We start from the raw sequence: 55,460 nt of genomic DNA on the forward strand, positions 1-55,460 counted from the left end.
GCTGCTGATGCCAGGTCAACAGCGCCGTGGCGGCGGGTCCGGTGGCAACGAGGGTGGTCGCCGCGACAACCGCCGTGAGGGCGGCCGCGGAAACGCGCCCGTCGAGAAGACCCCGCACCTCGAGCGGGTCGTCGCGATCAACCGCGTCGCCAAGGTCGTGAAGGGTGGTCGTCGCTTCAGCTTCACCGCCCTCGTGATCGTGGGCGACGGCGACGGCACCGTCGGCGTGGGCTACGGAAAGGCCAAGGAGGTGCCCGCGGCGATCGCCAAGGGTGTCGAGGAGGCCAAGAAGCACTTCTTCAAGGTGCCGCGGATCGGTCAGTCGATCCCGCACCCGGTCACGGGCGAGGACGCCGCCGGCGTCGTGCTGCTCAAGCCGGCCTCGGCCGGTACGGGTGTCATCGCCGGTGGTCCGGTGCGCGCCGTGCTGGAGTGCGCGGGCATCCACGACGTGCTCTCCAAGAGCCTCGGCTCGTCCAACCCGATCAACATCGTGCACGCCACCGTGGCGGCCCTGAAGGGGCTCGAGTCCCCCGAGCAGGTCGCGGCGCGTCGTGGCCTGCCGGTGGAGGACGTCGCGCCGGCCGCCATGCTGGCGTCGCGTGCGGGGGTGGCGTCCTGATGGCACGTCTGAAGGTCACCCAGGTCCGGTCCGAGATCGGGCGCAAGCAGAACCAGCGTGACTCGCTGCGTTCGCTCGGGCTCAAGCGGATCAACGACGTGGTGGTCAAGGAAGACCGGCCGGAGATCCGCGGCATGATCTTCACGGTCAGCCACCTCGTGAAGGTCGAGGAGGTCGAGTAATGACGATCAAGGTGCACCACCTGCGCCCGGCGCCCGGAGCCAAGACCGACAAGACCCGTGTGGGTCGCGGTGAGGGCTCGAAGGGCAAGACTGCCGGTCGCGGTACCAAGGGTTCGAAGGCCCGGAAGAACATCTCGGCGGCGTTCGAGGGTGGGCAGATGCCCATCCACATGCGCCTGCCGAAGATGAAGGGCTTCAAGAACAAGTTCAAGGTCGTGTTCCAGGTCGTCAACCTGGACCGGCTGGCGGAGCTCTTCCCGAACGGCGGCCAGGTGGGCCCGGTCGAGCTGGTCGAGTCCGGCGCGGTCCGCAAGGGCCACCCGGTCAAGGTGCTCGGCACCGGCGACCTCGGCGGTGTCTCCCTCCAGGTGTCGGCGCACGCGTTCAGCGCGTCGGCCAAGGAGAAGATCACCGCGGCCGGCGGCTCGGTCACCGAGCTGTAAGGCATGTTCGTGGCGCCCGCTCAGTTGTTCGCAACTGGGCGGGCGTCATGGTCTACCGGCCACGTGTGCGCCGGGTAACATCGGATTCGTTTTATGTAGCCGGGCACATCTGCCCGGACCGGGATCGGGCTGTTAGAGTCCGTTGCCAGCCATGGATACCGGGCACTGGGCCCGGCATCCACCCCGCCCCGCCAGGGATCGTCACCGGCGGCCCGCGTCGCGCAGGAGGAAGAAGTTGCTGTCCGCCTTTCTCAGTGCGTTCCGTACGCCTGACCTGCGCAAGAAGCTGCTGTTCACAGTAGGCATCATCGCGGTCTACCGGCTGGGCGCCACGCTGCCCAGCCCGGGCGTCTCGTACGGCAACGTGCAGAAGTGCCTCGACACCATCCAGGGCAGCACCGGCGTGCTCAACCTGCTGGATCTCTTCTCCGGCGGCGCGCTGCTCCAGCTCTCGGTCTTCGCGCTGGGCATCATGCCCTACATCACCGCGTCGATCATCCTGCAGCTGCTCACGGTGGTGATCCCGCGCCTGGAGCAGCTCCGCAAGGAGGGCCAGGCCGGTCAGGCGAAGATCACCCAGTACACCCGCTACCTGACGCTGGGCCTGGGTGTCCTCCAGTCCTCGGCGTTCGTGGCGCTGGCCCGCTCCGGGCAGCTCTTCAACAACCAGTGCGACCAGTTCCCGATCGTGCCCAAGGGCACCGGCATCCCGGACTGGCTGACGCTCACCATCCTGGTGCTGACCATGACCGCCGGCACCGGCGTGGTGATGTGGCTCGGCGAGCTGATCACCGACCGGGGCGTCGGCAACGGCATGTCCGTGCTGATCTTCACCTCGATCGCCGCCCGGCTGCCCAGCGAGGGCTGGAAGATCAAGACCACCAAGGGCTGGGGGATGTTCCTCCTCGTCATCGCCCTGGTGCTGCTGGTCATCACCGCGGTCACCTTCATCGAGCAGGCGCAGCGCCGGATCCCGGTCCAGTACGCGAAGCGCATGATCGGCCGGCGGATGTACGGCGGCACGTCCACCTACATCCCGCTGAAGGTGAACCAGGCCGGCGTCATCCCGGTCATCTTCGCCTCGTCGCTGCTCTACCTGCCGACGCTCGCGCTGCAGTTCTTCGACCAGAACGACCCGGGGAAGACCCAGGCCTGGATCCAGAACCACATCGTCAAGGCGAGCGCGCCGGAGCACATCGCGATCTACTTCCTGCTGATCATCTTCTTCACGTACTTCTACGTGTCGATCACGTTCAACCCGACCGAGGTCGCGGACAACATGAAGAAGTACGGCGGCTTCGTGCCGGGCATCCGCCCCGGCAAGCCGACCGCCGAGTACCTCGACTTCATCCTCAGCCGGATCACCCTGCCGGGCGCGCTCTACCTGGGCATCGTCGCGATCCTGCCGAACTTCTTCTTCATCTGGCTGGACAACCAGCAGTTCCAGAACTTCCCGTTCGGCGGCACCGCTGTGCTCATCATGGTCGGCGTCGGTCTGGAGACCGTGAAGCAGATCGAGAGCCAACTCATGCAGCGGAACTACGAAGGGTTCCTGCGGTAGATGCGACTCGTTCTGGTTGGCCCGCCGGGCGCGGGCAAGGGCACACAGGCGGAGTTCATCGCCGCTCACCTCTCGGTGCCGAAGATCTCCACCGGTGACATCTTCCGGGCGAACGTCACCCAGGGCACGCCCCTGGGGGTCGAGGCCAAGCGATACATGGACGCCGGCAAGCTGGTCCCGGACGACGTCACGATCAACATGGTCCGGGACCGGCTCGCCGAGCCGGACGCCGGCGAGGGCTTCCTGCTCGACGGTTTCCCGCGGACCACGCCGCAGGCCGCCGAGCTGGACAAGCTCCTCGCCGACCTGGGCAGCGCGCTGGACCTGGTGCTGGAGCTGGTCGTCGACGACGACGAGGTGATCCGACGGCTCTCCGGGCGACGCACCTGCCGCGGCTGCGGCAAAATCTGGCACGTCGAGTTCGACGCGACCACGCGGGAGGGCATCTGCGACCGCTGCGGCGCGGAGCTGTTCCAGCGGGACGACGACAAGCCGGAGACCATCGCCGCCCGGCTCCGGGAATACTCGGAGAAGACCGCGCCGCTCGTCGACTACTACGGCGCTCAGGGCAAGCTGGTGGGCATCGACGCGACCGGGCCGGTGGAGGACGTCACCGTCCGTGCCATCGACGCGTTGCGCTCCTACGGCGGCTGACGCGCCGCCGCCGGCCGGCGGATAGAGTGAGGACAGCGGGGTACGCGCGACGTGCCCCGCTGTTCCGTGTAACGAAAGGTGACGCCGTCATGCGCCGTCCCCAGCTGGACATCCAGCTGAAGACCCCCGAGCAGATCGAGCTGATGAGGGCCGCCGGTCTGGTGGTGGCCCGTGCCCTCTCCCGGATGCGGGAGGCGGTCGCACCCGGTGTGACGACGGCCGACCTGGACGCGATCGCCGAGGCCACCATCCGGGAGGCCGGCGCCGTCCCGTCGTTCAAGGGCTACCACGGTTTCCCGGCGTCGATCTGCTCCTCGGTCAACGAGCAGGTGGTGCACGCCATCCCGTCGTCGAAGCAGGTGCTGCGAGCGGGCGACATCATCTCGATCGACTGCGGCGCGGTGCTGAACGGCTGGCACGGCGACGCGGCCGTCACGGTGGCGGTGGGGGAGGTCGCCCCGGCGCTGCTGCGGATGGCCGAGGTCGCCGAGGACGCGATGTGGGCCGGCATCGCCGCCGCCGCCCGGGGGGCCGCCTCCGGTCGGGGCCGGCTCACCGACATCTCGCACGCGGTGGAGACCGCGGTCCGCAAGGGCGGCCGGTACGGGATCGTGGACGGCTACGGCGGCCACGGCATCGGCACCGAGATGCACCAGGACCCGCACGTGCTCAACCACGGCCGCCCCGGCAAGGGTCCGCGCCTGGTGCCCGGCCTGGCGCTCGCCATCGAGCCGATGATCACGGCCGGCTCCCCGCGTACCGTCGAATTGTCCGACGGCTGGACGGTGGTGACGCGGGACCGCTCGATGGCCGTGCACGTCGAGCACTCGATGGCGCTGCTGGACGACGGCGTGTGGGTGCTGACCGCGGTCGACGGCGGCCGGGCCCGCCTCGGCGACCTGGTGACCGCCCGCCAGCCCGTGGACTCCCCGGCCCGCTGACCCGTCCGTCACCGGGCGGATCGCCCGCGGCCCTCGCCTGCCCGGCAGGCTCGGCGGCCCGGGGCATGCCAGGCGGTGGCGCTGGCCGTGCCGCACCGTCAGACCGCCGCGCGCCGGCCGCGACGGTGTTCCCTCGGGGGTGTCTCATCGCCGTGGCGTCATGACCTCCCCGGCCGGGTGATCCCGCTCCTCGGCGACGGCGACGGCGATGCTTGGCGTGGTGCGGCGCTCGGGTGGGGGCGGCTCCAGGAGTCACTACTTTTTGGCGTTATACCCAGGGGTCATAGTTATGACTGAGAGGTATGAGACCCAAAAGCGGGTCGTCCGCCACTGACGACACCGTGGGTGACGACCGTGGGCCGAGGCCGGCCGGGGCGGGTTCCCCTCGGGTGGCGGGTCGGTGGCATCCTTGCCGTCATGGACGGGCAGCGGGACATGCGGGCGGCCGACCGTGACCGGGAGGCCACGGCGGAACGACTCCGGGTGGCGCTGGAGGAGGGCCGGCTCGGCCTGCACGAGTACGACGAGCGGCTGGGCCGCGCGTACGGCGCCCGTACCTACGCCGAGTTGGACGAGGTGGTGGCGGACCTGCCGGGTCCGGCGACCGCCGAGCGGTCGGCCGTGGTGCCCGCCGCCCCGGTCGCGCCGCCCGCCCCGCCCGTGCCGGCCGCCTCCGGCCCGTCCGGTGGGGCGGAGGCGCCCGCCGAGGCGGGGACGGTGGTCGAGCCGGACACCCGCTCGCGGCTGCTCGGGCTCTGGATGCCCTGGCTGCGGGTGGCCGTGGTGCTGCTGCCGATCTGGTTGATCAGCGTGATCACCACCGGCCACGTCGCCGGCGTCTGGCCGCTCTGGGTGCTGGGGCCGTGGGGCGGCCTGGTGCTGATGCAGTCGGTCGGGCTGATCGGGGTGGATCACGGTCGGAAGCGGCCCGACCGCCGCCACTGAGCTGTGCCGCTGGTCACAGCGGGGACGAAAATCGGTCGTCCGGGCCGGCCGGTTTGGCGACGGTGCGCGGGCGGGCGTACACTTTCAGATCGGCGCACAGCGTCCACTCCGCCATGCCCACCCTGCGCTTCGGTGGGAGTCGGAGCCGCGGCTGGCGCGGGTTTCCTGATCTTGGTCTGGTGGCCCGTGTAAGACGTTGTGGGCCGTCCGGAGTAACCGACGTCAGGACAGCGGAGTACATGCCGAAAAAAGACGGAGCCATCGAGATCGAGGGTCGGGTCATCGAGCCCCTGCCGAACGCCATGTTCCGGGTGGAGCTCGCGAACGGCCACAAGGTGCTGGCTCACATCAGCGGCAAGATGCGGCAGCACTACATCCGCATCCTGCCGGAGGACCGGGTCGTCGTCGAACTCTCGCCGTACGACCTGACCCGCGGGCGCATCGTCTACCGCTACAAGTAAGCCTGACGACGGCCGGGACGTCCCCGTGTCCGTCTTCGACGTCCGGGTCGCGCTCGCGCGTACCCGGGCCGGATGGGAAGTAAGGCAACCGTGAAGGTCAAGCCGAGCGTCAAGAGGATCTGCAACAAGTGCCGGGTTATCCGCCGGCACGGCCGGGTCATGGTCATCTGCAGCGACCCGCGCCACAAGCAGCGCCAGGGCTGACGCCCCACATCACCAAGCTCGTCCCAGCCGCGGACGGTGCGCGCACCGCGTACCCCTTCGTGGTTGACCCCCGGTCGGAGGCCGGGGCCCGCTCGGGCAGCGGGGTGGGACGGGTCCAGACCTCCGCCACAATCATTGAGGAGTACGCCCGCACATGGCACGTCTAGTCGGCGTGGATCTCCCCCGCGAGAAGCGGATGGAGATCGCGCTCACCTACATCTTCGGGGTCGGTCGCACCCGCGCCCTGGAGACGCTCGCCGCGACCGGCATCTCGCCGGACAAGCGCGTTCGGGACCTCACGGACGAGGAGCTCGTCGAGCTCCGGAACCACATCGAGGGCAACTACAAGGTTGAAGGCGACCTGCGCCGCGAGGTCGCCGCCGACATCCGCCGCAAGGTCGAGATCGGCTGCTACGCCGGTATCCGGCACCGCCGCGGTCTGCCGGTGCGTGGTCAGCGCACCAAGACCAACGCGCGGACCCGGAAGGGCCCGAAGCGGACCGTGGCCGGCAAGAAGAAGCCCGGCAAGAAGTAATAGGAGCGCAGAAGACTTATGCCACCGAAGGCTCGTGCCGGAGCCGCCGTCAAGAAGGTCCGGCGCAAGGAACGCAAGAACGTCGCCCACGGGCAGGCGCACATCAAGAGCACCTTCAACAACACCATCGTGTCCATCACGGACCCGACCGGTGCGGTCATCTCCTGGGCCTCCTCCGGCCAGGTGGGCTTCAAGGGCTCCCGCAAGTCGACCCCGTTCGCCGCGCAGCTCGCCGCCGAGGCCGCCGCGCGTCGGGCCATGGAGCACGGCATGCGCAAGGTCGACGTGTTCGTCAAGGGCCCCGGCTCCGGCCGGGAGACCGCCATCCGTTCGCTGCAGGCCGCCGGCCTCGAGGTCGGGCAGATCTCCGACGTCACGCCGCAGCCGCACAACGGATGCCGTCCGCCGAAGCGTCGTCGGGTCTGAGAGGTTAGAGAGAGATGGCTCGTTACACCGGTGCTGACTGCCGCCGTTGCCGGCGGGAGAAGATGAAGCTGTTCCTCAAGGGCAGCAAGTGCGATGGCCCGAAGTGCCCGTTCGAGTCCCGGCCGTTCCCGCCCGGGCAGCACGGCCGCGGCCGCACCAAGGAGACGGAGTACCTGCTCCAGCTCCGTGAGAAGCAGAAGGCCCGCCGCGTCTACGGCGTGCTCGAGAAGCAGTTCCGCGGCTACTACGAAGAGGCCGTGGGCAAGAAGGCCAAGACGGGCGAGGTTCTGCTGCAGATCCTCGAGTCGCGGCTGGACAACGTGGTCTACCGGGCCGGCTACGCCAAGTCCCGGGACATGGCCCGCCAGCTGGTCAAGCACGGTCACTTCACGGTGAACGGCAAGAAGGTCGACATCCCGTCGTACCGCGTCAAGGAGCACGACATCGTCGAGGTCCGGGGCAAGAGCAAGGAGCTCACCCCGTTCATCGTCGCGCAGGCCGAGGCCGGCTCCAAGACCGTTCCGGCGTGGCTCGAGGCCATCCCCAGCCAGATGAAGGTCCTCGTGCACTCGCTCCCGGCCCGCCAGGTGATCGACACCCAGGTCCAGGAGCAGCTGATCGTCGAGCTCTACTCCAAGTAAGGGCTCGTTGCGGTGGCCCGTCCTCCGGGGCGGGCCACCGGAACAGTTGTGTCGTGGGCGTCAAATAGCGGGCGCCCCGGAAGAGAAGAGAAAAGATGCTCATCAGCCAGCGACCGTCTCTCTCCGAAGAGTCGATCAACGAGACCCGGTCCCGGTTCACCATCGAGCCGCTGGAGCCCGGCTTCGGCTACACGCTCGGCAACTCGCTGCGGCGTACCCTGCTCTCCTCGATCCCCGGTGCGGCGGTCACCTCGATCAAGATCGACGGTGTGCTGCACGAGTTCACCACGATCCCCGGGGTGAAGGAGGACGTGGTCGAGCTCGTCATGAACATCAAGGAGCTGTGCGTCAGCTCCGAGCACGACGAGCCGGTCAGCATGTACCTGCGCAAGCAGGGCCCGGGCGACGTGACCGCCGGTGACATCCAGCCCCCGGCCGGTGTCTCGGTGCACAACCCGGACCTGAAGCTCGCCACCCTCAACGGCAAGGGCCGGCTCGACATGGAGCTGACCGTCGAGCGGGGCCGGGGCTACGTCACGGCGGCGCAGAACAAGCAGGCGGGCGCCGAGATCGGCCGGATCCCGGTCGACTCGATCTACTCGCCGGTGCTCAAGGTGACGTACCGCGTCGAGGCGACCCGCGTCGAGCAGCGGACCGACTTCGACCGGCTGATCATCGACGTCGAGACCAAGCCGTCGATGGGCCCGCGCACCGCGCTGGCCTCCGCCGGCTCGACGCTCGTGGAGCTGTTCGGGCTCGCCCGTGAGCTGGACGAGACCGCCGAGGGCATCGACATCGGGCCGTCCCCGCAGGACGCCCAGCTGGCGGCCGACCTGGCGCTGCCGATCGAGGAGCTGGACCTCACCGTCCGCTCCTACAACTGCCTCAAGCGCGAGGGCATCAACTCCGTTGGTGAGCTGATCGGGCGTACCGAGGCCGACCTTCTCGACATCCGCAACTTCGGTCAGAAGTCGATCGACGAGGTCAAGATGAAGCTCGCCGGGATGGGCCTGGGGCTGAAGGACTCGGCTCCGAACTTCGACCCGGCACACGTCGTGGACGCCTTCGGCGAGGCCGACTACGACACCGACGACTACCGCGAGACCGAGCAGCTCTAGTCCGCGCTGCCGCCACACCTGAGGAGCACCAAGCATGCCCACGCCCACCAAGGGCCCCCGCCTCGGCGGCAGCCCCGCGCACGAGCGGCTGATGCTGGCCAACCTGGCCACCGCGCTGTTCCAGCACGGCAAGATCCAGACCACCGAGACGAAGGCCCGGCGGCTCCGCCCGCTGGCCGAGCAGCTCATCACCAAGGCCAAGCGCGGCGACCTCGCCTCGCGCCGGCGGGTGGCGGGCGTCGTCAAGGACAAGGACGTGGTCTACTCCCTGTTCGACCAGATCGCGCCCCGGTACGCCAACCGCAACGGTGGCTACACCCGGATCGTGAAGACCGGTCCGCGCAAGGGTGACGCCGCTCCGATGGCGATCATCGAGCTGGTGGAGGAGCTTCAGGTCGCCGAGCCGAAGGCGAACAAGAAGACCGCCGCCCGCAAGGCCGCCCAGCAGGACAAGGTCGAGGCCCTGGCCCCGGCCGAGGAGGCCCCGAAGTCGACCGCCGGTGACCAGGACGCCGAGGCGCCCGTCAACGCGTCGGGCGACACCGCCGCCGCCCGTGAGGACAGCGACGAGGCCACCGAGAACGACAAGGCCTGATCGCACAGGCAGCATCGTCGGGCCCGGCATCCCCTCGCGGGGTGCCGGGCCCGACGCCGTCAACGGGAGGTACGAGGTGGACGAGCGGACCCGGCTGCGGCTGGACGTCTCGTACGACGGCACGGACTTCTCCGGATGGGCGCCCCAGCCCACCCGGCGCACGGTGGCCGGGGTGCTCACGGAGGCGCTGGACCTCGTCCTCGGCGCCGGTACGGTCACCGGCCTGACCGTGGCCGGGCGCACCGACGCCGGGGTGCACGCCACCGGGCAGGTCTGCCACCTCGACCTGCCGACCGAGGTGTGGCGCGCGCACGAGGGCCGGTTGTTGCGCCGGCTGGCTCGGCTGCTCCCCACCGACGCCCGGGTACGCGCGATGACCGAGGCGCCGGCCGACTTCGACGCCCGGTTCTCGGCCACCTTCCGGCGCTACGAGTACCGGGTCACCGACGCGCCGTGGGGCGCCGAGCCGCTGCGCCGGCGGGACACGCTGGCCTGGCCGAAGCCGCTGGACCTGGCGGCGCTGAACGAGGCCGCGGCAGGTTTGGTCGGCGAGCACGACTTCGCCGCGTACTGCCGGCGCAAGGAGAACGCCACCACGCTGCGCGAGGTGACCCGGCTCGACTGGCGGCGCGACCCGGACGGGATCCTGGTCGCCACCGTGCAGGCCGACGCGTTCTGCCAGAACATGGTGCGCAGCCTGGTCGGCGCCATGCTCGTCGCCGGGGACGGCAGGCGTCCGGTGGCCTGGCCGGCCGGCCTGCTGACCCGCCGGGAACGCTCCAGTGAGGTGACCGTGGCCCCCGCGCACGGCCTCGCCCTGGTCGAGGTCGGCTACCCGGCCGACCCCGCCGAGTACGCCCGCCGCGCCGACCTCACCCGCCGGCTCCGGGTGCCGGGCACCGAGGGCTGACCTCGCCGTACCGCAGGACGGCCCGCCACCGGTGTCGGTGGCGGGCCGTCGTCGTCGGCTGGCTCAGTCGCCGGTGCCCTGCTGGCCGGCGCTGTCGTCGGTCGGGCCGCCGGTGGGCTGGGCGGCGGTTCCGCCGGCCGCCCGCCGGTCCAGCACGCCCCGGTTCAGGTGCAGCTCGATCAGGTCGTACATGATCTCGCGGGCGACCGTGTCGTCGGTCGGGATCCGCTCCCCGTCGGCGCGGGTGACCAGGCAGAAGGCCAGGTAGTGGCCGCGTACCTGCCAGCCGACCCGGGCGGCGGCCTTCTCCACCGCCTCGGTGTCGTCGCCGGCGGCCAGGCCCCGGAACCGGCCCTGCCGCTCGTCGAGCAGCGGTCGGATCCGGTCGCGTACCCGCTGGGTGCTTGCCACGTCGGTCAGGTTGAACAGCCCGGCGGTGAGCAGGTGGTCGCCGTCGGGGGAGCGGAGCGTGCCCCGGACGACCTGGTTGCATCCGAGCCGGACCAGCAGGTCGGCGATCTCGCCGGTGGCCGCGAGCGCGCAGTTCGCGCTCGTCTGGGTCTTCAGCACCCGGTAGGCGGGCTTGCCGTCGGTGACGACGAGCTGCTTGCCGGGGAAGAGTTCCTTGACGGTGAGCGGCGCCTGGTCGGTGTCCCGGGAGTCCAGGTCGGATCCGCTGGGCGGGTTCGTCTCCGCCACCGTCGGCTGCGCGGTCGGCTGGCCGGCCGGGGGTGCGGCGGCCCGCTCGTCGAGCAGCGCCGCGACGGCCAGGCCGGTGAGGGAGAGCAGGAGCAGCACGGCGGCGCCGCCGATGAGCGTCTGCCAGACCCGGCCGCCGCCGCGTCGGCCGCCGCGCCGGTTGCGGGACAGCTCGGAGACGTCGGTGGCGCGGAGGCTCGGGCTGGCCGGGATCGGCACGGTGGTCCGGGTCGTCGCGGCGGGCACCGGCTGTGGCGTGGGCGGCAGGGGCTGTGGCACCGGGGAGGGCTCCCCGGGCGATGGGCCGGGCCGGCCCGGCGTCGGCACGGGGGCGGGCGGCGCGGGCGCGGGCGCCCGACCGTCGTCGAGGGCCGGCCGGCCGGCCCGGGCGGGCGGCAGTGACGGCGTGGGGAAGCGGGAGGGCGACGGGCCGGCCGGCGGCGGCGTCGCGGCCACGGGCCCGGTCGGTGCCGACGCGGGCTCCGGGTACTCCAGGAAGGCGTCCTCATCGGACTCGTACCGGTACACCATGTGGGATAGAGTAAGACCGATTGTCCCTTTCAGGGGGAATATCGGGAAATTCCGGCGGGGTGGCGTCGATCCCTGCCTGCCGTACCGTCGCCCGGCCCGCCTCCGGGCGGTGCGAGAATGCCGGCGTGACCGGCGACCACTACTTCACCGCTGAACCCACGGCCCCGGCCCGCCCGCGCGAGGTCGAGTTCTCCGTCGCCGGGCGCGACTACACCCTCACCTCGGCCGGCGGGGTGTTCTCCGCCGACCGGCTCGACCCCGGCACCGCGGTGCTGCTGCGCAAGGCCGACCTGCCGACCGCCGACGTCACCGGCCCGCTGCTCGACATCGGCTGCGGCTTCGGCCCGATCACCTGTGTGCTGGCCACCGTCGCGCCCGCCGCCACCGTCTGGGCGGTCGACGTCAACGCCCGCGCCCGGGACCTGACCGCCGCCAACGCCGCCCGGATCGGCGCCGCGGACCGGGTCCGGGCCGTCGCGCCGGACGACGTGCCGGCGGACGTCACGTTCGCGCAGATCTGGTCGAACCCGCCGATCCACGTCGGCAAGGCGGAACTGCACGGCCTGCTGCTGCGCTGGCTGCCCCGGCTCGCCCCGGACGGCGTGGCCTGGCTCGTCGTGGCCCGTCACCTCGGCGGTGACTCGCTGCACCGCTGGCTGGTCGACCAGGGCTGGCAGGTCGACCGGCAGGCCAGCCAGAAGGGCTTCCGGGTGCTCCGCGTCACCCGGTAATCCGGTGTCGCCCGCACCGCCGGCTCGGGCAGGATGCCGGCGTGGGATACGTGGACGTGGCAGCGGTCGGGCACATCCTCCCGGACGGGCGGGAGCTGTTCGGCGACGTGTCGTTCCGGGTCGGTGAGGGCGCCAAGGTGGCGCTCGTCGGCCCCAACGGCGCCGGCAAGACGACCCTGCTGCGGATGGTCGCCGGTGACCTGCCGGTGCGCACCGGCGCGATCGCCCGCGCCGGCGGCCTCGGCGTGATGCGGCAGTTCATCGGCATGATCGGTGACGAGTCGACGCTCGCCGACCTGGCCCTGTCGCTCGCCCCGCCGGCATTGCGCGACGCCGGGCACCGGCTCGTCGAGACCGAGGCGGCCATGCGGACGGCCGAGGTCCGCGGCAAGTACAGCACCGCCGCCGGCAAGGCCCAGCTCGCGTACGCCGATGCGCTGGCCGCCTGGGGCGAGAGCGGCGGATACGACGCCGAGGTGCTCTTCGACACCGTCACCACGATCGTGCTCGACCTGCCGTGGGACACCGCCCGGGACCGGCCGGTCCGCACCCTCTCCGGCGGCCAGCAGAAACGGTTCGCGCTGGAGTTGCTGCTGCGCGGCCCCGACGAGGTGCTGCTGCTCGACGAGCCGGACAACTTCCTCGACGTCCCCGGCAAACGCTGGCTGGAGGCGCGACTGCGCGAGTCAGCCAAGTCGGTGCTCTACGTCTCGCACGACCGTGAGCTGCTGGCCCAGACCGCCGACCGGGTGGTCGCCGTCGAGGGCGGCAGCGCGTGGGTGCACCCCGGCGGCTTCGCGAGCTGGCACGACGCGCGGGTGGCCCGGCACGCCCGCCTCGACGAGCTGCGCCGGCGCTGGGACGAGGAACACCAGAAGCTGCGCGAGCTGATGCTGATGTACAAGCAGAAGGCCGCGTACAACGACGGGTTGGCCTCCCGCTACCAGGCGGCGCAGACCCGGCTGCGCAAGTTCGAGGAGGCCGGGCCGCCGCCCGTACCCCCGAAGGACCAGGACATCCGGATGCGGCTGACCGGCGGGCGGACCGGCAAGCGCGCGGTGATCGCCGAGCAGTTGGAGCTGGACGGCCTGACCTACCCGTTCGACCTGGAGATCTGGTACGGCGACCGGGTCGCGGTGCTCGGCGCGAACGGCACCGGCAAGTCGCACTTCCTGCGCCTGCTCGCCCGCGGCGGCACCGACCCCGACCCGGGCAACACCCCTGTCGACGGCGCCGCCGCGCTCACCCCGGTCGCGCACGACGGCGTGGTCCGCCTCGGTGCCCGGGTGCGGCCCGGGCACTTCTCGCAGACCCACGACCGGCCGGAGCTGATGGCGAGGACGCTCGTCGAGATCCTCTGGCGGGGCGACGAGCACCGGGCCGGCATGGACCGGCACGCGGCCATGGGCGTGCTGTCCCGCTACGAGCTGGCCGGGCAGGGCGACCAGCGCTTCGGCACGCTCTCCGGCGGCCAGCAGGCCCGTTTCCTGGTGCTGCTGCTGGAGCTGTCCGGCGCCACGCTGCTGCTGCTCGACGAGCCGACCGACAACCTCGACCTGGCCTCCGCCGAGGCGCTGGAGACCGGGCTGGGCGCGTTCGACGGCACCGTCGTCGCGGTCACCCATGATCGCTGGTTCACCCGCACCTTCGACCGGTTCGTGCTGTTCCGGGGCGACGGCGACGTGGTGGAGACGCCGGAACCGGTCTGGGACGTCGGATGATCGACGAGGGGCTGGCCGCCCGGCTCTGCGCCGTCGACGGCGTGGTGGCGGTGGCGCTCGGCGGCAGCCGGGCCCGCGGCGAGCACCGGCCCGACTCCGACTGGGACCTCGGCCTCTACTACCGGGGTACGCCGGACCTGGCCGGACTGCGCGGGATCGCCGCCTCGACCGCCGACGGTCCGGTCGAGCTGACCGCCCCCGGCGGCTGGGGACCCTGGGTCGACGGCGGCGGCTGGCTGCGCGTCGACGGGGTGGCGGTGGACTGGATCTACCGCGACCTCGACCGGGTGCACCGGGTGTGGGCGGACTGCCGAACCGGCCACTACACGGTGGCGACGCAGGCCGGGCACCCGCTCGGGTTCTACTCGCACGCGTACGCCGGGGAGGTGGCGCTCGGCCGGATCCTCGCCGACCCGACAGGTGAGCTGACCGCGCTGCGCGCCGAGACCGTCGACTACCCGCCCGCGCTCGGCGCCGCGCTGGTGGCCGGCGGCTGGGAGACCGGCCTGCTGCTCGACGGCGCGGCCAAGGGCGCGTCCGGTGGCGACGCCGGCTATGTGGCCGGCTGCCTGTTCCGGGTGGTCGGGGTGCTGGCGCAGGCGCTGCACGGGCGGGCCGGGCGGTGGTTGGTCAACGAGAAGGGCATGCTCGCCTCGGCCGGCCGGCTGCCCGGCGCGCCGCCGGACTTCACCGACCGGGCCCAGGCGCTGCTCGGCGCGGTGGGGCGTACCCCGGCGGAGCTGTCGGCGACGGTGGCCGACGCCCGCGCGCTGGCCGTCGACGTGCTCGGCTGAGGAGCCGCCCGCGCTCGACGGGCATAGGGTGGATCTCGTGAGTGAGATGACCTACCGCCGGCTGGGCGACTCCGGGCTCGTGGTCTCCGTGGTCGGTATCGGCTGCAACAACTTCGGCCGCAAACTCGACAGCGACGGCACCCGGGCGGTGGTCGACGCCGCGTTCGACGCCGGGATCACCTTCTTCGACACCGCCGACATCTACGGCGAACCCCAGGGCGGCTCCGAGGAACTGCTCGGCCAGGCGCTCAAGGGCCGCCGCGACGACGTGGTGCTCGCCACGAAGTTCGGCATGGACATGAACGGGGCGAACGGGCCCGACCACGGCGCCCGGGGCGCCCGCCGCTACATCGCCCGCGCGGTCGAGGCGTCGCTGCGCCGGCTCGGCACCGACCACATCGACCTTTACCAGATGCACGAGCCCGACCCGGGCACCCCGATCGACGAGACGCTAGCCGCGCTGGACGACCTGGTGACCGCCGGCAAGGTGCGTTACCTCGGCAACTCCAACTTCGCCGGCTGGCAGATCGCCGACGCCGACTGGACCGCGTCGTCGCAGGGCCGCACCCGGTTCATCTCCGCGCAGAACCACTACTCGCTGCTGGAGCGGGGCGTGGAGGACGAGGTGATCCCCGCCTGCGAGCGGTTCGGCCTCGGCATGCTGCCGTTCTTCCCGCTCGCCAACGGGCTGCTCACCGGCAAGTACAAGCGGGGTCAGCAGCCACCGGAGGGCAGCCGGCTCGCCGGCGGCGGCCGGTACGCCGAGCGGCTGGCCGCGGCGCGCTGGGACACCATCGAGGCGATCGAGGCGTTTGCGGCCGAGCGCGGGGTGAGCATGCTCCACGTGGCCATCGGCGGGCTGGCCGCCCGGCCCGCGGTGACCTCGGTGATCGCCGGCGCGACCACGCCCGAGCAGGTACGCGCCAACGCCGACGCCGGCACCTGGCAGCCCACCGACGAGGACCAGGACGCCCTCGACGCCCTCCTCTGACCCATCCCGCGCGGCGTGGCCCGCGTGCGGCGTCGCCCCCGTGCGGCTTGGCCCGTGTGTGCGGCGTGGCGGGTGTGTGCGGCGTGGTCCGCGCGGCGTCACCCGGATGGCTTCGCCACCCGGCGGAATGCCCCCGAGGCACCCATAGCGTTCCATCCACGGTCAGTGCTCGTCATCAGTGGAACGCCATGGGTGCCAAAGGGGCGGTGAGACACCCATGACGTTCCACCCGCGCTCGGTGCTCACGGTGGGTGGAACGCCATGGGTGTGTGGGAGGCACTGGCGGGAGGGTCGGGGGCATGGGTCAGCGGGGTGGGGCGGGGGTGCGGCGTTCCGCGACGGCCTGACAGACCAGGGCGACCGTGGCGTCCGGATGCCGGAGCACGTCGTCGGCGGTGAAGCGGAGCACGATCCAGCCGGCGAAACGGAGCGCGTTCAGGCGTGCCACGTCCCGCCGGAACTGCGTCCGTTCCCGGTGGTGGTCGCCGTCGTACTCGACCGCGATGCGGAGCGCCGGCCAGGCCAGGTCGACCCGGGCGAGGAAGCGCCCGCCGTGGCGCATCTTGTGCTGCGCGGTGAGCGGGCCGAGGCCGGCGTCGAGGAGGAGCAACCGGAGCCGTGTCTCCATCGGTGACTCGCTCGACGGCTCGGCCAGCGCCAGCACCTCGCGTAGCAGCGACGTGCCCGGCCAGCCCGGTCGGTCGGCGGCGTAGGCCCGCAGGGCGGGGAGCTCCACCACCCGCCGACGCAGCAGTGCGTCCACGGCGACCAGGGCCTCCGCACGAGCACCCTGCCGGCCGAGGTCGAAGGCGGTGCGCAGCGGGGTGGTGACCGGCAGCCCGGCGAACTCGCCCCGATCCGCACCGGGCAGCGGTGATCGCACGATCGACAGCCGAGGGTGCGGGCGCAGCCGGGCGGCGTTCGGCAGGAGCACGGTCACCGGGTCGCCCCGGGCGAGCAGGTCGACGCCGAGCAGCCAGGCCGCGCTGCGGCCGGCCAGCGCGGCGCCCGGCGGCAGGCGCAACGCGACCGCGTCGCACCACATCCGGTGGTCGTCGTCACGGTGTGCGTCACGGTGCAGGTACACGTCCGGGAGCAGCCGGACCCACGTCGGCCCGCGCAGCATCGTCCAGGTGAGCAACCCTCCGGAGACGGCGCTGCTGCCCCGGAGCGGCAGACTCGTCAGGCAGTGCGGGACACGTGCGGGTGCGGGCATCCGGACAGCGTGTCGTGAGGCGACGGTCACCCGCCGTCCCGGTCCGTCGAGTGGTGCCGTCCTGGGAAAAACCTCACCCGGTCTTCCGTCCGGGCCGGGCACCGTCGTACGGTAGGCCGCAAGTGACCCACGGGAGCCCGGTGCGGACCGGGCTGAGAGGGGGGCTGACAGCCCCCGACCGTCGAACCTGATCCGGGTAATGCCGGCGCAGGGAGGAGCGTTGCCGTGCCGTCCCTGGGACGACTGCATCTCATCACCGACACCCGGCCGGGGCGGGACCCGCTCGCCGTGCTGCGTGCCGCCCTGCCGGTGGCGGGCGCCGAACTCGTCGTGCAGGTGCGGGTGGCGGACGACGCCACCGACCGGGAGGCGTACGAGCTGGCCCGACGGGTGGTCGAGGCGTGCCGCCCGTACGGCGCGCGGTGCCTGGTCAACGACCGGCTGCACGTGGCGCTGGCGGTGGGCGCGGCCGGCGGCCACGTGGGGGCGGACGACCTGCCGGTGGCGGCCGCCCGGCACGTGCTCGGCGCCGACGCGGTGCTCGGCGCGACCGCCCGGGAACCGGCCACCGCCCGGGCCGCGGTGGCCGCCGGGGCCGGCTACCTGGGCGTGGGCCCGTGCCACGCCACCACCACGAAGCCGGGCCTGCCCGCGCCGATCGGCCCGGACGGGGTACGCGCGGTGGCGGCCGCGGTGACCGTGCCGGTGATCGCCATCGGCGGGGTGACCGCCGCGTCGGTGCCGGCGTTGCGGGCCGCCGGGGCGTACGGGGCGGCGGTGGTCGGCGCGCTGTCCTCGGCGGCTGACCCGGCGCGTGCCACCGCCGAGCTGCTCGGGGCGCTGACGTGTTAAGCGGGGCCCCCTCCTCTACCGAAGGCGTTAACAGGGGGCCCTTCCTTACTCAGGTGGGGGTGGTGGGGGCGGGGCCGGTGGGGCTGGCGATCGCGTGGCGGTGCGCGCTGCGCGGGCTGCGGGTGAGCGTGTACGACGACCGTCCCGGGTCGGGCGCGTCGCAGGTCGCCGCCGGCATGCTCTCGCCGGTCGTCGAGGCGTACTTCGGTGAGCACGAGTTGACCGCGCTGCTCGTCGAGTCGGCGGCCCGCTGGCCCGGCTTCGCCGCCGAGCTGGCCGAGGCGAGCGGCGTCGACATCGGGTATCGCACCGAGGGCACGCTCGTGGTCGGTCTCACCGCCGACGACCTGGCCGAGGCGGGGCGGCTGTGGTCGTACCAGCAGGGTCTGGGACTGCCGATCACGCCGCTGCGCCCGTCGGCGCTGCGCGACCGCGAGCCGGCGCTGGCGACCCGGGTGCGCGGCGGCGCGGTCGCGCCGGGTGACCACCAGGTCGATCCGCGCCGGCTGGTCGTCGCGTTGCGGGTGGCGGCCGAGCGGGCCGGCGTGGTGTTCCGGCCGGCGCGGGTCGGCGCGCTGTCCGAGGTGGACGCGCCGGTCACCGTGGTCGCGGCCGGCTGCGGCGCGGCCGCGCTGACCGGGCTGCCGGTGCGGCCGGTCAAGGGCCAGGTGCTCCGGCTCCGCGCGCCGGCCGGCGGCCCGCCGGGCATCCGGCACGTGATCCGGGGGTACGCCGACGGCGAGCCGGTCTACCTGGTGCCCCGGGAGGACGGCGAGGTGGTGGTCGGCGCGACGGTGGAGGAACGCGCGGACACCGAGGTCACCGCCGGTGGCGTGCTGCGGCTGCTGCGTGCCGCCGCCGAGCTGGTGCCGGAGCTGACCGAGTACGCGCTGGTGGAGGCGGTCGCCGGGCTGCGGCCGGGCACCCCCGACAACGCGCCGGTGATCGGGGCGCTGCCCGGGCGGCCCGGCGTGCTCGCCGCCACCGGGCACCACCGGCACGGCATCGTGCTCACCCCGGTCACCGCCGACCTGGTCACCGAGCTGATCGTCACAGGCGAGCCGGATCCGGCGCTCGCCCCCTTCACCCCCGACCGGTTTCCCAAGGAGTCCCGGTGGAACTGATCGTCAACGGCACGGGACGGACGCTGCCCGACGGCGTCACGCTTGCCGAGGTGGTCCGCGCGGTCACCGGGCAGCAGCGCGGCCTGGCGGTCGCGGTCAACGGCGAGGTGGTGCCGCGCGGCGGCTGGCCGGCGAGCGTGCTGCGCGACGGCGACCGGGTCGAGGTGCTCAGCGCCGCGCAGGGCGGGTGAGCGCGGTGTCCCTGGAGATCGGCGGCGTCGCGTTCGGTTCCCGGCTGGTGCTCGGCACCGGCGGCGCGGCCAACCAGCACGTGCTGGAGGCGGCGATCCGGGCCTCCGGCACCGAACTGGTGACGCTGGCGCTGCGCCGGGTGGACACCACGCCGGTCGGCGCGGGCGGGCTGCTCGACCTGCTGGACCGCTGCGGCGTACGGCTGCTGCCGAACACGGCCGGCTGCCGGACCGCGGTGGAGGCGGTGAAGACGGCGCACCTGGCCCGGGAGGCGTTCGACACCGAATGGGTGAAGCTGGAGGTGATCGGCGACGAGCGCACGCTCCTGCCCGACGGGGTGGAGCTGCTGCGCGCCGCCGAGGACCTGGTGGCCGACGGGTTCACCGTGCTGCCGTACACCTCGGACGATCCGGTGCTCGCCCGCCGGCTGGCCGACGTGGGGTGCGCGGCGGTGATGCCTGCGGGTTCGCCGATCGGGTCCGGCCTGGGCATCGGCAACCCGCACCACATCCGGCTGGTCCGGCAGGCCGTGGACGTGCCGGTGATCCTCGACGCCGGCGTCGGCACCGCCTCCGACGCCGCGCTCGCCATGGAGCTGGGCTGCGACGCGGTGCTGCTGGCCAGCGCCGTCACCCGGGCCGCCGACCCGGTGGCGATGGCCACCGCGATGCGGTACGCGGTCGAGGCCGGCCACCTGGCGTACGGCGCGGGTCGCATCCCCCGCCGCGACCACGCGCTGCCGTCCACTCCCGACGCCGGTCGACCGAACCTGTGACCGGCCCCGCCGTGGGCACGCGCGCGCCCCTGCCGGGGCCGGCCGGTGCCACGATCGGGCGCTGCCCGGACGGTGTCGTGCTGCTGACGGATCGGCGGGTGGCCCGACTGCCGCTCGTCGAGGTGGTGGCGGCGGCGGTCGCCGGGGGAGTGCGGTGGGTGGTGCTGCGGGAGAAGGACCTGCCGCGCGTCGCGCGCCTCGCGCTCGCCGTGGAGCTGCGCGCGATCCTCGGCGAGGCGGGCGGCACGCTTGTCGTCGCCGGTCCCGACCCGCTCGGCGGGGACGCCGTGCACCTGCCGGCCGCCGGCCCGTACCCGCCACCGTGCCTCGGGCTGGTCGGCCGCTCCTGCCACGACGCCGCCGAACTGGCCCGACTGACCACCGAGGACTACGCGACCGTCTCACCGGTGTTCCCGACGCGCACCAAACCCGGCTACGGCCCGGCGCTGCGACGGGACGGGTTGCGCGCGCTGGCCGAGGCGAGCCCGGTGCCGGTGCTCGCCCTCGGCGGCGTCGAGACCCCCGACCAGGTGCGGGCCTGCGTCGACGCGGGCGCGACAGGCGTCGCCGTGCTCGGCGCCTTGATGCGTGCCCCCGACCCCACCGCCACCGCCACCACCCTGACCAGCGCCTTCCACGACGTGCCCAGGCAGAGATCAAGCCTGACCGCCCGGAGTGGGCAGGGTCGGCCACAGCCCCCCACCGCAACCACCAGAGGAACGCAGTGACGCCGCAGACAGTTCTCACCATCGCCGGCTCCGACTCCGGCGGCGGCGCCGGCATCCAGGCCGACCTCAAGACGTTCGCCGCGCTCGGCGCGTACGGGACGAGCGTGCTCACCGCCGTCACCGCGCAGAACACCCGGGGCGTGGACGCGGTCCTGCCGCTGCCCCCGCAGACCGTACGTGACCAGCTCGACAGTGTGCTCGGCGACTTCGCCGTGCGGGCGGTGAAGACCGGCATGCTCGGCACCCCGGCGGTCGCCGGCGCGGTGGCCGAGGCGGCCCGGGACGGGCGGCTGCCGCACCTGGTCGTCGACCCGGTGCTGGTCGCCACCAGCGGGCACCGGCTGGGCGTGGTGGAGGCGGTCGAGCGGCTGCTCCCGTACGCCGAGGTGGCGACGCCGAACTGCGCGGAGGCCGCGGCCCTCACCGGAGGTCCGGTGGGCACGGTCGAGGAGATGGTCGCGGCGGCCGAGGCGCTCGCCGCGCGCGGGCCGGCGTTCGTGGTGGTCACCGGCGGCGACGTCGACGCGGCCGGGGAGTCGGTGGACGTGCTGGCCGGCGGCGGGACGACGCGGCTGCTGCGCGCGCCCCGGGTGGACACCCGGCACAGCCACGGCACCGGCTGCTCGTTCGCGGCCGCCGTCGCGGTGCGGCTGGCGGCCGGCGACGCGGCGCCCGTCGCGGTGGCCGCCGCCAAGGAGTACGTGACCCGCGCGCTGACCGGCGCGCGGCGTTGGGAGCTGGGCGCGGGACACGGCCCGCTGGACCACTTCGGCTGGTCCGCTTGAGCGACAGGGAGGCTGTCATGCAGGCACGTCGCAAGGTGTACGTGGAGGGGACCCGGCCGGACGTCCGGGTGCCGTTCGCGGAGGTGGCGCTGACCGGGGACAACCCACCGGTGCGGCTCTACGACACCTCGGGTCCCGGCTCCGACCCGGAGGTGGGGCTGCCCGCGCTGCGCGGGCGGTGGATCGCCGAGCGGGGCGACGTCGCGCCGGTGCGGGGTCCGGGCACGCCGCTGGCCGGGACCCGGCCCACCCAGCTCGCCTACGCGCGGGCCGGGACGGTCACGCCGGAGATGGAGTTCGTGGCGATCCGGGAGGGGGTGACGCCGGAGTTCGTCCGGGACGAGATCGCGGCCGGCCGCGCGGTGCTGCCGCTCAACGTCAACCACCCGGAGTGCGAGCCGGCGATCATCGGCAGGGCGTTCCTGGTCAAGGTCAACGCCAACATCGGCACCTCGGCGGTGACGTCGTCGGTGGCCGACGAGGTGGAGAAGCTGACCTGGGCCACCCGGTGGGGCGCGGACACCGTGATGGACCTGTCCACCGGGAAGCGGATCCACGAGACCCGCGAGGCAATCGTGCGGAACTCACCGGTGCCGATCGGCACCGTGCCGATCTACCAGGCGTTGGAGAAGGTCGGCGGCGACCCGGTGAGGTTGAGCTGGGAGGTGTTCCGGGAGACGGTGATCGAGCAGGCCGAGCAGGGCGTCGACTACATGACGGTGCACGCCGGTGTGCTGCTGCCGTACGTGCCGCTCGCCGTGGACCGGGTCACCGGCATCGTGTCCCGGGGTGGCTCGATCATGGCGGCCTGGTGCCTGGCGCACCACGAGGAGAACTTCCTCTACACCCACTTCCGGGAGCTGTGTGCGCTGCTCGCGCGATATGACGTCACCTTCTCCCTGGGCGACGGGTTGCGGCCCGGCTCGATCGCGGACGCCAACGACGAGGCCCAGTTCGCCGAGCTGCGCACGTTGGGCGAGCTGACCACCGTGGCGTGGGAGCACGACGTCCAGGTGATGATCGAGGGTCCGGGGCACGTGCCGATGCACAAGATCAAGGAGAACGTGGACCTCCAGCAGGAGTGGTGCCACGAGGCGCCGTTCTACACGCTCGGCCCGCTGACCACCGACGTCGCGCCCGCGTACGACCACATCACGTCGGCGATCGGCGCCGCGATGATCGGCATGTTCGGCACCGCGATGCTCTGCTACGTCACGCCGAAGGAGCACCTCGGGCTGCCGGACCGGGACGACGTGAAGGCGGGTGTGATCGCGTACAAGATCGCGGCGCACGCGGCCGACCTGGCCAAGGGGCACCCCGGCGCGCAGGCGTGGGACGACGCGCTGTCCAAGGCCCGGTTCGAGTTCCGCTGGGAGGACCAGTTCAACCTGGCGCTCGACCCGGAGACGGCGCGGGCCTACCACGACGCGACGCTCCCGGCCGAGCCGGCGAAGACCGCGCACTTCTGCTCGATGTGCGGGCCGAAGTTCTGCTCCATGAAGATCACCCAGGAGCTGAAGGACTACGCGGCGCGGGGCATGCGCGGCAAGTCCGAGGAGTTCGTCGCCGGCGGTTCCCGGGTCTACCTGCCGCTGGCCTGAGCCGCCCGGGGGCCGGACCGATCGCCGGCCCGGCCCCGGACGGTCAGTCGCGGTGGTGCCGGCCGGTACGCAGGGACCGGGCGTCGTCGGCGTTGTCGTCCGAGGCGAGACCGGCGACCCAGTCGACGTACTCGTCGTCGCCTGTCGCTCGCGGCTCCGCCGTCTCCTCGGCCGGCTCCGGTTCGCCCTTGCCCCGGTTGCGCCGGAACAGGCCGCGCCGGGCCTTGGACTTCCCGCCGGCGGCCTCGGTGTCGTCCGCGCCGGCGTGCCGGCCCCGGGTGGTTTCCGGGCCGGTGGTCGTCGCGGCGGGACCGGCCTGGGTGGGTACTGTCGCGTCGGCGGCCGGGGCCGGTCCGGTCACCTCGGGCGCCGGTCGTCCGGCGGGGCGGGCGCCGGTGGCCAGCGCGTCCCATCCGGTGCTGCGGCCCGGCTCGGGCAGGCCCTGGTGCCGGGGACGGGGGGCCGGCTCGGCCCGCGCGGTCGTGTCGTCGCGGTCCCGTCCGGCGGCCGGCTCGCCCGGCGCCGGCGCGGCGGGCGGCCGGGACGGCCGGCCTGCCGCCGGCGTGATCGGCCAGGCCGGTCGCACGTCGCCCGGTCGCTCGTCCTCGAAGATGGGGAACCGCGGCCGGGGCGACGAGGCGGGCCGGTCGACCGGCTCGGGATCGAAGAAGAAGCTCCGCCGCCCGGCGGCCGGCTTCGCGGCCCGCGGCTCGCCCGAGGCGTCGGCGTCGCCCGCCGGCGGGACGGACGGGTCGCCCTGCGGCCGGGTGGGCGCGCCGGTCGGCCGGGCGGACCTGCCGGTCGTCGGCGGAGCGGGCGTGCCGGCGGTCGGGGTGGCCGGGCCGCTCGCCGTGGCGTCCGTGTCGTCCGCCGGGGCGGATCCGACACCCGCCCGGGCGGAGGTGGCGCTCGTCGGGGCGGAGCCGTCACCCGCCCCACCGGAGGTGGCGCCCGCCGGTGCGGACGTGCCGGCGGTGGTCGGGGCGGAGGTGGTGGCCTCGCCGGGCGTCGAGGCGTCGTCGGGCCGGGGCGTGGTCGCCGGCGCGGCGTCGTTCCTGGTCACACGCGGAGCCCGGGTACGCCGGGCCCGGGCGGGCCGGACGGGTCCCGCCGTGTCGTCGGCGTCGGTGGTCGGCTCGTCGGAAGCGGGGGCGCCACCGGGAGCCGCCGCGCCCGGCGTCGGCCCGTCGGTCGCCGACGCGGCGCCGCCGGCGGGGGTCCGGTCGTCGGGCGGCGACGTGGTGCGGGCGGCGCCGCGACTCCGCCGTGGCCGGGCCGGGCGCGGAGCGGCCTCCTCGGTGCTCGGGGCGGCGGACGGCTCGGTGGGGGTCCCCGGCCCCTCCGGCGACGTCCACGGCTCGGGGGCCTGTCGCCCGGCGGTCCGTCCCACCGACCCGGCGGCGTCGCCTGCCGGTCGGGTGGCGTCGGCAGGCCCGGTGGCGTCATCCGGTCCAACGGCGGTGTCGCCCGCGGGCCGGGCCGGGGCCTCGGCCGGTGCCGGGGTGTCGGCCGCCGACGGTGCGGGGGCGGCGACCCCCGGGTCGGGCGTGTCGTCGTCGGCCGAGGGCGTGCCGACAGCCGGCCGCGGATCGGGGCGGCCGGCGGCGAGCACGTCGATGGCCGACGTCCGCCGGCCCGGTGGCAGCAGGTTGGGCATCGGCGAGCCGTGCGCCTGACCGTCGCCGTCCCGCACCGGCGTGCCCGCGGCCGGGTATGCGGGGAGGTCGGGTGCGGTGGGCGACGCCGGGGCGGCGTGCTGGGCGGTGGCGGACCCCCCGGCCTCCGGCCAGTCCCAGTGCGCGGGGGCCGGAGCGCCGCCCGTCGACGGCGTCGTCGTAGCCACCGCCGCGGCGGAGGCGCCGGCCGGCAGCGGGGCGCCGGCCGGCAGCGGCGCGAGGATGTCGGTGGGCTCGACGGTGTCGGCCCCGGTGGCCGGCCGAGGAAGCACGGTGGTGGCGGTCGAGCCGAGCGCTCCGGCGACGATCGCGATCAACGCGCCGTAGTAGGGCGCCACCTGGTAGCGGTCGCTCGCCGTGCCCGGGCCCGCGGTCAGGTAGGCGAAGGCCACCAGCACCGGCCCGGCCGCGCCGGCCGCCCCGCCGACGAGCGGCGGGTGCCCGGCCCGGCGGGCCAGCACGCCGATCGCGCCGCCCGCGAGCAGGGCCAGCGTGGGCAGCAGCAGCATGGCGAGCCGCTGCGCCGCCCCGGGGTCGAGCCAGGACGGTTCGAGGACGCCGAGCCGCACGGTGGCCAGCGGCCGGTTGGTGACGATCGCGGGCGCGACGGAGAGCAGGGCCAGCAGCCAGACGATGCCGGCGGTGAGCACGACGCCCCAGCCGAACGGTGGCTTGAGCAGCACGGCGATCGCCGCGCCCGCGCCCACCACCGCGCCCAGGACGGCGCAGATGCCGGCCGCCCACACCGGGTCGACGGATCCGCCCAGCTCGGCGGCGCGGGCCGGCTGCATGCAGAGCGGGGCGACCACGATCGCGCCCAGCGCGCTGACGCCGGCGATGGAGAGCAGTTCGGTGGTGCCGCCGGGACGGTCGTCGCGGCGGGCGAGGCGTTCGGTGAGGACGGCCCCGGCGACGGCGGCGACCGCGGCGAACCAGGCGACCCAGACGAGCTGGGCGGGCCACCTGTTGACCGCGCCGTCGACGAACGCGCCGTCGAGGCGGACGACTCCGAAGCCGTACGCGATGCCGAGCTGGCCGGCACCGGCCAGCACGCTCACCCCGAGCGCCGTGAGCAGCAGCCTGCCCCACGTCCGAAAGGCCATGTCGGGCACGTTACGGCCCGGTGGGGTGGTTCGCCACCTTGCCACCGCGCGGCGCGGCGAACCGCGCCGGGGTGGCTACTTCAACTCGACCAGACGGGCGAGGTAGGTGGTGTCGCCGACGTTGGTCAGCATGTGCACCGCGCCCGGGTCGCGGTAGACCACCCCGCCGGTGGGCTCGTCGGCGTCGATCGTGGTGCCGTCGATCGTCTGCACCACGTTCTTCGCGCCCTGCACCGCGATCACCAGGTACGGGTGGTCGTGCCGGTGCAGCGGCTGCCGCTCGCCCGGCTCCAGCCGGATGTGCCAGACCCGGACCCGGTCGTTCTCGTAGACGATCTCCTGGCCCACCGGGCCGAGTTCGAGGTCGGTGGAGAGTTCGCTCATCGGGTTCCGTCCAGTTGGGGGAGCACCTCGGCGGCGATGAGCTCCACGTGGTCGAGGTCGTCGAAGTCGATCAGTCGCAGGTGCACCCGGGTGGTCCCGACCGCGGCGAACTCCCCGAGCCGGTCGACGAGCTGGGCCGGGGAGCCGACCACCGGGTCCTCCGGCGGGAGCGCGCTGGTGACGTGCAGCGGCGCGGCCCGCCGCTGCGCCTCGGCGTCGGTGCGCCCGACGGCCACCACGATCCCTGCGGAGAGGGTCAGCGGCGCCCGCCCGGACGCGTCCCGCCCGGTGCGGTCGCACGCCTCGCGGACCCGCTCGTACGCGGCGGCCGTCTCGGCGACGTTCTTGAACGGCATGTTGAACTCGTCGGCGTACCGGGCGGCCAGCTCGGGGGTGCGCTTCGGGCCCTTGCCGCCGACGATCACCGGCGGGCCGGGCCGCTGCACCGGCTTGGGCAACGCGGGCGCGTCGACCAGCCGGTAGTGCTCGCCGCTGTAGCTGTACGTCTCCCCGTCCGGGGTCCGCCACAGCCCGGTGACGATCTCCAGTTGCTCGGCCAGCCGGTCGAAGCGCTCGCTCACCGGCGGGAACGGGATGCCGTACGCGGTGTGCTCCCGCTCGAACCAGCCGGCGCCGATGCCCAGCTCGACCCGGCCGCCGCTCATCCGGTCGACCTGGGCGACCATGACGGCGAGCGGCCCGGGGAGCCGGAAGGTGGCGGAGGTGACGAGCGTGCCGAGCCGGATGCGCGACGTCTCCCGGGCCAGCGCGGCGAGCGTCAGCCAGGCGTCGGTGGGCCCGGGCAGCGCCGGCTTGTCCCCCATCGACCGGTAGTGGTCGGCGCGGAAGAAGCCCTCGAAGCCGGCGTCCTCGACCAGCCGGGCGAACCGGAGCTGGTCGTCGTAGTCCGCGCCGCGGTGGGGTTCGGTGAAGACCGAGACCCGCATGCTCACCGTCCTCCCGCCGCCGCGGCCCGCGGCGGCGTCTCGGCCGACGCGGCCGGCGGTTGCGCCGGACCGGCCGGCGCGGGCACCCCGGGGGCGTCCCGCTCCATCAGCAGTTCGTGCAGCTCGGCGCTGATCCGGGCGACGTCGGCCAGGTGCGCGTGCCGGCCCAGGGTGCGGGGCCGGGGGACGGCCACCTCGACCACCTCGCGGATGCGGCCCGGGCGCGGGCTGAGCACGACCACCCGGTCGGCGAGCAGCACCGCCTCGTCGATCGAGTGGGTGACGAAGACGATCGTCGCCTTCGTGTCCATGTGCACCCGCTGGAGTTCGCCGGAGAGTTCCTCGCGGGTGAGCGCGTCGAGCGCCGAGAACGGCTCGTCCATGAGCATCACCCGGGGCGAGCCGACCAGCGAGCGGCACAGCGAGACCCGCTGCTGCATGCCGCCGGACAGCTCGTGCGGGAGGCGCTTCTCGAAGCCGCCCAGCCCGGCCATCTCCAGCAGCTCGCGGGCCCGGTCGCGGTGCTTGGCCCGGCTCCAGCCGAAGATCTCCACCGGCAGCAGGACGTTGTCGAGCACCGTGCGCCAGGGGAGCAGCGCCGGGCGCTGGAACAGCATGGCGACGTCCTGGCGCGGCTTCGTGATCGGCGTGCCGGCGACGGTGATCTCGCCGGCGGTGACCGGCAGCAGGCCGGCGATCATGCGCAGCAGCGTGGACTTGCCGCAGCCGGACCGGCCGAGGACGGCGACGAACTCACCCTCGGCGACGTCGAGGTCGATGCCGCGCAGCGCCTCCACCCGCCCCGAGCGGCCGTCGAAGGTGCGGGACACCCCGGACAGTCGGATCATCTTCCGCCGGCTCCCTTCCCCATCGTCGCGAACGCGAGCCGGGCTAGCGTAGCGGGCTCGTGCTTATAGCACCGTCCGGGGTGGACGTCAGTCCGCTTTCCGTCACCCCACTTCGTTTCCTTTCCGCAACCCGGACGGTTGCGGCGCGTCATCCCCCTTCTCGTACGCTGTTGCGCGCGAAGAGTCCCCTCGCGACGGTCCAGTCGGCCGACCCTCCTGCCGACCCCGTCGGACCCACGACCCGACCGGCGAAGATCTCCTGGTCGGAAAGGACATGGTGCACTGATGAGAAGGTTGACCCGCACGGTCGCCGCCGCAGCGCTGGCGACCGCCCTCGCCCTCGTGGGCGGCTGCAGCAGTGACTCGGACAAGTCCGAGGCCGGCAGCGGCGGCAACGGTGGGGCGCTGGAGAAGGTGACCTACCTCACGTCGTTCGGTAACTTCGGCCGTGACTCCTACGCCTGGGTGGCGAAGGACAAGGGCTTCTTCAAGGAGGCCGGCTTCGACGTCGACATCAAGCCGGGCCAGGGCACCGGTTCGGTGATCCAGACGATCACCGGCGGCCAGGCCGACTTCGGCCCGATCGACCTCACCGGTGGCATCCTGCAGCTCGGCAACGGCCAGGCCAAGGACTTCGTCGCGGTGGCCGCGATCCAGCAGCGCACCATGGCCGCCATCGTCACGGTCGAGGGCAAGAACATCGCCACCCCGAAGGACCTCGAGGGCAAGAAGCTCGCCGACACCCCGACCTCCGTCGTGCGCAACCTCTTCCCCACGTACGCGCGGCTGGCCGGCATCGACGAGAAGAAGGTGACCTGGGTCAACGGTGAGGCCCAGGGCCTGATCGGCATGCTCGGCTCGGGCTCGGTGGACGGCATCGGTCAGTTCGTGGTCGGCCAGCCCACCGTCGAGGTGGTGACCAAGAAGAAGCCGGTCGTGCTGCCCTACAGCAACGTGATGCAGGACCTCTACGGCAACGCGCTGATCACCTCCAGCAAGATCGCCAAGGAGAAGCCGGAGATGGTGAAGAAGTTCACCGCCGCGCTGCTCAAGGGCCTGGAGTACTCGTTGGAGCACCCGGACGAGGCCGGCGAGATCCTGAAGAAGAACGTGCCGGCCGCCAACCCGGCCGCGTCCGCCGCCGAGCTCAAGCTGATGGCCGCGTACGTCCGGTCGAGCAACTCCGGCACCGCCATCGGCACGCTGGACAGCGGTCGGGTGGCCAAGAGCATCGCGCTGCTCCAGGGTGCGGGCGCGCTCAAGCAGAACCTCACCCCCGACCAGATCATCAACTTCGACCTCGCGCCGAAGGCCTGACCGGTCGGCTCGGGCCACGGGGGTGCGACCCGCCGGACACCCGGTGGGTCGCACCCCCTTCGCGTGCCGGTCGCCCCGACCGGCCGGAGAAGGAGGACACGTTGACGCAGTTGACCGAGGCCCGGCCGGGAGCACCGGCGGAACCGCCTCCGGCGGCGCCCGCCCGACGGCGCCGGGCCGTATCCCCGGCCGCGGTCGGGTTGCCGCTGCTCGGCCTGGTCATCGCGGTGGCCGCCTGGTGGCTGGTCACGTCCGGGCTGCACCTGGTGCACCCGGTCGCGCTGCCGCCGCCGCAGGCGGTGGCCCGCTCGCTCGCCGGCACCACGGACGTGCTGCTGCCCGCGCTGGGGATCACCACCTGGATGACGCTTGCCGGCTTCCTGCTCTCGGCCGCCGTCGGCGTGCTGATCGGGGTGGCGCTCGCCGCGTCCGGCCGGGTGGAGCGGATGTTCGCGCCGCTGCTGGTGGCCGTGAACGCGGTCCCGAAGATCGCCTTCGGCCCGCTGCTCGTGGTGGCCGTGGGCTTCGGTCAGAAACCCATCCTGACCATGGTGTTCCTGCTCTGCTTCTTCCCGATCGTGCTCTCCACCGCCACCGGGCTGACCACCACCCCGGCCGACCTGGCGGAGCTGGGCCGGTCGCTCAACGCCTCCTGGTGGCAGTCGTTCCGCAAGGTCCGCCTGCCGGCCGCGCTGCCGCAGATCTTCGTCGGGCTCAAGGTGGCCATGCCGCTGGCCGCGATCGGCGCGGTGATCGGTGAGTTCTATTCCGACCGGCCCGGTCTGGGTTACCAGATCCTGCAGTACAACGGCGTCGGCGACACCGCCACCGCCTGGGCGGCAATCGTGCTGGTGGCGCTGATGAGCATCGTGCTCTACGCGGCCCTGAGCGCGATCGAGCGGTTCGCCCTGCCCTGGGTCCGCGCCACCACCTCCGCCCGCTGACCGAACGGGAACCCGCGTCGGTCGAGGCAGCCCGACCCACCCCGTCGACCGGCGGCCGACCACGACGACCCGCCCCACCCCCGTCGACCGAACAACCGGCGTCGACAGGGGACACGCAAGCCCACCCCAGTGACGGCCGGACGGTGCCCGACCACGACAGGTGTGGCCCCACCGCAACCGGCGTAGGGATCAAGCCTGACCGCCCGGAGCCGGTTGCGGTGGGGCCACACCCCCCAGCGCAACGAAATACTCAGCCAGCCAACCGCCAACGCCCGCCCCGCGCGACAAGCGTCGTCAACGCCTGCGGCATCAACCCCGAGTGGTTGTCCGGCGTCATCCGGATCGGCCCGGAGAGCCCGTCGAGCTGCGAGGTCTCCAGGACCTCGCGCAGGGCGTCCCGGTCGACCTCGTCGGCCTTGCCGCCGGCGCGCTGCTCGGCGTCGGCGATGAGCTGGACGGCGTCCGCCGCGAACGAGGAGAAGCCGTTGTACCCGCCCCACCGGGCCGTGTAGTCCTGGAACCACTGCCGCCGGGCGGCCTTGGCCGGGGTGGTGGCGATCACGTCGTCGATCACCATGGTCTGGGTGAAGATCAGCGTGGCCTGCTCGGTGGAGCGGGCCGACGGGCCGAGGAAGAGGTCCCCGGCGGCCGAGGCGTCGAAGAAGAGCGACCCGCCGAACTTGGCCTGCCGCGCGGTGGTGGCGGCAAGCGTCGCCTGCTCCGGGGGCGTCCACAGGATCAGGGCCTGCGGCTCCTTCTCGACCAGGTCACCGATCTGCCCGCTCACCTCGGTGTCTGTGGTCCGTACGGACTCGGCGGCGACCAGCTTCAGCGAGGTCTTGCCGAACTCGCGGCGCAGCGCGGCGAGCCCTTCCTGGCCGTACCCGTCGGCGCTGTGCAGCACCGCCACCTTGCGGATGCCGCGCCGGGTGAGTTCGGTGGTGAGGGCCGACGCGCTGTCGACCGCATTCGGCGCCAGCTTGAAGACGTAGCGGCGCTGGTCGACCGGTTCGGTGACCGCTCCGGCGGACGCGAGCGCGATCGTCGGAATGCGCTTGTCGTTGATCGTGCGGGCCGCGCCGACGGCGCATTCGTTGCAGCCGCCCATGATGACGGCGCTCACACTCGAGTCGCCGCTGAAATCATTGATGTTGCGCAAGGACTCGGCGGCGTCGGAGCGGTTGTCCTTGACCTTCAGTTCGATCTTCCGGCCGCCGAGCGAGCCGGAGGCGTTCATCTGGTCGACCTTCAGTTCCAGGGCCCGTTGGTAGACCTTGCCGATCGGTGCGGAAGCGCCGGAGAGTTCGAGGTCGGCGGCGATCACGATCGGGCTGGTGTCCTGCGGTTCCCCGCCGATCCCGCAGCCGGTGAGCGTGGTGGCCAGCACGGCCGATGCGAGCGCCGCGATGCGCGCGGAGCGGATGGGGCTCAACTCAGTCCTCCATGGTGCGGCGCGGGCCGGCGCCCGACCACCGCCGCTTGACCGTCCTCAGTGGAGAGACGGGATTGGTGTGCCGTACGGTGTGCGCGAAGCTTGCAAAACCTTGCCAATGCCGGGCCCTGCGGTCAAGCGCGGCGGCCGGATGCCGTTTCGGGACACTCATCCCACATGGTGGGGACACGAAACGTTAACTGACAATTACTGCACAGATGCGCGCGACCACTCTGGAGTGACATCCCCAGTTCAGGGCGCTGGAGAAAAGAAGGTATTAGGTGACCGGATCGCGGCTTGAGTCGACACCGACCGTTTCCTACCTCACCGCGGCTTCCCAAAAAGGATCTCGTCTGATGAAATCGCGGCCGTGCCGCGCGTGGCGCTGGCCGCTGCACCAGGCACGGGTCAGTGGGCCACGCGTGGAAGAAACGACGGAGGCGATGTCGTGAGCACCGGACCTACGACCCTGCCCGGGAGCCCCAACGCCGATCAGCGGAACCGGCGACGGCGCCTGCCCCGGCTGCGTGACGCGCGGATCCGCTCCAAGCTCGCCCTCATCCTGGTCGTTCCGGTCGCCGCTGTCATTGCACTGGCAACTATCCGACTCATTTCGGTGGGCCAGGGCGCGTACGAGGCGGACCAGGTCCGCGCGCTGACCGCGGTCTCGGTCGACGTCTCGGCGCTCACCCAGGACCTGCACAAGGAGCGGATGGCGGCGGCCGTCTTCCTGGCCGACCCGGCCGAGAAGCCGGACGCCTACAACCTGCGGGTGCGCCAGACCGACGAGCGGATCGCGGCGTACAAGGAGGAGCGCGGCTCGCTCGGCGACGTGCCGGCCTCGGTCCGGGACCGGCTCAAGGTGATCGACGATCACCTGGAGACGCTGAACGGCACCCGCCAGGAGGTGCTCGACCGCACGCAGATGCCGGTGGCCGAGGCGAGCCTGCGCTACGGCATCGTCCTCGACGACCTGGTCTCCTACGGCGACACGCTGGCCCAGCAGCCCGGCGCGGAGAGCCTCGCCGACGCCCGCCGCGCGGTGGCCGCGTTCGCCCACGCCAAGGCCGAGGTGCAGGAGGAGGAGGCGGTCGCCTTCACCGCGCTCTCCGCCGACGGTCCCGCCGGCGGCCGGATCGACGAGGAGCAGTTCTCCTCGTTCGTGGCCACCCTGACCGGCCAGCAGGAAGCCCTGCTCTCCTTCTCCCGGGCCGCCACCCCGGAGCAGCGGGCCCTGGTGGACCGCACCGTCTCCGGCGACGCCGTCCAGCTCGCCGACCGGGTCGCCGGCGACCTGTCCCGGTCGGTGGGCAAGCCCGCGCTGGTGACCGCGAAGCAGGTGTCCGACGCCGTCGGCGCGGTCGACGACCTGATGCGGTGGGCCGAGATCCAGCTCCTCGACGAGCTGCTCGCCGACGCCGACGCGGTGCGCACCGACGTGATCCGGCAGGCCTTCGTGGAGAGCCTGCTGGTGCTGCTCACCCTGGCCGTCGCCGTGACGCTCGCCGTGGTGCTGGCCCGCTCGCTCAACGACTCGCTGCGCCGGCTGCGTGAGGGCGCGCTCTCGGTGGCCAACCACGACCTGCCGGACGCGGTGAGCCGGCTGCAGAACGTCAACGCCATCGGCGACGGCGGCGTGGACGAGATCGTCCAGCAGGTGCGGGACCCGATCAAGCTGACCAACCGCGACGAGGTCGGCCAGGTGGCGGTGGCCTTCAACGTGGTCCACCGGGAGGCGGTCCGGGTCGCGGCCGAGCAGGCCGCGCTGCGGACCAGCGTCTCGGCGATGTTCCTCAACCTGGCCCGCCGCTCGCAGAACCTGGTCGACCGGATGATCGGCGAGCTGGACGCGATCGAGCGTGGCGAGGAGGACCCCAAGCGGCTCGCCCAGCTCTTCGAGCTGGACCACCTGGCCACCCGGATGCGCCGCAACGACGAGAACCTGCTGGTGCTGGCCGGCGCGGACTCGGCCGTGCCACGCCGCGACGACGCGCTCCTGGTCGACGTGCTGCGCGCCGCCCAGTCCGAGGTGGAGCTCTACAACCGGATCGAGTTCGGCACCGTGGACACCGACATCTCGGTCGCCGCGCACGCCGTCAACGACGTGGTCCGGCTGGTCGCCGAGCTGCTCGACAACGCCACCCGGTTCTCGCCGCCGAACACCGTGGTGGTGGCCGACGGCCGGCGGATCCGGGACTACGTGCTGATCCAGGTGGAGGACCGGGGTCTCGGCCTCACCGACGACCAGCTCGACTCGCTCAACCGGCGCCTGGCCGCGCCGCCGACCGTGGACGTGGCCGCGTTCCGGCTGATGGGTCTGGCCGTGGTCAGCCGGCTCGCCTCCCGCTACGGGATCCGGGTCGAGCTGCGCCGCAACGTCGAGGGCGGCACGGTCGCCCAGGTCACGCTGCCGAACTCCACCGTGGTACTGCCGGCCAACCGGGGCCAGGCCCCGCTGACCCGGCAGCGCCAGCCGCTGGCCGTGGAGCAGTCGCCGCTCAGCCAGGTCGGCGCCGCCGACGCGCTGGCCGGCGCCGGCCGGGGCGGCACCGCCACCCTGGCCGACCAGTGGCGCACCACGACCACGCCGCCACCGGCCCGCTGGCAGGCGCCCGCCGAGGTGCGCGACACCACCCCGGCGGTGCAGCTCGGTGGCATGTCCGCCGCGCCGGTCTCCGCCGGCCCGGTCTCCGCCGTGCCGGCGCCGGCGGTCGCCCCGGCCTCGGGGGCGGGCTGGTCGGCGGGCGGGCCCACTGTCGCGTACCCCGCTCTCGACCCGTTGCCCAAGCGGACGCCGTCCGGCGAGTCCGCGCCGGTCGCCGCGCCGGCCCCGCCGGCCTACCAGCCGCTCGCCGCCGCGCCGGCGGTGGAGGCCAGCCCGGCCACGCCGGTGGTGGCCCGACCGGACCGGCCGGCCGAGGCGCCGATATTCCGGGAGATGGAGGCGGTCTGGTTCCGCTCGCACGGAGAGGACGAGACCACAATCTTCACCCGGCCCCGGTTCGACGAGCCACCGCCCGCCCCGGCGCAACCCGCCGCTGCCGCGCGGCCACCGCTGCCCACCCGCACGCCCGGCGCCCAGGCGTCCGGGCTGACCACCCCGCCGGCGTACAGCCCGCCGCCGGTCCCGGCCACGCCGGCCGCCGCGCCCGCGCCGCCGGCCAGCCCGGTGACGCCCGCGCCCGCGCCGACGCCGGAGCCGGCCGCGGCCCCGCCGGCCATCGACCCGGAGGCCTGGCGGACGGCGGCCGACGACGGATGGAGCCGGGCCACCCAGGCCGCGGAGCCCACCACCGGCGGCACCACCCGCTCCGGCCTGCCCAAGCGGGTGCCGCAGGCGCAACTCGTCCCGGGCGGGATCGAACCCAAGAGCGGTCGGGACCGCAGCCGGCGCACCCCTGACGAAGTACGTGGTCTGCTCTCCGCCTACCACCGTGGCGTCCAGCGGGGCCGTACGGCCGGCACCGACCCGAACAGCACCTCGACCAAGGAGACGAACCGATGAACAGGCCTGCGGCCATGCAGGACATGGGTTGGTTGCTCACCAACTTCGCCGACAGCGTGGCGGGCATCGCCCACGTGGTGGCGGTGTCCGCGGACGGGTTGCTCCTCGCCTCCTCCCGGGACCTGCCCGGTGACCGGGCCGACCAGCTCGCCGCGATCACCTCCGGCGTGGTCAGCCTCACCGAGGGCGCGGCGCGGATGTTCAGCGCCGGCGGGGTGTTGCAGACCGTGATCGAGATGGACAGCGGATACCTCTTCCTGATGTCCATCAGCGACGGATCGTCGATGGCCGTGCTCGCGGCGCGTAGCTGCGACGTCGGCCAGGTGGGTTACGAGATGGCGCTGCTGGTGGAACGGGTCGGCCAGGCGCTGGTGCCGCTGCCCAGGGATGCCGTCCGGTCCTGACCGGCTGATTGACCTGGTGATCCGGGGCCGGTCCGGCTCCGTACGAGGGGAGGTGATCGCGAGATGGAACCGCGACGTGATCCGCGTGGCGCGCTGGTGCGACCGTACGCGGTCACCCGCGGCCGCACCGAGCCGTTGCAGAACATCGCGCTCGAGGCGGTGCTGTCGAGCACGGCCACCCAGTCGGCCGAGGCGCGATTCGCCGGACACGACAAGTACCGCATCTCCTCGGTCTGTGAAGGCCGGGCACAGTCGCTGGCGGAAATCGCCGCTTACACCCGGATGCCGCTGGGCGTCACCCGGGTGCTGGTCGCCGACATGGTGGCCGAGGGCCTGCTGACGCTACACAGTGCCGCTCCCGCGACGGGGTTCGCGGCGCGGATGAACCTGCTTGGAAGGGTGCTAAGTGGACTTCGCGAACTATGACCCCGACGGGGCGAGCCGCGGCCGGGAGATCATCTCCGCGAAGATCGTGATCGCGGGTGGCTTCGGGGTGGGCAAGACCACCCTGGTCGGGGCGATCTCCGAGATCCAGCCGCTGACCACCGAGGCGTTGATGACCGCGGCCGGCGTCGGCATCGACGACCCGTCGAAGGTGCCGGGCAAGGAGACCACCACGGTCGCCATGGACTTCGGCCGGATCACCATGGCCGAGGACCTCATCCTCTACCTCTTCGGCACGCCGGGCCAGACCCGCTTCTGGTTCATGTGGGACGAGATCATCCGGGGCGCGGTGGGCGCGGCGGTGCTGGTGGACACCCGGCGGATCACCGACGCGTTCGCGCCGCTCGACTACTTCGAGAACCGCAAGCTGCCGTACGTGGTGGCGCTGAACCGGTTCGACGACGCGCCGCACTACGAGCTGGAGGAGATCCGCGAGGCGCTCGCCATCTCGCCGGACGTGCCGCTTGTCATGTGCGACGCCCGGCGGCGGGACTCGGTCAAGCAGGTGCTGGTGACCGTGGTGGAGCACGCCATGCTCCGGCTCCAGGCCGAGCACGGCTACCCGGCCTCGGTGGGCTGAGCGCGACCTGCCGGATCCGGTTGTTCCGTCTCTGACCTGCGCAAACTTAGGATTTCCCGAGCATCGTCACGCTGTGTGAATGGTCTTTCACAGCGTGACCACGTGAGAGGGGAATCCGATGCGGACAGTCAGAGGCATCACCGCGCTGGTCACCGGCGCCCTGCTCGGTGCGGGCCTGGCGGCGGCGCCCGCGCGGGCGGCGGTGGCGGACGCCAGGACCCGCGCCCACACGCTGACGGCCATGCGGGGGGAGGCGTTCGCCCACGCCAAATACCTGGCGTACGGGGCGGAGGCGGCGCGCACCGGCCACGACGACATCGCCGAGCTGTTCCGGGCCACCGGCGGCACCGAGCTGACCGAGCACTTCGCCGAGGAAGCCGCGCTGATCGGCTTCGTCGGCTCCGACGAGGCGAACCTCAACGACTCGATCAACGGCGAGTGGCACGAGGCCACAGTGGTCTACCCGGGCTACGCCCGGCAGGCCCGCCGGGACCGCTGTCCCCGGGCCGCGCGGCTGTTCCAGGAGTTGGCCGCCGACGAGGCCCGGCACGCCGCCCGCTTCCGTCTCGCCCGGTACGCGATCACCCACCCGGGCTCCGGCGTGGGCGTCCCGGTCGGCGACGCGGTCCCCCCGGTGGCGATCACCCCGGGCCGGCCGGTCTGCTCCGGCGCGACCCGGGACAACCTGGAGGCCACCGTGCGCGGCGAGGCGTTCGCGAACGCGAAGTACACGCTCTACGCCCGGCACGCCCGCGACGGCGGCCGGCTGCGGCTGGCCCGGCTCTGGGAGAACACCGCCGGCCAGGAACTCGGCGAGCACTTCAGCGAGGCGGCCACGCTGGCCGGCCTGGTCCGCACCGACGCCGACAACCTCCGCGACGCGATCGACGGCGAGGTCTACGAGGCGGGCACCATGTACCCGGCCTTCTCCCGGCAGGCCGCCTCGGTCGGTGAGGACGCGGCGGCGGACCTGTTCGCCGAGATCGCGCACGACGAGGCCGGCCATGCGTCGGCGTTCCTGATCGCCCTGGTCGACCTCCAAGTCGGCGGCGGGGGCGACCGCCGACGGCCCTGAGCCGGCGTCAGTCCACCCGCAGGCGGTAGCCGCGCTTCACCACGGTCTGCACCACCCGGGGCGCCTTCAGCCCCACCCGCAGCCGGGCCACCGCCATCTCGACGGCGTGCTCGTCCGCACCGCGCGGCAGCGTCCGCAGCAGCGCGGTGCGGGAGAGCACCTTCCCCGGTGACGCCGCCAACGCCCGCAGCACGGCCATCGGGGCCGGCGCCAACTGGCGCAACTCGCCGTCCACCACGGCGGCGTGCCCGCGCAACGTGAGCACGTGTCCGGCGGCCTTCACCGAGACCGTACGGCGGGGCAACTCCTCGACGATCGTCCGGACCAGCGCGCCCAGCCGGGCCCGGCTCGGCGCGCTCACCGGCACCCCCCGCCGCACCAGCGGCTCGGCCGTGACCGTGCCCACGCACCCGGCCAGCACGTCGCCGCGCAACGCGGCCAGCACCGTCTCCGTCCGGTCGCCGGCCGCCCGCAGCAGCGCCTCGGCCGCCGGGGCGGAGGTGAACGTGACGGCGTCGACAAGCCGTCCGGCGACCAGGTCGATGAGCCGGTGCAGCGGCGCCGGGTCGGCCGGCGGCGCCCACCGGTAGACCGGCACCTCGATCACCGAGGCCCCGGCCGCGACGAGCGCCTCGGTGCACTCCGGCTGCCGGTCGCCGTGCAGTTGCACCGCCACCACCTGACCGGCCAGGCCGCGCCGGACCAGGTGCTCGACCACCTCGTCGCAGCTCTCCGAGGCGGGCGACCAGTGCTCGCGCAGGCCGGCGGCGCGGATCGCCCCGGTCGCCTTCGGCCCCCGCGACACCACGTACGCGCGGGACAGCGTGCGGTGCAGCGGCTCGGCCAGGCCCCAGCCCTCGGCCGCCTCCAGCCAGCCCCGCATCCCGATGCCGGTGTTCGCCATCAACACGTCCGGCGGGTGCTCCAGGCAGGCCCGGGTCGCCTCGCGCAGGTCGCCGTCGTCGGCCAGCGGCACGATCCGCAGCGCCGGGGCGAGCACCACCCGGGCGCCGCGGCGCTGGAACAGCGCGGCCAGTTCGTCGTGCCGCCGGTCCGCGGTGACCCCGATGGTGAAGCCCGCCAGTTCGTCCCGCATTCACTCCTCCTGCCGCAGCCGCACCTCGACCAGGCCGGCCCGGCAGCGCACCCGGTGCCGTCGCAGCGTCGCCGCGGGAAGGTCCGGGCAGCGCCCGGTGGTGAGGTCGTGGACCTGCTCGTGCGGGAGGGAGGCGAGCGACGGCACCCCGCACCGGCTGCCCACCAGGCCCTGCGGCATCACGTACGCGTCGCCGACCGGCGTCCGGTCCGGCGTCGTCGCGCGACTCATCGCCGCACCTCCGGCGGGTCCGGTACGACGGGCCGGCGGCGTCGGCCGGGGGCCGGTTGCGTCGCCACGCGTGCACCGTCTGTCATGTCGGAAAAGCGTGCCGCCGGGCGGTTTCCGGTCCGGGTCCCCTCTGTTTCAGTCCTGTCAAGAGCGCCTCACACCGCACGGTCGTGACGAAGCGGACCGCGGGGTCTAGAATGTGAGAAAACTGTCTCATCATTCAGGAGGCACGCATGAGCGTGACGGACGCGTTCGACGCGGTGGCCGGCAGCTACGACGAGGCTCGGCGTCGACTGGTGCCCTGCTTCGACGCCTTCTACGGCGCCGCCGTCGAGGTGGCCGCACCGCCGCTGCGGGCGGCGCTCGCCGCCGGGCGTACCCCCGAGGTGCTGGACCTCGGCGCGGGCACCGGCCTGCTCTCCCTGCTGTTGTCCGCGGCCGTACCGGGCGTCCGGCTGACGCTCGTCGACGGCGCGCCCGGCATGCTGGCGGTGGCCGCCGGCCACCTGACCGCCCGCGGGGTGCCGCACCGCACGGTCCACGCCGACCTGGCCGACCCGCTGCCCGCCGGCCGCTACGACGCGGTGGTCTCCGCGCTGGCCGTGCACCACCTGGACGACGACGGCAAGCGGGCGCTCTACCGGCGGGCGGCCGACGCGCTTGCCCCCGGCGGCGTGTTCGTCAACGCCGAGCAGGTCGCCGGCCCGACCCCGGCGCTGGACCGGCGCTACGACGAGGTGTGGACGGCCCGGATCACCGAGCTGGGCTCGGACGCCGAGGAGATCGCCGCCTCCCGGGAGCGGATGCGCTACGACCGCCCGGCCACGGTCGCCGACCAGTGCCGCTGGCTCGGCGAGGCCGGGCTTGTCGACGTCGACTGCTTCTACAAGGAGTGGCGCTTCGCCGTCTTCGGCGGCCACCGTCCGCGGTGACCGGCGGTGTCCGGTTCAGCGATCGGCGCGCGTGGGGATGACTGGCGGTCATACCGGTGGGTAATCTGCTCGGCATGACCGCCAAGGTGACACTGTCGTTCTCCGACGAGACGATCGAGGAAGCGCGCCGGTTCGCCAAGCGGGAAGGGCTCTCCCTCTCCGCCTGGATGGACCGGGCCGCCCGGGAGAAGGCGCTGCGCGAGGTGTTCACCGCGCACGCCGACGCGGTCGGCCGCGCCGGCCTGGACCTCGAATCCGCCGCCCTGGCCGACGCCCAGGAGGCCGGCATGGTCCACGACGCCCTGTTCGGCGGTGGGCGTCCGCGTGCTGCGTAGGGGAGAGGTCTGGCGCATCTCCGGCGCCCGGGAACGGTTCGGCCTGGTCGTCAGCTCCGACGTCTACAACTCCACCGACGTGCCGATCGTGATCGTCGCCGAGGTGGTCGAGGAGTCGCTGTTGCGCGACTCCCCGCTCGCGGTGCGGATGGGCGGCTTCGTGGTGATGCCCGACCGGATCTCCTCGCCGATGAAGAAGTGGTTCACCGAGTGCGTGGACGTGGCCGACACCGAGACCATGCAGGGGGTCGGCCGGGCGCTGCGGATCCTCCAGGAGCTGTGACCGTCTCACCGCCGGCCCGCCGTGAGCGCGCTCGTCGGGCCGGCGGTGCTGGCCATCGCCGGGGCCGCGTACGCTGCACGGAGTGTGAGCGGAGTCATGGCCGCGCGCGGCGTGACCCCGTTTTGACCTGCCGCCCGGCGGCCCGGTATCGTTGCCTGCTGTTGTACGACATTCTTAGGCGTGCCGCATCAGGTACGCTTGGTCGTTCGTGCGCGCTGGTTCGACTGGGAAGCCCCGGTTACCTCGGCGCGCGACCCCAGACCGACGACGAGACAAGGTAGACCTGTGCGTACGTACAGCCCGAAGCCGGGTGAGATCGAGCGTCAGTGGCACGTCATCGACGCCTCTGACGTCGTGCTGGGCCGCCTGGCGACCCACGCCGCCACGCTGCTGCGTGGCAAGCACAAGCCGACTTTCGCGCCGCACGTCGACACGGGCGACTTCGTCGTCATCGTGAACGCGGGCAAGGTCGCGCTGACCGGCAACAAGCGTCAGACCAAGGTTGCTTACCGCCACTCCGGCTACCCGGGTGGCCTGAAGCGGGTCGGCTACGACGAGCTGCTCACCAAGCGGCCCGAGCGGGCCGTCGAGCTGGCCGTGAAGGGCATGCTCCCGCACAACAAGCTGGGCCGTCAGATTCTCAAGAAGCTGAAGGTCTACGCCGGTGCCGAGCACCCGCACGGCGCGCAGCAGCCGGCGCCGTTCGAGATCAAGCAGATCGCGCAGTGAGCGCGGGCGAAGGAAGCAGCATGACCGACATCACCGAGACCGAGGTCGCCCCCGAGGCCACCGAGGCGCCGGCGCCCGTCGCGCGCGCGCCCCGCGGTGACCGCCCGATCCAGACCGTGGGCCGTCGCAAGGAAGCCATCGTCCGGGTCCGGATCATCCCGGGCAGCGGCAAGATCACCTGCAATGGCCGCGACCTCGAGGCCTACTTCCCGAGCAAGGTGCACCAGCAGCTCATCAAGGACCCGCTGGTCACCGCCGAGAAGCCCGAGGCGTTCGACGTGATCGCCAACCTGCGTGGCGGCGGCACCACCGGCCAGGCCGGCGCGCTGCGGCTCGCCATCGCCCGGGCGCTGATCGTCAACGAGCCCGACGACCGCCCGGCCCTGAAGAAGGCCGGCTTCCTGACCCGTGACGCCCGGGTCAAGGAGAGCAAGAAGTACGGCCTCAAGAAGGCCCGCAAGGCTCCTCAGTACTCGAAGCGCTGATCACCCTCAGCGTCTTGTACTTCTGACGGACGGCCGGGTCCGCCTCCCTTCTGCGGGGGCGGCCCGGCCGTTCCGCGTTTCTCTCCTCGACGGCACGGAGGTTGGCGGGTATGGGCCGGTTGTTCGGCACGGACGGCGTACGCGGGCGGGCGAACGCGGATCTCACCCCGGAGTTGGCGCTCGCGGTCGCGGTGGCCGCGGCCCACACACTGGCCGAGACGGACCGGAGCCATCCGCCGCTGGCGGTGGTCGGCCGGGACACCCGGGCCAGCGGCGAGATGCTGGAGGCGGCCGTGGTCGCGGGCCTGACCAGCGCGGGCGCCAACGTGGTCCGGGTCGGCGTGCTGCCCACTCCGGCGGTGGCCTTCCTCACCGCCGAGATCAAGGCCGACCTCGGCGTCATGCTCTCCGCCTCGCACAACCCGATGCCGGACAACGGCATCAAGCTCTTCGCGGCCGGCGGGCACAAGCTCCCCGACGAGATCGAGATGCGGATCGAGGCGGCCGTCGAGGCGAACGCCACCACCGCCTGGGAGCGCCCGATCGGCGCCGGCGTGGGTCGGGTCAACGACCTGCTCGACGGTGCCGACCACTACGTGCAACACCTGGTCGGCACCGTGCCGCACCGCCTCGACGGGATCAAGGTCGTGGTCGACTGCGCCAACGGCGCGGCCGCCGACGTGGCCCCGGTCGCCTACCGGGAGGCCGGCGCCGAGGTGATCGCCATCCACGCCGAGCCGGACGGGCTCAACATCAACGACGAGTGCGGCTCCAACCACATCGACGCGCTGCGCGCCGCGGTGGTCGAGCACGGCGCGCACCTCGGTCTCGCCCACGACGGCGACGCCGACCGGTGCGTCGCGGTCACCGCCGACGGCGAGGAGGTCGACGGCGACCAGGTCATGGCGATCCTCGCCCTGGCCATGCGCGAGGCCGGCGAGCTGACCCAGGACACCCTGGTCGCCACCGTGATGAGCAACCTCGGCCTGCGGCTGGCCATGTCCGCGCACGGCATCCGGCTGGTCGAGACCAAGGTCGGCGACCGGTACGTGCTGGAGGAGCTGCGCGCCTCCGGCCTGGCGCTGGGCGGCGAGCAGAGCGGCCACATCGTGCTGCCCGCGTACGCCACCACCGGCGACGGCGTGCTCACCGGCCTGCACCTGATGGCCCGGATGGCGGCCACCGGCACCTCCCTGGCCGAGCTGGCCGCCGTGGTCACCAAGCTGCCCCAGGTGCTGATCAACGTGCCGGTCGGCGACCGTACCGTCGGCGCCGCCGCGCCGGCCGTGCGCGCCGAGGTCGAGCGGGCCGAGGCCGAGCTGGGCGAGACCGGCCGGGTGCTGCTCCGCCCGTCCGGCACCGAGCCGCTGGTGCGGGTCATGGTCGAGGCGGCCACCGAGGCCACCGCGCGCGAGGTCGCCGAGCGCATCGCCGCGCACGTCCGGACCGCCAGCCCGGTCGGCTGAGCGGGTCCGCCGGCGGTCAGAGCCGCAGTCGGGAGGCCCGGTCGAACGTGTCGGCCGGGTCCTCGCCGTCGGTGAGGTCGACGTCCTCGACGATCCGGCCGTCGCCCAACCGGATCAGCCGGTCGCAGCGGGCGGCGATGGCCCGCTCGTGCGTGGCCAGCAGGATCGTCATGCCGTGCCGCTCGCGCAGCTCCAGCAGCAGGTCGAGGATCTGCGCGCCGGTGGTGGAGTCCAGGTTGCCGGTGGGCTCGTCGGCCAGCAGCAGGCGGGGCCGGCCCATCAGCGCCCGCGCGATGGCCACCCGCTGCTGCTGCCCGCCGGAGAGCTGGGCCGGCAGGGCCCGTTCCCGCTCGGCCAGGCCGACGGCGGCCAGCAGCTCGCGGGCCCGGGCCTGATGGTCGGCCCGGCCGGGGCGGGGCAGCACCGGCGCGATCACGTTGTCCAGCACGGTCAGCGCCGGCAGCAGGTGGTAGCGCTGGAAGACGAAGCCGACCCGTTGCCGGTAGCGGGCCAGCGCGGCCCGGCGCAGCGCGGTGATCTCCACGTCGTCCACGGTGAGGCTGCCCCGGTCGGCCCGTTCGATCGCGCCGACCAGGTGCAGCAGCGTCGACTTGCCGGAGCCGCTCGGGCCGGTGAGCGCCGTCACCGAGCCGCTCGCGATCTCCAGCGACACCCCGTCGACGGCGGTGAGCCGTTCGGTGCCGGACCGGAACTCGCGGACCAGCCCGTCCGCGCGCACGGTGCTTCCGGTGGTCGGGTCCATTGTCACTCCTCGGCGAGCAGTCGGGCGGTGGGCAGCCGGCGGAGCAGGCCGGTGGGTACGAGCGCCGCGAGGCAGGTGACCAGCACCCCCGCCGCGGCGACCACCGCGGCCACGGCCACCAGCGCGGCCGGCACGTCGCCGACGAGCCAGGCCGCGCCGCCGAGGCCGAGGCCGGCGCCGGTGAGCGCGCCGAGCCCACCGAGGAACAGGGCCTGGTAGCCGATGAGGCGGGCGAGCGCGCCGTCGCTCCAGCCGGTGGCCAGCAGGGTGGCCAGTTCGGTGGCCCGGTCGCGGACGTCGAGGTAGACGACGTCGGCGACGGCGGCGGCGCCGAGCAGCACGGTCGCCACGGCGGCCAGGGTGTCCGCGCCGCGCACGCTCAGCGACACGGTGTCGCCGAGCAGGCTGCCGACGACGGCCCCGCGGAAGGCGAAGGAGACGGCGCCGACCACTGTGAGCGCGGCCACGCCGATGGCGAGCGCGGCGGCGCCGAGTGCGGTGCGCCCCGGCACACGGGCCAGGTTGACCACTGCCATCCCGGCGACGGTCCGCGTCCGGCGGGCGCGCAGGGCGCCGGCCACCGGCGGGCGCAGGGCGGCGGCCGGGTGGGCGCGCGCCGCCCGCAGCGCCGGCGCCAAGCCCGCGACCAGCGCCAGCAGCAGGGCTACCGGTACGGCGAGCAGGGCCCGCCCCCAGTCGACGCCGATGCCGAGGGCGTGGCCGAGCGGCACGGCGAGGCCGACGGCGAGCAGCCCGGCGACCAGTCCGAGCGCGGCGACCTCGCCGAGGACGAGCGCGCCGATCCGGCGGGCCGGCCAGCCGAGACAGGCCAGCACGGCCAGCTCGGCCCGGCGGTCCCGGACGGCGGCGGTGACCGCGTTGCCGAGGAAGAGCGCGCAGACCACGAGCACCAGCGCGAACAGCACGGCGCTCTTGCGGTCCACGGCCCGGGTGATGACCGAGGCGACGCCGAGCGCGGACCACTTCTCGGTCAACCGCAGGTCGGGGCGGCCGAAGGCGCCGGCGGGCAGGTCGACGGTCTGCGGGGCGGGGGAGGAGCCGAGCGTGATGTCCACGTCGAGGCCGGTGGTGGTGGCGATCCGCTCGGCGATCAGCCGGACCCGTTCGGCGGCGCGCTCGCGGTAGCCGTCCACGCCGGCGACCCGGACCCGGATCGCGCTGATCGGCGCGGTGCGTTGTGGACTGCTGCCGGCGGAGAGCAGGCCGGGCAGGCTGGCGAGGTTGGTGAGCAGCAGCGGCGGCGCGGACAGGTAGCCGGCAGGGTTGCCGCTCGGCTCCAGCGGCCGTCCGCTCAACGCCGCGCGGCTGCGGTCGTCGGCCCCCGCCGCACGCGGCGGCTCGTACGTCTCCAGCGGCACCCTGCCGAGGTCGCTGAACCCGGTCAGCTTCTCCGGGTCGAAGAGCCCGACGGCCTTCCACTGCCGGGCGTCCTGGGCGCCGCGCCCCAGCCGCAACTGGGTCAGCGGCCGGTAGCCGGTGTCCTCGCTGAGCCACGGCCGGGGCAACGTGACCAGGTCCTGCGAGTCGCCGTACACGGCCGGGTCCGCGGGGGTCGGACGGACCCGCAGCGTGCGGTCGGGCGACTGGTCGTAGGCGGCCTGCCCCGGTTGCACCACGATCTGGAGTTGACCGTGACAGCAGGTGCGGGGGCCGAGTCCGGCGTCGAGCTGCGACCGGTAGGCGCTCAACGCGTCCCGTTCCGTGCCGCCGGCCGGGGTCGCCGGCGCGCCGCGCAGCCGTGCGGCCAGCTCTCGGGGCGGCACGCCGGCGATGCTGCGGTCCAGCGGGGAGCGGGTGTAGGTGGCCCGGATCGCGCCGTCGAGGAACGGACGGCTGGTGGCGAGCACCGGCAGGGTCCGGCTGGACAGCCCGCCGCCCACCTTGGTCACCACTGTGGTGTCGGTGGTCGCGAGCGGCCGACCGGCGACCACCGCGTCACCGAGGCCGACCAGTCGCTGCTCGGCCGCCGGGTCCACGGCGGCGAGCAGGAGCGGCACGGTGAGACGCACCGTGACCGTCAGGCGGGAGGCCGGCGGGACGGGCTTGTCCGGCTCGGCGGTGGATCGCACCGTCGAGGGCAGGAAGCGGCCCCCGGGCAGCATCCGGAACGCCTCCACCTTCCAGAGCTGTCGCTCGCTGAGGTCCTGCATGGCGTTGCCCTGCTCGACCTGGAGGTCGCAGATCGGCGCGGTACGCCCGCCGGGCAGCGTCTCGCGGGGCAGCAGCCCGCAGTCGTCGGTGTCGTAGGTCCGCCCGTCGGTGTAGCGCACCGCGTCCGGGTAGTACTCGTCGCCGATGACCGGATAGGTCAGCGGGTGCGTCGTCACGTACACGTAGGTGGGTTGCGCCGGGGCGTGGCTGAGGCCGCGCTCGGCGAGGAACTCGCGGTCGATCCGGACGAGCTGCCGGTCCAGGGCCGGGTCGACCGCCTCGGTGACGTCGAGCGGCATCTCGATCGACGTGGTGGAGTAGCCGAGCATGGCGATCGGGGCGGCGACGTCCACCCCCGCCACCGCCCGGACCTGGTCGTACTGGGCGGTGGTGATGCCGCCGTAGGTGCCGGAGAGGTAGTTGGGCCGGACCAGCCCGCGCTCCGCCTCCAGCGGGGTGCGGGCGCCCTTCGGCCGGACCAGGATGTCGTAGGCGGCGCGGGTGTTCCGTTCGACGGCGCCGGTGACGGCGAGCCGGGAGGTGGTGGTGGCGCCGGTGAGGACGACGAAGCCGGTGGTGGCCACCAGCACGCCGACCAGCAGCGCCACCGACCGACCGGCACGGCCGCGAAGCTGACCCCAGATGAACCCGACCATCGCGCCTCCCCGTGTGCTGAGCACACTGTGCGCGATACATTGTGACAATGCAAGGCCCCCTTCCGGGTGCCTGCCCCGAACCGGATCGGAGGAGACGGTGGCGATCCAGCACGCCGTCCTGGCCCTGCTCGCCCGCGGGCCCAGCTACGGCTACGAGTTGAAGAGCGCGTTCGAGACGGCGGTCGGGCCGCAGTGGGGCCCGCTCAACATCGGTCATCTCTACCAGATCCTCGACCGGCTCTCCCGCGACGGACTGGTGGTTGCCGAACGGCACCCCCAGCCGGTCAAGCCCGACCGGGTGGTCTACGAGATCACCGGCGACGGCCGCGTCGAACTCGACCGCTGGCTGACCGCCCCCAGCCCGCGCAGCGGCGGCTTCCGGGACGACTTCTTCCTCAAGGTCACCGCCGCCGTTCGGTCCGGTCAGCCCGACGTCGTCCGCACCGTGCTCGCCAACCAGCGCGCCCACCTCATGCGGGAGCTGCGCAACCTCGACGGGCTGCGGCGCGGCGCCGACGACCCGGTGGTCCGGCTGCTGCTCTCGGCCGCCGGCCGGCACGTCGAGGCCGACCTGGCCTTCGTCGACGACGCCGAGGCGGCGCTGCTCGCCGACGGCGGCGCCACGCTCGCCGGCCTCGCCGCCGACGCCACCACCGCCGAGCCCCCCGCCGCCGGAGGCGGCCCGGCGCGCGCCGCCGGCTGAGCCGCCCCGACCCGCCGACGTGCGGGCGCCGCGATCAGGGCAGGCGGCGCAGGAAGCGGCCGGCCAGCTCGCGTACGCCGTCGGCGTCCAACTCCAGCGCCGGCCCGGCGACCGTCACCTCCGCCAGCGCCAGCCCCGGCACCTCGCTGTCCCGCCAGCCGCCGACGAACCAGGCCCGCTCCTCCTCGGCGAGCGCGACGTTCGCCGCGTCGAGCACCGCCGCCGGATAGGGCAGCCAGAACCGGAACTGGTGGGTGTGCGGCGGCGCCGGATGGACCCGGGCGCCGGGCAGCGCCGCCAGCGCCTCCGCCACCACCTTCGCGTGCCCCACGTAGCCGGCGAGCCGGGGCAGCTCCCGTTCCAGCCCGGCCAGCGCGGCCAGCGCCACCGGCCACTGCTGGAACAGCGTGCCGCCGTGGCGGTGCCGCCAGGCGCGGGCGTACCCGACCAGGTCCGCGTCGCCGGCCAGCACCGCGCCGGAGTGGCCGCCGAGCGACTTGTAGAGCGAGACGTACGTGCTGTCGGCGAGCGCCGCGACCTCGGCCGTCGAGTAGCCGAGATGGACCGTCGACTCCCAGAGCCGGGCGCCGTCGAGGTGCACCCGGGCGCCCCGCGCCCGCGCCGCCGCGACCACGGCGACCAGCTCGTCCCAGGTCGGCAGCACGAAGCCGGCGTCGCGCAGCGGCAACTCCAGGCAGAGCGTGCCGATCGGCTCGTCGAGCGCGGCCACCTCGGCGGCCGTCGGGTTGCGCGGCGCGGTCGTTGTGCGCACCGCCCGCACGCCGGTGAGCAGCGCGTACGCGTCCCGCTCGTGCAGCAGCGGGTGGCTCAGCGGGTGCAGGCCGACGCCGGGACGGCCGGTCAGCTCCGCGCCGTACCGCATCGCGACCTGCTGGGCCATCGTGCCGGACGGGAACAGCGCGGACGCCTCCGCGCCGAGCAGCTCGGCGACCCGCGCCTCCAGCTCGGCCACCGCGCCGCCCTCACCGTAGAAGTCGGGCAGTTCGTCGCCGGCCACCGCGGCCAGCGCGGCCACCTGCTCCCGCACCGTCGCCGGGCGTACGCCGGAGAGCATCGTCTCGCAGCCGCGCTGGGCAGCCAGCCGGCGCAGCCGCTCGGCGTACCCGTCGCTCATCGGTCCTCCCGGAGCCGGCCCAGCCGGGTCACCGCCTCGGCGAGCACCTCCGGCCGCTTGCAGAACGCGAACCGGACCAGCCGCCGGCCCGCCGCCACGTCGTCGTAGAAGACCTGCGTGGGCACCGCCACCACCCCGCACCGCTCCGGCAGGGCCCGGCAGAACTCCACCCCGTCCCGGCCGCCGAGCGGTGACACGTCGGCGGTGACGAAGTAGGTGCCCTCCGGCGCCAGCACGCCGAACCCGGCGTCGGCCAGCCCGGCGACCAGATGGTCCCGGCGGCGTTGCAGGTCGGCACGGAAGCCGGTGAAGTATTCGTCCGGCAGCCCGAGCGCCACCGCCACCGCGGGTTGCAGCGGACCCGCGTTGACGAACGTCAGGAACTGCTTCACCCGCAGCACGGCGGCGACCAGCGACGGAGGGCCGCTCACCCAGCCGACCTTCCAGCCGGTGCAGGAGAACGTCTTGCCGGCCGAGGAGACCCGCAGGGTCCGCTCCCGCATGCCGGGCAGCGTGGCCAGCGGCACGTGCGGCGCGGCGGCGTCGGTGAACGCCAGGTGCTCGTAGACCTCGTCGGTCACCGCGTACGTGCCGTGCTCCTGGCACAGCTCGGCGACCAGGGCCAACTCGTCGGCGGTGAAGACCTTCCCGGTCGGGTTGTGCGGCGAGTTCAGCAGCACCAGCCGGGTCCGCGGCCCGAACGCCGCCCGCAGCTCGGCCGGGTCGAAGGCGTACCGGCCGTCCGCGCCGGGGCGCAGCGTCACCGGGCGGCGCACCGCGCCGGCCAACGCGATCGAGGCCGCGTACGAGTCGTAGTACGGCTCGAAGCAGACCACCTCGTCACCCGGCTCGCAGAGCGCGAGGACGCTCGCCGCGATCGCCTCGGTCGCGCCGGCGGTCACCACGATCTCGCCGTCCGGGTCGTACTCCAGGCCCCAGAACCGCCGCTGGTGGGCCGCCACGGCCGCGCGCAGCGCCGGGATCCCCGGGCCCGGCGGGTACTGGTTGTGGCCGGTGCGCAGCGCCTCGGCGGCGGCGGCCAGCATCTCCGGCGGGCCGTCCGTGTCCGGGAAGCCCTGCCCCAGGTTGACCGCGCCGGTGCGCACGGCCAGCGCCGACATCTCGGCGAAGATGGTGGTGCCGAACGGCCGCATCCGGGCCACCAGCGGATCGGTCGTCGTCACGGCGGCCAGCCTACGGCCCGGCGCCGACGTCGCAAGCCCACCACCCACCCGTTCGCGGCGTCACCATCCGAAGCAGGTCGCTATCCAGTCCGTCGCGGTCGACTCCTGGGAGACGACCTTTCCGTCGATGGTGATCCGGCAGGTCACCCCGTCGCGTTGTTGGTTGTCGGCCACGGCGACGAGCTGCACCTGTTTCCGGTCGTTGGCGGTGAACGTCAGCCGCCACGGTGGCTTCATCCCGTCGACGTGGACGAAGTCGCCATTGGCGTCGTAGAAGTCGACGTTTGCCGCTCCCGTGCCGGTGACCTCGTACACCACGCTGAACCGGCCGGGCCCGCCTGAGGGGGTGGTGGCCGGCGCGGCCCGCGCCGGGGTGGCCGGTGCCGGAGCGGCAGGCGTCGGAGTCGGCTCGTCGGGGCCGTAGATGTAGGGCTCGTCGTAGGGCTCACCGGACGAGGTCACCCCGTCGACGAAGCCGCCGAGCACGCCCAGGCCGACGCAGCCGCAGAAGGCCAGCACCACCGCGACGACGACGGTGATCACCAGCCCGAGCACCCAACCCCTGCTCGACCGGCGCGGCGCCCCGCCGGGATACGCGTACGGCGGCGGGTAGGGCCCCGGCGGGTACGGCCCGGCGGGGTACGGCGGCGGCGGATACGGGGCGGCGGGGTAGGGCCCGGCCGGGTGCGGACCGGGCGGGTACGGCCCGGGCGGGTACGGCCCGCTCGGGTGCAGCGCCGGCGGCCATCCCGTCGCGCCGGGATCGTCGGTCGTGCCGGGTCGGCCGGCGGCGTCGGGTTCGTCCGGTGCGACCGGCCGGACGACCGGGTGACCGGTCCCGCCCGGCGGGGTGGTGCTCGTGCCCGGCGGGGTGTGCGGGCCGGGTGCGGCGGGTGGACCGGTGGGGTCGCTGCCGGGAGGTGCCCAGGGACTCGGCTCCGAGGGCGACCAGGGCGCGGGCGGGGTCCACGGCTGCGGCGCGGCCAGCGGATCCGGGGGCGTCCAGGCGGCGGGCTCCCCGGCGGCCGGCGCCGCGGCCGGTTCCGTCGGGCCGGGGGTCGGCTCGGGGGAGGGGGTCGTCTCGGACATCGGCTCAGCTCACAGGGGTACGGCGCGGACGACGCGGAGGGGGCGAGGCGGCCCCTCAATGTAGGCGCTCACCGCCATCCGCACGCCCCCGTCGTTCCGCCACGAGCGGCTCGGCCGAGATCTTGGTACGGAACGGCCCCCGGAAGGGCACTTTCGTACCACGATCCCCGAGGTTCTCGCGATGTGGATGGGTGATCCCGGGCGGTGGGGCGTTCGGGCGGGGCGTGCGCGTGGGGTGCGTGGTTTGTCCGGTGGGTGAGCTGGGGCGACCGGTTCGCTCACGGCCGGTGATCGTAAACCGGCCTTCCGCGCACGCGCGATGAGCGAAACTGGGTTAGGCTGCGGACCATGTGTGGAATCGTGGGTTACGCCGGTGCGCGCCCGGCGCTCGGCATCGTGCTCGACGGACTTCGGCGGCTGGAATACCGCGGCTACGACTCGGCAGGTGTCGCCGTCGTCTGCGACGACGAGCTGCTGACCGAGAAGAAGGCCGGCAAGCTGGCCAACCTCGAGAAGGTGCTCTCCGAGCGGGCCGCCGACAACCCCGAGGACTGCGCCGCCAGCCCGATCGGCATCGGCGACGGCACCACCGGAATCGGCCACACCCGGTGGGCCACGCACGGCGGCCCGACCGACCGCAACGCCCACCCGCACCTCTCCCCGGACGGCCGGGTCGCGGTCATCCACAACGGCATCATCGAGAACTTCGCGAAGCTGCGCACCGAGCTGGAGAACGAGGGCGTCGAGTTCGCCTCCGACACCGACACCGAGTGCGCCGCGCACCTGATCGCCCGTGCGCTGGCCGACCTGCGCTCTGCCGGTGAGGCCGACAGCCCGCAGTTGCTCGCCTCCGCCATGCGGGTCGTCTGCGAGCGGCTCGAAGGCGCGTTCACGCTGCTCGCGGTGGACGCCGCCATCCCCGGCGCGGTGGTCGGCGCCCGGCGCAACTCCCCGCTGGTGGTGGGCCGGGGCGACGGCGAGAACTACCTCGCCAGCGACGTGGCCGCGTTCATCGAGCACACCCGGGACGCCGTCGAGCTGGGCCAGGACCAGATCGTCCTGATCACGCCGGACAGCATCGAGATCACCGACTTCGCCGGCCAGCCGGCCAGCGGCAAGGACTTCCACATCGACTGGGACTCGTCGGCCGCCGAGAAGGGTGGCTACGACTGGTTCATGCTCAAGGAGATCGAGGAGCAGCCGCAGGCCATCGCCGACACGCTGCTCGGCCGGCTCACCGAGAGCGGTGAGATCGCGCTCGACGAGGTGCGCCTCAGCGAGCAGGACCTGCGCGACGTCGACAAGATCTTCATCGTCGCCTGCGGCACCTCCTACCACGCCGGGCTGGTCGCCAAGTACGCCATCGAGCACTGGACCCGGATCCCCTGCGAGGTGGAGCTGGCCAGCGAGTTCCGCTACCGCGACCCGGTGCTCGACCGGTCCACCCTGATCGTGGTGATCTCGCAGTCCGGCGAGACCATGGACACGCTGATGGCGCTGCGGCACGCCAAGGAACAGAAGGCCCGCGTGCTGGCCATCTGCAACACCAACGGCTCGACCATCCCGCGCGAGTCCGACGCGGTGCTCTACACCCACGGCGGCCCGGAGATCGCGGTCGCCTCCACCAAGGCGTTCCTCACCCAGGTCGTCGCCTGCTATCTGATCGGCCTGCACCTGGCCCAGGTGCGTGGCATCAAGTTCGCCGACGAGGTGGGCGCGGTGGTGTCCCAGCTCCAGGAGATGCCGGCCAAGCTGCGCGAGCTGCTGGACCGGATCGAGCCGGTCCGCGCGCTCGGCCGAGAGCTGAAGTCCGAGCCGACAGTGCTGTTCATCGGCCGCCACGTGGGCTACCCGGTGGCGCTGGAGGGCGCGCTGAAGCTCAAGGAGTTGGCGTACATGCACGCCGAGGGCTTCGCCGCCGGCGAGCTGAAGCACGGCCCGATCTCGCTCATCGACAAGGGCACGCCGGTGATCTGCATCGTGCCGTCGCCGGTGGGCCGGGGGATGCTGCACGACAAGGTCGTCTCCAACATCCAGGAGGTGCGCGCCCGGGGCGCCCGCACCATCGTGATCGCGGAGGAGGGCGACCAGGCGGTGGTCCGCTACGCCGACCACCTGATCTACGTGCCGCGTACGCCGACCCTGCTGGCGCCGCTGGTGACCACCGTGCCGCTCCAGGTGCTCGCCGCCGAGATCGCCGCGGCCCGGGGACACGACGTCGACCAGCCCCGGAACCTCGCCAAGTCGGTCACCGTCGAGTAGCTCCGACCGGCGCCACGGCCCCCTCCACCGCGCCACGGAGGGGGCCGTGGCCGTTCCCGGCGGCTCACCGGCCCAGCACGATCCGGGCCATCCCGTCCAGGGCCGGGTTGTCGGCGTCCCAGTAGCCGGTGTGGCCGCGCCGGGCGCTCGGGAAGTGCCGGCCGCCGAAGCCGGGCGCGCTCGGGTCCGCGCCGAACCAGAGCCGATCGGCGTGCGGATCCAGCACCGCCAGCGCCGGGCCGAGCGGCGTACCGGCCAGCACGGCGCGGCGGGCCAGCTCGTCCGGCTCGCGGGCCAGCCGGATCACGTCGTCCGGCGCGGTCGACGCCCACACCTGCCCGGCCGGCATCCGCAGGTCGCGGGCGTGCTCGACGCCCACCCCGGGTGACCCGACGAAGACCAGCGCGTCGGCGCCCAGCCCGTGGTCGCGGGCGGTGGCGCCCACCACCAGCGAGCCGTAGCTGTGCCCGAGCACCGTCTGCCGGGCCGGCGGCCCCTCGTGGGTGGCCCGCAGGCCCTCCTGGAACCGGTGCAGGGCCGGCCCGGCGTCCTCGGCCTGCCGGGCGCCGGCCGCCTCGGGGAGGAAGTCCGGCGCGTCGTAGTCGAGCCAGAGCACCGCGGCCGTCTCCTCGCCCGGCCCGATCGTGGCGCACCGCTGGAGTACCCGGGCGGCGCGGCCCAGCTCGGCGGGCGCGTCGGCGAGGTCGGCGGTCATGCCGGGTACGTAGGTCAGCACCGCGCCGGCCCGGTCCGGGTTGCCCAGCGCCACCACCGCCCGCCCGTCCCCGGCCGGATCGAACCCCAGCAGGTACGCCCGCGGTGCGCCGGTCGCGGCGAGCCGCTCGCCCAACCCGTCGAGGCCGCGCAGCGCCGCCTCCACCCGGGCCAGCCGGGCGCGCCGGGCCACCTCCGCCGGGCCGGCCGGCAGCGGGTGCCGCAGCGCCGACCGGCGGGCCAGCAACTCCTCCCGCCGGTCGGTGAGCAGCAGCCGGTTGGCCAGGTCACGGGCGCCGGCCGGCACCCCGTCGAGCCGACCGACGCGGCCCGGCTCGTGCCTGACCAGCCAGCGCCGCTCGGCCGGACTCAGCCCCGCCCACCATCGGCTCACCTCGGCCGGTCCGGCGCCGGGCCCCGGCCGCCGGGCGGGCGGAACAGTGACCCAGCCGGTGACCGCCACCGTGGCCAGCTCGCCGAGCCGGCCGGCCGCCTCGCGGTCCGCCGCATCCGCCAGCGCCAGCGCGCCACGGATCCCGGCCTGTGCCCGGACCACCGCCGGGCCGGCCCGGTCGACCGGGCGAGCCGGGTCGGCCCGGACCGCGCCGGTGCGGTCCACCGCCAGGCCGCCGCTCTCGGCCCGGGCCACCTCGGTGCCGAGCCGGGCCTTCGCCACACCCACCCGGGCGGCGAACTCGGCGAGCGCCTGGTCCACCTCGAACAGCGCGGGCAGCACGTCGGTGAGCGTGCCGCGCAGCTCGCCGATCCGCCGCCGCGCGGCCGTCGAGGCGGCGCCGGACCACCCGGGCCGCAGGACGTCGGCGTGGGCGCCCAGCCCGTCGGCCCGCCGGCGCACCGGGTCGGCGAGCCCGCGCCAGGCCGCGCCCGTGGCGAGCCAGGCCCCCGGATCGGCCCGCCAGAGCCGCGCGTAGCCGACCGGGCCGGCGGCGGTCGGCCGGGACCGCCCGCCGCCGGTCATCGCGTGGCCTCGACGAGACGGCGGGCGGCCCGCTCGTCCGCCGCCTCGTAGCCCTCCGCGCCACCGCGCAGCGCCTCGGCGGTGGCCGCCACCCGGGCCGCGAGCGCGCCGGACCAGCGCCGCACCGCGGCCTCCAGCTCGTCCAGCGCCGCGCCGGCCCGCCACCCGTCCGGTGGCGGCCCCACCGGGCCGGGCGCTCCACCCGGCCCGTGGGCCAGCCGGAACGCGTCGTCGGCCAGCCCTCGGGCCACCGCGCGCAGCACCTCCGGATCGACGGCGAACGGCTCCTCGACCACGACGACCTCCCCACCCCGCCGGCCCCACCGGCCGGTCCCGGACAGCGGGGACGCTAGGGCCGGCGGAACCGTCCGCGCGGGCCCTGTGGACAACGTCGCCGGTTGTCCACAGGCTCGTCGGTGGCCGGCCCGGGAGCCGGCTCGCCGGTAGGGTGAGGCTCGTGATCGGGGCCGATTCGGCCGGCGGGAGCGAACGGGGCGGGATGGCATGAGACCGGTGTGGCGGGTCGCGGACGTGCGCGCGGCGGAGGCGGGGCTGATGGCCACCCTGCCGCCCGGTGCGTTGATGCAACGGGCCGCGGCCGGGCTGGCC

At 73.8% G+C, this 55,460-nt stretch carries 57 protein-coding genes, 1 pseudogene and 1 riboswitch (1 of these 59 cut by a window edge); of the genes and pseudogenes, 42 read left to right on the forward strand and 16 right to left on the reverse strand.

What is annotated here, in order from left to right; genetic code table 11:
- Positions 1–7 precede the first annotated feature (7 nt).
- The 15 genes from rpsE to truA all read left to right on the forward strand — a co-directional run bounded on the left by rpsE (position 8) and on the right by truA (position 10,238).
- Positions 8–622 (forward strand): 30S ribosomal protein S5, encoded by a 615-nt coding sequence (gene rpsE, locus ACIA5A_RS01415; protein ID WP_013288621.1) that lies wholly within the window; start codon positions 8–10, stop codon positions 620–622.
- Complete coding sequence (gene rpmD, locus ACIA5A_RS01420; RefSeq protein WP_107157447.1) at positions 622–804, forward strand: 50S ribosomal protein L30; 183 nt, start codon at positions 622–624, stop codon at positions 802–804. Before rpsE ends, rpmD begins: the two co-directional genes overlap by 1 nt.
- Positions 804–1,247 (forward strand): 50S ribosomal protein L15, encoded by a 444-nt coding sequence (gene rplO / locus ACIA5A_RS01425; RefSeq protein WP_091065821.1) that lies wholly within the window; start codon positions 804–806, stop codon positions 1,245–1,247. The genes rpmD and rplO overlap by 1 nt, the downstream gene beginning before the upstream one ends.
- A gap of 235 nt (positions 1,248–1,482) precedes the next feature.
- Positions 1,483–2,808 (forward strand): preprotein translocase subunit SecY, encoded by a 1,326-nt coding sequence (secY, locus tag ACIA5A_RS01430; RefSeq protein ID WP_181570329.1) that lies wholly within the window; start codon positions 1,483–1,485, stop codon positions 2,806–2,808.
- Complete coding sequence (locus ACIA5A_RS01435; RefSeq protein WP_181570328.1) at positions 2,809–3,462, forward strand: adenylate kinase; 654 nt, start codon at positions 2,809–2,811, stop codon at positions 3,460–3,462. It abuts the gene before it with no gap.
- 89 nt (positions 3,463–3,551) lie between these two features.
- The gene (map, locus tag ACIA5A_RS01440; protein WP_396755276.1) at positions 3,552–4,403 is read left to right on the forward strand and encodes a type I methionyl aminopeptidase; all 852 of its coding nucleotides are present in this window, start codon (positions 3,552–3,554) and stop codon (positions 4,401–4,403) included.
- Positions 4,404–4,820: 417 nt separating this feature from the next.
- Positions 4,821–5,348, forward strand: a complete 528-nt coding sequence (locus tag ACIA5A_RS01445) for a DUF1707 domain-containing protein (RefSeq protein ID WP_396755278.1) — start codon at positions 4,821–4,823, stop codon at positions 5,346–5,348.
- A 239-nt stretch (positions 5,349–5,587) separates the two neighbouring features.
- Positions 5,588–5,809, forward strand: coding sequence for a translation initiation factor IF-1 (gene infA, locus ACIA5A_RS01450; protein ID WP_007073013.1), 222 nt, complete (start codon positions 5,588–5,590; stop codon positions 5,807–5,809).
- A gap of 90 nt (positions 5,810–5,899) precedes the next feature.
- Positions 5,900–6,013, forward strand: coding sequence for a 50S ribosomal protein L36 (gene rpmJ / locus ACIA5A_RS01455; RefSeq protein ID WP_043965539.1), 114 nt, complete (start codon positions 5,900–5,902; stop codon positions 6,011–6,013).
- A gap of 154 nt (positions 6,014–6,167) precedes the next feature.
- On the forward strand, positions 6,168–6,548 hold the full coding sequence (gene rpsM, locus ACIA5A_RS01460; protein ID WP_013288614.1) for a 30S ribosomal protein S13: 381 nt from the start codon (positions 6,168–6,170) through the stop codon (positions 6,546–6,548).
- An 18-nt stretch (positions 6,549–6,566) separates the two neighbouring features.
- Positions 6,567–6,974 carry a 30S ribosomal protein S11 gene (gene rpsK, locus ACIA5A_RS01465; RefSeq protein ID WP_014440747.1) on the forward strand — a complete coding sequence of 136 codons (408 nt, stop codon included), beginning with the start codon at positions 6,567–6,569 and terminating at the stop codon, positions 6,972–6,974.
- 14 nt (positions 6,975–6,988) lie between these two features.
- Positions 6,989–7,615, forward strand: coding sequence for a 30S ribosomal protein S4 (gene rpsD, locus ACIA5A_RS01470; RefSeq protein ID WP_091065834.1), 627 nt, complete (start codon positions 6,989–6,991; stop codon positions 7,613–7,615).
- Positions 7,616–7,710: 95 nt separating this feature from the next.
- Positions 7,711–8,733 carry a DNA-directed RNA polymerase subunit alpha gene (locus ACIA5A_RS01475; protein ID WP_007073009.1) on the forward strand — a complete coding sequence of 341 codons (1,023 nt, stop codon included), beginning with the start codon at positions 7,711–7,713 and terminating at the stop codon, positions 8,731–8,733.
- A gap of 34 nt (positions 8,734–8,767) precedes the next feature.
- A complete protein-coding gene (gene rplQ, locus ACIA5A_RS01480) occupies positions 8,768–9,328 on the forward strand; it encodes a 50S ribosomal protein L17 (protein ID WP_396755282.1) in 561 nt (186 codons plus the stop codon).
- A gap of 76 nt (positions 9,329–9,404) precedes the next feature.
- Positions 9,405–10,238, forward strand: a complete 834-nt coding sequence (gene truA, locus ACIA5A_RS01485; protein ID WP_396755284.1) for a tRNA pseudouridine(38-40) synthase TruA — start codon at positions 9,405–9,407, stop codon at positions 10,236–10,238.
- A gap of 63 nt (positions 10,239–10,301) precedes the next feature.
- Here the strand turns inward: truA and ACIA5A_RS01490 are convergent, their stop codons facing one another.
- Positions 10,302–11,216, reverse strand: coding sequence for a hypothetical protein (locus ACIA5A_RS01490; protein WP_396755286.1), 915 nt, complete (start codon positions 11,214–11,216; stop codon positions 10,302–10,304).
- 377 nt (positions 11,217–11,593) lie between these two features.
- On the opposite strand from ACIA5A_RS01490, the gene ACIA5A_RS01495 reads away from it, so the two are divergent.
- From ACIA5A_RS01495 to ACIA5A_RS01510, 4 genes are read left to right on the forward strand one after another with little or no spacing between them, the layout of a single operon-like run.
- A complete protein-coding gene (locus tag ACIA5A_RS01495) occupies positions 11,594–12,199 on the forward strand; it encodes a class I SAM-dependent methyltransferase (protein WP_396755288.1) in 606 nt (201 codons plus the stop codon).
- 41 nt (positions 12,200–12,240) lie between these two features.
- Positions 12,241–13,920: an ABC-F family ATP-binding cassette domain-containing protein gene (locus ACIA5A_RS01500; protein ID WP_396755290.1), complete on the forward strand. Its 1,680-nt coding sequence runs from the start codon at positions 12,241–12,243 to the stop codon at positions 13,918–13,920.
- Positions 13,917–14,714: a nucleotidyltransferase domain-containing protein gene (locus tag ACIA5A_RS01505; protein WP_396755291.1), complete on the forward strand. Its 798-nt coding sequence runs from the start codon at positions 13,917–13,919 to the stop codon at positions 14,712–14,714. Before ACIA5A_RS01500 ends, ACIA5A_RS01505 begins: the two co-directional genes overlap by 4 nt.
- A gap of 28 nt (positions 14,715–14,742) precedes the next feature.
- The gene (locus tag ACIA5A_RS01510; protein WP_396755293.1) at positions 14,743–15,705 is read left to right on the forward strand and encodes an aldo/keto reductase; all 963 of its coding nucleotides are present in this window, start codon (positions 14,743–14,745) and stop codon (positions 15,703–15,705) included.
- A gap of 304 nt (positions 15,706–16,009) precedes the next feature.
- Here the strand turns inward: ACIA5A_RS01510 and ACIA5A_RS01515 are convergent, their stop codons facing one another.
- Positions 16,010–16,921 (reverse strand): DUF559 domain-containing protein, encoded by a 912-nt coding sequence (locus ACIA5A_RS01515; protein WP_396755295.1) that lies wholly within the window; start codon positions 16,919–16,921, stop codon positions 16,010–16,012.
- 119 nt (positions 16,922–17,040) lie between these two features.
- Positions 17,041–17,152, forward strand: a riboswitch (TPP riboswitch).
- Between ACIA5A_RS01515 and thiE the strand changes: the two genes are divergently transcribed.
- The 7 genes from thiE (at position 17,147) to thiC (ending at position 22,978) form a co-directional block, all read left to right on the forward strand.
- A complete protein-coding gene (gene thiE, locus ACIA5A_RS01520) occupies positions 17,147–17,773 on the forward strand; it encodes a thiamine phosphate synthase (RefSeq protein WP_396755297.1) in 627 nt (208 codons plus the stop codon). Its footprint overlaps the riboswitch before it by 6 nt.
- Positions 17,767–18,897 carry a glycine oxidase ThiO gene (gene thiO, locus ACIA5A_RS01525; protein ID WP_396755299.1) on the forward strand — a complete coding sequence of 377 codons (1,131 nt, stop codon included), beginning with the start codon at positions 17,767–17,769 and terminating at the stop codon, positions 18,895–18,897. Before thiE ends, thiO begins: the two co-directional genes overlap by 7 nt.
- A complete protein-coding gene (gene thiS / locus ACIA5A_RS01530; protein ID WP_357297993.1) occupies positions 18,888–19,088 on the forward strand; it encodes a sulfur carrier protein ThiS in 201 nt (66 codons plus the stop codon). Before thiO ends, thiS begins: the two co-directional genes overlap by 10 nt.
- Entirely contained in the window at positions 19,085–19,864 is a 780-nt protein-coding gene (locus ACIA5A_RS01535) for a thiazole synthase (RefSeq protein ID WP_396755302.1), read from the forward strand. The genes thiS and ACIA5A_RS01535 overlap by 4 nt, the downstream gene beginning before the upstream one ends.
- Before the next feature lie 53 nt (positions 19,865–19,917).
- Positions 19,918–20,592 carry a thiamine phosphate synthase gene (locus ACIA5A_RS01540; RefSeq protein WP_396755829.1) on the forward strand — a complete coding sequence of 225 codons (675 nt, stop codon included), beginning with the start codon at positions 19,918–19,920 and terminating at the stop codon, positions 20,590–20,592.
- Positions 20,589–21,377 (forward strand): bifunctional hydroxymethylpyrimidine kinase/phosphomethylpyrimidine kinase, encoded by a 789-nt coding sequence (gene thiD, locus ACIA5A_RS01545; protein ID WP_396755304.1) that lies wholly within the window; start codon positions 20,589–20,591, stop codon positions 21,375–21,377. The genes ACIA5A_RS01540 and thiD overlap by 4 nt, the downstream gene beginning before the upstream one ends.
- Positions 21,378–21,394: 17 nt before the next feature.
- A complete protein-coding gene (thiC, locus tag ACIA5A_RS01550; RefSeq protein ID WP_396755306.1) occupies positions 21,395–22,978 on the forward strand; it encodes a phosphomethylpyrimidine synthase ThiC in 1,584 nt (527 codons plus the stop codon).
- A gap of 43 nt (positions 22,979–23,021) precedes the next feature.
- Here thiC and ACIA5A_RS01555 read toward each other — a convergent pair whose 3' ends face one another.
- The 4 genes from ACIA5A_RS01555 to ACIA5A_RS01570 all read right to left on the reverse strand — a co-directional run bounded on the left by ACIA5A_RS01555 (position 23,022) and on the right by ACIA5A_RS01570 (position 27,936).
- Positions 23,022–25,757, reverse strand: coding sequence for a hypothetical protein (locus tag ACIA5A_RS01555; RefSeq protein WP_396755308.1), 2,736 nt, complete (start codon positions 25,755–25,757; stop codon positions 23,022–23,024).
- 75 nt (positions 25,758–25,832) lie between these two features.
- Complete coding sequence (locus tag ACIA5A_RS01560) at positions 25,833–26,141, reverse strand: cupin (RefSeq protein WP_181570310.1); 309 nt, start codon at positions 26,139–26,141, stop codon at positions 25,833–25,835.
- The gene (locus ACIA5A_RS01565; protein ID WP_396755310.1) at positions 26,138–27,088 is read right to left on the reverse strand and encodes an LLM class F420-dependent oxidoreductase; all 951 of its coding nucleotides are present in this window, start codon (positions 27,086–27,088) and stop codon (positions 26,138–26,140) included. The genes ACIA5A_RS01560 and ACIA5A_RS01565 overlap by 4 nt, the downstream gene beginning before the upstream one ends.
- 2 nt (positions 27,089–27,090) lie before the next feature.
- Complete coding sequence (locus tag ACIA5A_RS01570; RefSeq protein ID WP_396755312.1) at positions 27,091–27,936, reverse strand: ABC transporter ATP-binding protein; 846 nt, start codon at positions 27,934–27,936, stop codon at positions 27,091–27,093.
- Between the two features lie 285 nt (positions 27,937–28,221).
- Between ACIA5A_RS01570 and ACIA5A_RS01575 the strand changes: the two genes are divergently transcribed.
- Positions 28,222–29,253, forward strand: a complete 1,032-nt coding sequence (locus ACIA5A_RS01575) for an ABC transporter substrate-binding protein (protein ID WP_396755314.1) — start codon at positions 28,222–28,224, stop codon at positions 29,251–29,253.
- A gap of 101 nt (positions 29,254–29,354) precedes the next feature.
- Positions 29,355–30,197: an ABC transporter permease gene (locus ACIA5A_RS01580; RefSeq protein WP_396755316.1), complete on the forward strand. Its 843-nt coding sequence runs from the start codon at positions 29,355–29,357 to the stop codon at positions 30,195–30,197.
- Positions 30,198–30,447: 250 nt separating this feature from the next.
- Here ACIA5A_RS01580 and ACIA5A_RS01585 read toward each other — a convergent pair whose 3' ends face one another.
- Positions 30,448–31,629 (reverse strand): ABC transporter substrate-binding protein, encoded by a 1,182-nt coding sequence (locus ACIA5A_RS01585; protein WP_396755318.1) that lies wholly within the window; start codon positions 31,627–31,629, stop codon positions 30,448–30,450.
- Between the two features lie 448 nt (positions 31,630–32,077).
- On the opposite strand from ACIA5A_RS01585, the gene ACIA5A_RS01590 reads away from it, so the two are divergent.
- The 5 genes from ACIA5A_RS01590 to ACIA5A_RS01610 all read left to right on the forward strand — a co-directional run bounded on the left by ACIA5A_RS01590 (position 32,078) and on the right by ACIA5A_RS01610 (position 37,637).
- Positions 32,078–35,134, forward strand: coding sequence for a nitrate- and nitrite sensing domain-containing protein (locus tag ACIA5A_RS01590; RefSeq protein ID WP_396755320.1), 3,057 nt, complete (start codon positions 32,078–32,080; stop codon positions 35,132–35,134).
- On the forward strand, positions 35,131–35,538 hold the full coding sequence (locus tag ACIA5A_RS01595) for a roadblock/LC7 domain-containing protein (protein WP_013288588.1): 408 nt from the start codon (positions 35,131–35,133) through the stop codon (positions 35,536–35,538). The genes ACIA5A_RS01590 and ACIA5A_RS01595 overlap by 4 nt, the downstream gene beginning before the upstream one ends.
- 63 nt (positions 35,539–35,601) lie before the next feature.
- The gene (locus ACIA5A_RS01600; protein ID WP_091065900.1) at positions 35,602–35,964 is read left to right on the forward strand and encodes a DUF742 domain-containing protein; all 363 of its coding nucleotides are present in this window, start codon (positions 35,602–35,604) and stop codon (positions 35,962–35,964) included.
- On the forward strand, positions 35,945–36,562 hold the full coding sequence (locus tag ACIA5A_RS01605; protein ID WP_091065903.1) for an ATP/GTP-binding protein: 618 nt from the start codon (positions 35,945–35,947) through the stop codon (positions 36,560–36,562). Before ACIA5A_RS01600 ends, ACIA5A_RS01605 begins: the two co-directional genes overlap by 20 nt.
- 118 nt (positions 36,563–36,680) lie before the next feature.
- Positions 36,681–37,637, forward strand: coding sequence for a ferritin family protein (locus ACIA5A_RS01610; protein WP_396755323.1), 957 nt, complete (start codon positions 36,681–36,683; stop codon positions 37,635–37,637).
- 7 nt (positions 37,638–37,644) lie between these two features.
- Here ACIA5A_RS01610 and ACIA5A_RS01615 read toward each other — a convergent pair whose 3' ends face one another.
- Together ACIA5A_RS01615 and ACIA5A_RS01620 are read right to left on the reverse strand one after the other, a co-directional pair.
- Complete coding sequence (locus ACIA5A_RS01615; protein WP_396755325.1) at positions 37,645–38,733, reverse strand: uroporphyrinogen-III synthase; 1,089 nt, start codon at positions 38,731–38,733, stop codon at positions 37,645–37,647.
- Positions 38,734–38,943: pseudogene (locus tag ACIA5A_RS01620) on the reverse strand (nitrite reductase (NAD(P)H) small subunit); the annotation flags it as partial.
- Between the two features lie 254 nt (positions 38,944–39,197).
- Here ACIA5A_RS01620 and ACIA5A_RS01625 point away from each other — a divergent pair.
- The 6 genes from ACIA5A_RS01625 to glmM all read left to right on the forward strand — a co-directional run bounded on the left by ACIA5A_RS01625 (position 39,198) and on the right by glmM (position 43,194).
- The gene (locus tag ACIA5A_RS01625; RefSeq protein ID WP_396755327.1) at positions 39,198–39,896 is read left to right on the forward strand and encodes a class I SAM-dependent methyltransferase; all 699 of its coding nucleotides are present in this window, start codon (positions 39,198–39,200) and stop codon (positions 39,894–39,896) included.
- A gap of 74 nt (positions 39,897–39,970) precedes the next feature.
- Positions 39,971–40,231 carry a DUF6364 family protein gene (locus ACIA5A_RS01630; RefSeq protein WP_181570298.1) on the forward strand — a complete coding sequence of 87 codons (261 nt, stop codon included), beginning with the start codon at positions 39,971–39,973 and terminating at the stop codon, positions 40,229–40,231.
- Positions 40,209–40,514, forward strand: a complete 306-nt coding sequence (locus ACIA5A_RS01635) for a hypothetical protein (RefSeq protein ID WP_396755329.1) — start codon at positions 40,209–40,211, stop codon at positions 40,512–40,514. The genes ACIA5A_RS01630 and ACIA5A_RS01635 overlap by 23 nt, the downstream gene beginning before the upstream one ends.
- A gap of 285 nt (positions 40,515–40,799) precedes the next feature.
- A complete protein-coding gene (gene rplM, locus ACIA5A_RS01640) occupies positions 40,800–41,243 on the forward strand; it encodes a 50S ribosomal protein L13 (RefSeq protein ID WP_091065920.1) in 444 nt (147 codons plus the stop codon).
- 20 nt (positions 41,244–41,263) lie between these two features.
- Positions 41,264–41,728 carry a 30S ribosomal protein S9 gene (rpsI, locus tag ACIA5A_RS01645; protein WP_089155217.1) on the forward strand — a complete coding sequence of 155 codons (465 nt, stop codon included), beginning with the start codon at positions 41,264–41,266 and terminating at the stop codon, positions 41,726–41,728.
- A gap of 110 nt (positions 41,729–41,838) precedes the next feature.
- On the forward strand, positions 41,839–43,194 hold the full coding sequence (glmM, locus tag ACIA5A_RS01650; RefSeq protein ID WP_396755332.1) for a phosphoglucosamine mutase: 1,356 nt from the start codon (positions 41,839–41,841) through the stop codon (positions 43,192–43,194).
- A 16-nt stretch (positions 43,195–43,210) separates the two neighbouring features.
- Here glmM and ACIA5A_RS01655 read toward each other — a convergent pair whose 3' ends face one another.
- Both ACIA5A_RS01655 and ACIA5A_RS01660 read right to left on the reverse strand, forming a co-directional pair.
- Positions 43,211–43,957 carry an ABC transporter ATP-binding protein gene (locus tag ACIA5A_RS01655; protein WP_396755334.1) on the reverse strand — a complete coding sequence of 249 codons (747 nt, stop codon included), beginning with the start codon at positions 43,955–43,957 and terminating at the stop codon, positions 43,211–43,213.
- 2 nt (positions 43,958–43,959) lie between these two features.
- On the reverse strand, positions 43,960–46,785 hold the full coding sequence (locus ACIA5A_RS01660) for an FtsX-like permease family protein (protein WP_396755336.1): 2,826 nt from the start codon (positions 46,783–46,785) through the stop codon (positions 43,960–43,962).
- A gap of 97 nt (positions 46,786–46,882) precedes the next feature.
- On the opposite strand from ACIA5A_RS01660, the gene ACIA5A_RS01665 reads away from it, so the two are divergent.
- Entirely contained in the window at positions 46,883–47,488 is a 606-nt protein-coding gene (locus tag ACIA5A_RS01665; RefSeq protein WP_396755338.1) for a helix-turn-helix transcriptional regulator, read from the forward strand.
- 34 nt (positions 47,489–47,522) lie between these two features.
- Here the strand turns inward: ACIA5A_RS01665 and ACIA5A_RS01670 are convergent, their stop codons facing one another.
- From ACIA5A_RS01670 to ACIA5A_RS01680, 3 genes are read right to left on the reverse strand one after another with little or no spacing between them, the layout of a single operon-like run.
- Complete coding sequence (locus ACIA5A_RS01670) at positions 47,523–48,623, reverse strand: threonine aldolase family protein (protein WP_396755340.1); 1,101 nt, start codon at positions 48,621–48,623, stop codon at positions 47,523–47,525.
- On the reverse strand, positions 48,620–49,807 hold the full coding sequence (locus ACIA5A_RS01675) for a pyridoxal phosphate-dependent aminotransferase (RefSeq protein ID WP_396755342.1): 1,188 nt from the start codon (positions 49,805–49,807) through the stop codon (positions 48,620–48,622). Before ACIA5A_RS01675 ends, ACIA5A_RS01670 begins: the two co-directional genes overlap by 4 nt.
- A 60-nt stretch (positions 49,808–49,867) precedes the next feature.
- Positions 49,868–50,896, reverse strand: coding sequence for an MmpS family transport accessory protein (locus ACIA5A_RS01680; RefSeq protein ID WP_396755344.1), 1,029 nt, complete (start codon positions 50,894–50,896; stop codon positions 49,868–49,870).
- Positions 50,897–51,244: 348 nt separating this feature from the next.
- On the opposite strand from ACIA5A_RS01680, the gene glmS reads away from it, so the two are divergent.
- Positions 51,245–53,158: a glutamine--fructose-6-phosphate transaminase (isomerizing) gene (gene glmS, locus ACIA5A_RS01685; protein ID WP_396755346.1), complete on the forward strand. Its 1,914-nt coding sequence runs from the start codon at positions 51,245–51,247 to the stop codon at positions 53,156–53,158.
- A 64-nt stretch (positions 53,159–53,222) separates the two neighbouring features.
- On the opposite strand, the gene ACIA5A_RS01690 is transcribed toward glmS, so the two are convergent.
- Both ACIA5A_RS01690 and ACIA5A_RS01695 read right to left on the reverse strand, forming a co-directional pair.
- On the reverse strand, positions 53,223–54,851 hold the full coding sequence (locus ACIA5A_RS01690) for an alpha/beta hydrolase (RefSeq protein WP_396755348.1): 1,629 nt from the start codon (positions 54,849–54,851) through the stop codon (positions 53,223–53,225).
- Positions 54,848–55,147 carry a hypothetical protein gene (locus ACIA5A_RS01695; protein WP_396755350.1) on the reverse strand — a complete coding sequence of 100 codons (300 nt, stop codon included), beginning with the start codon at positions 55,145–55,147 and terminating at the stop codon, positions 54,848–54,850. The genes ACIA5A_RS01690 and ACIA5A_RS01695 overlap by 4 nt, the downstream gene beginning before the upstream one ends.
- A gap of 208 nt (positions 55,148–55,355) precedes the next feature.
- Between ACIA5A_RS01695 and ACIA5A_RS01700 the strand changes: the two genes are divergently transcribed.
- A protein-coding gene (locus ACIA5A_RS01700; protein ID WP_396755352.1) for an NAD(P)H-hydrate dehydratase crosses the window boundary here: on the forward strand, positions 55,356–55,460 show its 5' portion. 1,365 nt of this gene lie beyond the right edge of the window; only the first 105 of its 1,470 coding nucleotides appear in the window; the start codon lies at positions 55,356–55,358; its stop codon lies off the right edge, out of view.

It is taken from the genome of Micromonospora sp. NPDC051300, assembly GCF_044455315.1.
GTDB classification, from domain to species: Bacteria; Actinomycetota; Actinomycetes; order Mycobacteriales; family Micromonosporaceae; genus Micromonospora; species Micromonospora robiginosa.

Coding starts and splice junctions, on each gene's coding strand:
- ACIA5A_RS01555 (WP_396755308.1), bottom strand. CDS start 25,757: ATGGCCTTTCGGACGTGGGGCAGGCTGCTGCTCACGGCGCTCGGGGTG.
- ACIA5A_RS01690 (WP_396755348.1), bottom strand. CDS start 54,851: ATGACCGGCGGCGGGCGGTCCCGGCCGACCGCCGCCGGCCCGGTCGGC.
- ACIA5A_RS01625 (WP_396755327.1), top strand. CDS start 39,198: ATGAGCGTGACGGACGCGTTCGACGCGGTGGCCGGCAGCTACGACGAG.
- glmS (WP_396755346.1), top strand. CDS start 51,245: ATGTGTGGAATCGTGGGTTACGCCGGTGCGCGCCCGGCGCTCGGCATC.
- ACIA5A_RS01445 (WP_396755278.1), top strand. CDS start 4,821: ATGGACGGGCAGCGGGACATGCGGGCGGCCGACCGTGACCGGGAGGCC.
- rplQ (WP_396755282.1), top strand. CDS start 8,768: ATGCCCACGCCCACCAAGGGCCCCCGCCTCGGCGGCAGCCCCGCGCAC.
- ACIA5A_RS01565 (WP_396755310.1), bottom strand. CDS start 27,088: ATGCGGGTCTCGGTCTTCACCGAACCCCACCGCGGCGCGGACTACGAC.
- ACIA5A_RS01435 (WP_181570328.1), top strand. CDS start 2,809: ATGCGACTCGTTCTGGTTGGCCCGCCGGGCGCGGGCAAGGGCACACAG.
- rpmD (WP_107157447.1), top strand. CDS start 622: ATGGCACGTCTGAAGGTCACCCAGGTCCGGTCCGAGATCGGGCGCAAG.
- ACIA5A_RS01475 (WP_007073009.1), top strand. CDS start 7,711: ATGCTCATCAGCCAGCGACCGTCTCTCTCCGAAGAGTCGATCAACGAG.
- ACIA5A_RS01570 (WP_396755312.1), bottom strand. CDS start 27,936: ATGATCCGACTGTCCGGGGTGTCCCGCACCTTCGACGGCCGCTCGGGG.
- rpsE (WP_013288621.1), top strand. CDS start 8: ATGCCAGGTCAACAGCGCCGTGGCGGCGGGTCCGGTGGCAACGAGGGT.
- ACIA5A_RS01575 (WP_396755314.1), top strand. CDS start 28,222: ATGAGAAGGTTGACCCGCACGGTCGCCGCCGCAGCGCTGGCGACCGCC.
- ACIA5A_RS01600 (WP_091065900.1), top strand. CDS start 35,602: ATGGAACCGCGACGTGATCCGCGTGGCGCGCTGGTGCGACCGTACGCG.
- ACIA5A_RS01615 (WP_396755325.1), bottom strand. CDS start 38,733: ATGCGGGACGAACTGGCGGGCTTCACCATCGGGGTCACCGCGGACCGG.
- rplO (WP_091065821.1), top strand. CDS start 804: ATGACGATCAAGGTGCACCACCTGCGCCCGGCGCCCGGAGCCAAGACC.
- ACIA5A_RS01680 (WP_396755344.1), bottom strand. CDS start 50,896: ATGTCCGAGACGACCCCCTCCCCCGAGCCGACCCCCGGCCCGACGGAA.
- glmM (WP_396755332.1), top strand. CDS start 41,839: ATGGGCCGGTTGTTCGGCACGGACGGCGTACGCGGGCGGGCGAACGCG.
- rpsM (WP_013288614.1), top strand. CDS start 6,168: ATGGCACGTCTAGTCGGCGTGGATCTCCCCCGCGAGAAGCGGATGGAG.
- ACIA5A_RS01560 (WP_181570310.1), bottom strand. CDS start 26,141: ATGAGCGAACTCTCCACCGACCTCGAACTCGGCCCGGTGGGCCAGGAG.
- rpsK (WP_014440747.1), top strand. CDS start 6,567: ATGCCACCGAAGGCTCGTGCCGGAGCCGCCGTCAAGAAGGTCCGGCGC.
- rpsI (WP_089155217.1), top strand. CDS start 41,264: ATGACCGACATCACCGAGACCGAGGTCGCCCCCGAGGCCACCGAGGCG.
- ACIA5A_RS01595 (WP_013288588.1), top strand. CDS start 35,131: ATGAACAGGCCTGCGGCCATGCAGGACATGGGTTGGTTGCTCACCAAC.
- ACIA5A_RS01515 (WP_396755295.1), bottom strand. CDS start 16,921: ATGCCCGCACCCGCACGTGTCCCGCACTGCCTGACGAGTCTGCCGCTC.
- ACIA5A_RS01670 (WP_396755340.1), bottom strand. CDS start 48,623: ATGAGCGACGGGTACGCCGAGCGGCTGCGCCGGCTGGCTGCCCAGCGC.
- rpsD (WP_091065834.1), top strand. CDS start 6,989: ATGGCTCGTTACACCGGTGCTGACTGCCGCCGTTGCCGGCGGGAGAAG.
- map (WP_396755276.1), top strand. CDS start 3,552: ATGCGCCGTCCCCAGCTGGACATCCAGCTGAAGACCCCCGAGCAGATC.
- ACIA5A_RS01660 (WP_396755336.1), bottom strand. CDS start 46,785: ATGGTCGGGTTCATCTGGGGTCAGCTTCGCGGCCGTGCCGGTCGGTCG.
- ACIA5A_RS01655 (WP_396755334.1), bottom strand. CDS start 43,957: ATGGACCCGACCACCGGAAGCACCGTGCGCGCGGACGGGCTGGTCCGC.
- ACIA5A_RS01630 (WP_181570298.1), top strand. CDS start 39,971: ATGACCGCCAAGGTGACACTGTCGTTCTCCGACGAGACGATCGAGGAA.
- infA (WP_007073013.1), top strand. CDS start 5,588: ATGCCGAAAAAAGACGGAGCCATCGAGATCGAGGGTCGGGTCATCGAG.
- ACIA5A_RS01610 (WP_396755323.1), top strand. CDS start 36,681: ATGCGGACAGTCAGAGGCATCACCGCGCTGGTCACCGGCGCCCTGCTC.
- ACIA5A_RS01505 (WP_396755291.1), top strand. CDS start 13,917: ATGATCGACGAGGGGCTGGCCGCCCGGCTCTGCGCCGTCGACGGCGTG.
- thiC (WP_396755306.1), top strand. CDS start 21,395: ATGCAGGCACGTCGCAAGGTGTACGTGGAGGGGACCCGGCCGGACGTC.